Genomic DNA, 43,420 nt, shown 5'->3' with positions numbered 1-43,420 from the left:
TAATTAAGCAAATTGGTATTATCTAGGGACAAACATGAAGCTTGGTCGTACTATTGCAGCTATAACAGCGTTTAATCTCGTTTCTGTCAGCCTGGCAATGACACTGCTCACCTCTACAATCATGCAAATTATGGTGATATTTTCTGCGCTGCTGTGCAGTGCTTTTGTCCAGCTTCAGTTACTCAAAAACATTGCCTCGGCTGAGCAGCATATGGATCACCTTGTCAGCAATTTCATGCATGACAACTGCGTTGACTTAACTTATCGATTTGATGAAAAAAGCCAAAAAACGCCCAAGTCCTGCTTGTTAATGAATGACTGCTTTGCTGTAATTGAGCACATTATCAGTGAGGTTTACGCATCTTCAGCTCGACTGCACCCGATGGCAGATAGTTTACGAGACACGTATGCGTCGATGACACAAAAAGCCACCTTACAGCATACTCACGGTGAATATTTAGCCACTTCGATTCAGTCCATGCTGGAGATATCGGCACGTTTAGATACCAGTTTAGAGCAAATTTATACGTCTGTTGAAAATGCCACTATAGCGGTGAAGAAAACCCGAGTAGATACAGACAAAAGCCAAGATAGCTTGCTTATCCTCGCTGAAAATATAAAAAAAACCAGTGAACAAATTGAGATCCTCAAAACTGATAGTAATGAAATAAGCTCTGTTCTTGAAGTCATAAATGGTATTGCTGAGCAGACAAACCTGCTAGCCCTAAACGCTGCAATAGAGGCTGCTCGGGCAGGCGAGCTTGGCCGAGGCTTTGCCGTAGTAGCTGATGAAGTTAGAAATCTTGCAGCAAGAACCAGCCACTCTACAAGGGAAGTTAGCCAAGTTATTAGTAAAATCCAATCCGGGACAGATTCTGTCTATGCTTTAATGCAGGCCGCACTCAAAGAGACAGACAACACCGTCAAGCTCAGCGAAGCTTCGACAAAAGAGGTGGATGAAATCGAAAATGCGATGTTGTTTATCAATGAGATGTCTCACGATATTCATCAGCAAGTAGGTGAACAAAAACAAGCATCAGATGCCGCACAAGAAAGTATAGAGTCCGTTGTGTTACTCAACTCAGATGCACTATCCAGCACAAAGATACAAGCAGTTTCTAATCAAGATCTTATTGCTCTGTCACAAAGCATCCATGAAAAGTTGTCAATTTTTAAAATCTCTGACTTTACCCCCGAGCTTGACCTAAGAAAAGATACCTCTCGACTCACCACAGTTGGCGACAAGCATAACAAGGATACACCAGAAGATGACTCTGGCGACATTGAGTTATTTTAAGACGCTAACGATTCTTGAGACTTGAGCTGATCACACAGCGCCAAGAATAGGGATTGATACTGTGATTCACTTTGGTGCTTAAGTGCCTTTTCAAACTCAATTGCAATGCTTGCCAATTCTGGGAATTCGAACATAGAAGCGGCTCCCGCTAACTTATGGCAACTCGCTTGCAGCGCAACAAAGTCTTTATTTTGCCAAGCATCAATCAATAAATACCGCTCTTGTTCAAAAGTACTGGCAAAGCTATCGCGCAGATCGGTGAGATCAATATTAATCGATTGCTGTGTACTGCTCGCATATTCGCTACTTAGATGAATATTAAGTATGCTTAATAGCTCGTTTTTATTAATTGGTTTGCCAATATGGCCGTTAAAGCCCGAATCAATATATGACTTTACTTCCTCTGTGAGCACATTTGCCGTTAGCGCATAAATGGGCCCTGAGTATCCCGCTGAACGAATAATATTTAACGCTTCCACCCCATCCATCCTCGGCATCTGAATATCCATTAGCACAAGATCTGGAAAGTCGCTTAAGCACTGCTCAACCGCCCTCGCGCCATTTTCTGCTACCGTCACCGTAGCACCTGTACGCTCAATCATACGTGAAAATAACTGTCGATTTTCTGCATGATCTTCAACTACCAACACGTTCCCTGACAGTAGAGGTTGTGCCTGTTGTGGCTTCTGAATATCAGTGACTGTCGAGTTAAGATAAACAGTACAGGGGACAAAGAATGAGAAGGTACTACCAAGCTCTAGTGCACTTTGCACTGTGATTTCACCATTCATCATGTTGGCCAGCTGGCTAGATAAACTCAATCCGAGGCCAGAACCACCAAAACGTCTAGTTATACTATTGTCTGCTTGCTGAAAGCTCTCAAAAATTCGCGCTATTTGCTGCTCATTCATGCCTATCCCAGTATCTACAACCTTAAACTGCAATCCATGCGGCACTTCCGAAACGCTAAACTCTATGCGACCTTGCTCTGTAAATTTCAGTGCATTGCTCAACAGATTTATTAATATCTGTTTTACTCGAATATAATCCAGCCTGACATAAGCCTTACTTCTCACTTGATCGCAGACAATAAACTCCAGTTGCTTACTGTGGATGTTCTGTTGAAACATATCACATAAATCAGCCACTAAGCTTGAGACTGAAAATTCAGTCGCCTCAAGCGCCAACCGTTCAGCTTCGATACGGCTTAGATCTAAAATATCATTGACTAAATCTCTTAAGTGGAGGCCTTGATTGTAGATAGTTTGCACGGATGCTTGCACCTGAGTACCGAGATCCTGCTCTGCAAGTAAGTCTTCAGCGTGACCCAGCACTGTAGTCAGTGGCGTTCTAATCTCATGACTCATATTAGCTAAAAACTGGCTTTTAACTTGGTTCGCAGCTCTAAGCTCATCTGCCTTTTGTTGCAGCTCTGACGTCCTAAGCGCCACTTTTTGACTGAGTTCCAACTTTGCTTTTTGTTCTACTTTACGACGATATAGTGCAAAAGCAGTGAGCAGAGTAAGTACAGCAATAATACCACCGAGTAATAGCAACTGGCTGCGCTGCTCTTCTTTAAGTCGTTGTAGCCTTTGCTCTTGTTTTAGCACTTCGACTTCACGACTCAGTTCACTGGCTTCATATTTAGCTCGATAGTCATTTAAGCGTTTGAGCACATCTTCATTCATCAAACGCTTTTGTGCTTCTATATTTTGCGAGTCATAGTTTCTTGCCTTATCGATATTACCTCTAGCAGCTTCAATTAACGCGAGTAGTCGCAATGCTGTGCGTTCTTTTTCTTGTTCATGCATGGTTCGACTTGCTATCAAACTCTGCTCGGCATTCGTGAAAGCATCTTCCAACTTACCTTGAGCAAACAATATCTTCGCCAATACAAACTGTGCTTCCATTAGGTTTGCTGGATTTTTTGCTTTTTCCGCATAATAAAGCGCAAAATTGGCGTTCTTTTCACCCTCTTCCAGCTGCCCTAGTGAATAACTTAGCAATGCAAGATTGACATACTCATAGGATAAATGTCTGACATCATTCTTGGCCTCATAGTAATCAATCGCTGCTAGATAGGAGGCTTGAGCCATTTCAGGCCGCTTAGTTTCGGTATACAACACGCCCAAATCAGCATGAGCCAATGCTGCACCATATTCATCGTTTAATTGGTTAAAGGCTTGAAGTGCTGTAAGTAGCATGCTTTCAGCTTTTTCATAAGCAGCTTGGCGAATATAGACACCTGATATATTTAGCAAAATATCAGCATGATCTTGTGCACTTCCAAACTCTTGATACAGCTCATCCGCTTTCAAATAGTGCTGCAATGCCAAGTCTAGTGAAAAGTTTTTGAAATAAGCTAAGCCAAGATTACTGTGTAAGTTAGCAGTTTCTATTGGCATATCTCTTTGCTCTGCTAATGCCAAAGCACGAGTATAAAAATCAATAGCTTGTTGGTAATGGCCGAGGTAAAAATTACTGATACCTTGTAGCTTAACCGCTTTGAAGTGATTGTCACTCAGTACTTTTGTTCTAGTAGCAAGTTCCAATTGAGATAAGTAATTTAGAGCGTCTTTAAATTGATTGCTATCATAAGCAGCTTTACTTAAGCTTAAAAGTACGTCTATTTTGGCCGCACCATTTAAAGTCGGCTCACGAAGCAACTCCATACCTAATATTTGCATGTGTTGCCAATCTGCACTGCGCTTCATTTCAATAATTCGCTCAGATAGGCTGGCATTATTTAAAGTTGCTTGTGCATTGAATGTAGCGGAGAAACAAACGAAATAGGCGATCGCAGACCAAGACGTAATCTGCCCCAATAAATTCATTGCTGCTCTCCATTGCTTATCATTTACTCTGCGTGGTAGTGTGAAGATACACCAAGACTCATGAGGCGACAATGTTCAATCCGCTTACAGATGTTATTTTTAGACTAATTTGTCAAAAGAGGTCTTGGAAAGCCCATACCATTGCAGCAGAACTGTTATCACAACAGATACTTCCTCGCTTGGATAAAGATGATAGTAAAGACTTGTTTAAACGAAACTTCCTAATTATGAATGCACTGTATCAATTGCAGCAAGAGCTTATTAAGGACGGCCAGTACTTGCATATTGAAGCGCTGAATATTCACCTCTCACCACTTTGCGATAGCCATCAACTCGCACAACATGACCCTCTCAGGAGCTACTATTTAGATTGGCAGCACTATGAAACAAGTAGTGAAGAGGTGAGTCAACTCCTAGATAGCTTCTGGCGCAAATTTGCATCTACAAATGCTGGGCAGCCATACGCAGTCTCTAGTCATGAACTGGCAGGCATCATCATCAAGTGGCAATTACCAAAAGATTATGACCGTAAACAACTAAGTAGAACATGGAGAAAGTTAGCATTTGCTCACCACCCAGATAAGTCAGGTGATGAGGAAACGTTTAAATGCTTAATGAATGAATACGAAATACTTAAGCACGCCCTAAGCACGTAGTGCCTTATAACGCTTATTCTTGATCTTACTGTTATTAAGCTTGCGCAGTGCAGGCTTTGCAGCTTCACGTTTTACCGCGACAAATGCCTGAACGTCATATATATTAATTTTACCTATTTGCTTAAAGCTTATGCCGTCTTCACCAGTTAAACAACCAACAATATCTGCTTTTCTCAGTTTCTGCTGCTTGCCCCCCTCAATCATTAAGGTAACCATATTAGATTTATAAGCTGATTTTTCTAACAGTGAATGACTCGGTAAAGTGCCATGCTTTAGTGCCTGACCATAGAGCTCAATAAGCTGATCCACTTTAAACGTCTCTTTTTCACCATACAGTGACAGTGCGACGCCTTTATGCTCTCCTCGACCTGTGCGCCCCACTCGGTGCACATGTGTTTGAGGTTCTAGTGCCAAATGATAATTAATGACCAGTTCAACTTCATCTACATCTAGCCCTCTGGCTGCTACATCCGTTGCCACCAGTATATTGGCACTTTTATTTGCAAAGGTAAGCAAAGACCACTCTCGTTCTCCTTGGTCTAAGTCTCCATGTAATTCAACACATGCGAGCCCGGTCTGACGCAGTTCTTCAAATAATCGCTTAGTCTCAGCTTTAGTATTACAAAACACAATACAGCTCTGAGGTTGGTGCTGCATCAATAAAACTCTCAGGGCGTTAAAGCGCATTTTATTATTATCTAATCGATAGAAGGTTTGCTTAATACTGTGATGCACCTGTTCTTCTTGTGCTTCAACCAGCTCCGGCGAGCGCATATATTGCGTCGCCAACTTCATGATTTTATCTGGATAAGTTGCACTAAACATCAGAGTTTGTCGCATTTGCGGCAGGTACATTGCTATGCTTTCTAACGTTTCAGTAAAGCCCATATCCAGCATTTGGTCAGCTTCATCAAACACTAGGGTCTGCACTTCTGTCAGTATGAGTGAGCCGTTCAGTACATGCTCTTCCACTCGACCAGGCGTACCAACGATAATATGAGCACCATGCTGCAGTGACCTCATTTGTGGTTCAATAGACACCCCACCACATAGTGTTTGTACTTTCACGTTACCGATCATTGCTGCCACACTTTTAATCTCTTGTGCTACCTGATCGGCCAGCTCTCTGGTTGGGCACAGTACGAGTGCTTGCGCATCATTGGTCTGTAGCTGTAGCTTATTTAATATAGCTAATGCAAAAACCAACGTTTTACCTGAACCTGTCTTCCCTTTAACAACCAAGTCTTGCCCTTCAAGCACTGGCTGTAAGCTAGCAGATTGCACGGCCGTTGGTATGACATAGTTAAGATCGATAAGGCGTTTTGCTAAGGCTGGGTTTAAAGGAAGTTGAGAAAAAGAGGTTATCGACACTGTGCTTTCCTATTCGCTATCTTAATCTAGCATTTTATACCAATTACATAGATTCTCTAATCGCTTATTGCCATTGCTGTCAATTTCATCACCGTAATAATCGGATTTATACGCCAATATATGCTTTAATTCTTGCGCACATTTCATTTTATCAAGGATCATCATGAAGTTTAGATCACTACTGGTAGCTGTCTTGACGATGAGCTTAAGCTCGGCGCTTCAAGCCCAAGAGTTCAGCGAACAGCAACTGGCGCAGGTTAAGCAAGTTAGAGAAGCGGCAAGTCAAAGCAATCTGAGCTGGCAACTGTTAACGTCGCTGACTACGGAAGTTGGACCAAGATTACCAGGTACTGAAAACGATAAAAAAGCAGTTGCCTGGGCAAAGAAACATTTGGAGCAACTAGGCTTTGACAAGGTTTGGGTCGAAGAAGCGACTTTCCCAGAGTGGCGTCGCTACCATGAGTCAGCAAAAATTCTTCTACCAAGTGAGCAACCACTACACCTTACAGCACTGGGAAATAGCATCAGCACGCCAACTGAGGGGTTAAGCGCTGAGGTGGTACTGTTTGAAACATTAGATGAACTCATTGCAGCACCCGCTGGCAGCCTAAATGGGAAAATAGCCTTCATTAACTACCGTATGAACCGCGATATAGATGGCAACGGTTACGGCCCTGCTGTCAGAGCCCGTAATAGTGGTGCTGTTGAAGCTGCAAAAAAAGGTGCCATTGCGTATATGATGCGTTCCGTAAGTACTAGCCATCATCGCTTTGCTCACACTGGTGGTAGCCACTATAAGACTGGGGTAACCAAGATCCCTGCAACGGCTGTTGCCAATCCAGATGCAGATCAATTAGCACGACTTATTAATGCCGGTCACGACGTGAAGGTATCACTGAATATTCAAACTGAAAATCTGGGACAAGGTACTAGTTACAACGTCATTGGTGAGTTTACCGGGACTGAATTTCCTGCACAATATGTGCTGATCGGTGGTCACTTGGATTCTTGGGATTTGGGCACTGGCGCTTTGGATGATGGTGCAGGTGTTGCGCTTACCATGGCTGCTGCCAAGCATATTGCCGATGTTAAGCGTCCAAAACGTAGTATTCGTGTCGTGTTATTTGCCGCTGAAGAGCTAGGCCTTTGGGGTGCAAAAGCATACTTTAAAAAACATAAAGCAGACCTAGATAACATTGTTGCAGCAGCTGAGTCCGACTTTGGGGCGGATGTGGTGTATGCGTTTGAGTCCAATGTGAATGCAGCGTCATTACCAGTGGTACGAGAAATCGCAGCGCAGCTAGCACCTTTAGGTGTGAAATACATAGGTAAAAATAGCGCACATGGTGGGCCTGATCTTATCCCGCTAAAAAATAGCACCTCGGCGCCTATTTTTGCACTGCATCAAGATGGCACAGATTATTTTGATTACCATCATACCGCAGACGACACACTTGATAAGGTCGATCCAGCCAAGTTGAAACAGAATACTGCGGCTTACGCCGTTTTTGCTTTGATGGCGGCAGATGCCAAAACCAAGATGGCGGGGAAATAAATTTTTACACTTATAAGGGACAAGTAGGCTTGTTCCTTTCTCATCTATTGTCTATTTTAACAACACCTTTTGATGCAATTATAATTAGTATATGGAAATCAAAAACTTATTATTTTCGGTTTATGACACACTCTTCGACTTTATCAGTCGCAATAAGCTGGTTGTCACCGTGTTTATCGCTTTAACTGTTTGCCTTTACTTTTACCACCGACAGCAACAGGAAATCTCTAGTTATCGTTCTTTATTAAACGCACCTGAGGTGGATGATATTATTATCTTTGATACTGCAAAACGGTCTCAGCACCTTTATGAACCAGCTTTCCAAGTGCTGCAAGTTACCGCATTATCCGATGACTATATAGAAGTAAAAGCAGGTGCATTTACCTACCGTACCATGCGCAATATTACCCGTGATATTCGTGTCAGTATGCTAATGACAGACCGCTACTTTAAACCACAAAAGCAGACTCTAGAAAAAAGTAAATTACTGGATTTACTAGATAATGAAACGATAATGTCAGTCTATCGCCCTGTTGGTATTCATGTTTTAGGCGGCGTAGTCAGGCCAAGATTTAAAAAGCCTAAACCGCTTTACCATGGGCCAAACATTTCGGCACAAAACCAAGATGCGATTCGAGCTTATCATCGAGAAGAATTTGAAGCCGCAAGACAGGGGTTTGCCGATACAGCTAAATCTGGCAATCCATGGGGACAATATAACTACGCAACTATGCTACGTGATGGTGAAGGAGGTGTTAAAGACATTCCAGCGGCAATCCATTGGTTACAGCTTTCCGCAAAGCAAGGAAATCACAAGGCCAAAGCTGCGTTAGATACGCTGTGTAAAACCCATCACTGCCAGACTACGAATAACTAGTTGTGGTTTTGCTTATGATAGGCAGTTGTCAGTATATTTTCTTCAAAGTCCGACTGGTTTAACGGCTTAGAGTGAAAATATCCTTGTGTCATATCACATAGCAACCCTTTTAAGAACATGCACTGAGCTGGAGTTTCGACCCCTTCAGCGATGACTTTCAGATTGAGTTTATGTGCCATCAAAATAATAGCACTAACTAACGCTTTGTCCTCTTCGTCTTCAGGCAGATCGCGGATAAAAGTTCTATCTATCTTCAACTTAGATAAGGGGAATCGCTTTAAATAGCTCAAAGAGGAGTACCCGGTTCCAAAGTCGTCAATGGCCAGCTCAACTCCCAACGCTCGCAGCGCCTTTAACTGTGCCAATATTTTATCTGAATTATCAACTAACACCGATTCGGTAATTTCTAATGTCAGATACTTTGCTTCCAGTTTTGTGTCTCTCAATACTTTTTTGACAAGCTCAACCATATCTTGACGTTTAAATTGAATGCTGGACACATTAACCGCAATAAAAAGAGGATTGCCATAATTGTCTTGCCATGCTTTAGCCTGTGAACAAGCATGATAAAGCACCCATTCACCGATGGGTAAAATAAGGCCTAATTCCTCGCATACCGGAATAAACTGCTCAGGAGAAACATGTCCTAATAATTCACTTTTCCACCTCAGTAATACCTCGCAGCCCACTACTTCTGCGCTGCCTAGTTGGGCGAAAATCGGTTGGTATACTAATGATAACTCTCTGTTTGACAGCGCTTTGTGTAAGGCGCTTTCCAGCACACTTCTTGCCTTTGCATGTTGGTGCATAGCCGAGGTATAAAATTGGAAGCAGTCACGACCATGATCTTTTGCTTTATACATCGCACTGTCGGCATTGCGCAATAGCACTTTACGATCCCCCCCATCATCAGGGTACAAAGTGATCCCCATACTGCCGGACACATAGGCCTCATGCCCCTCCAAATGGAATGGGTTTGCCAATGCCCGCAATATTTTTGTCGCAATATGCTCCAAGTCACTAATTGAACTAACATCTTGCAGTAGCAATGCAAACTCATCGCCACCAAGACGCGCTACCGTGTCAGAACTGCGAACGCACTCATGGATACGACTTGCTGCTTCTTTTAGCAATAAATCACCGATATGATGACCAAGGGTATCATTAACTGCTTTGAATCGATCGAGATCGATAAAGCAAATCGCAATCCGTTCGTCTAATTGCGCAGCGCGCTTTAGCGCTAGGTCAAACTTCACATGAAAATGATGACGATTGGCTAGCCCCGTCAAACTATCAAAGTTAGCCTGCTGCCACATTAACTGCTCATTGCGCTTTCTAGACGTAATATCACTGAAAAGCGCAACATACATATCAATTTCTCGCGCTTCGTTAAATACAGAAGACACTTGTAGCCAACTTGGATAAATTTCGCCGTTTTTACGCTTGTTCCAAATTTCCCCTTCCCAATGACCTTTATGAATTAAGTCTTCATACAATCCATTGAAAAATCTATCATCATGCCTGCCTGAATTTAATAATGCCGGTGTCTGGCCGATAACTTCGTCTACGCTGTAGCCGGTGATCTCAGTAAAGGCACGATTTACCATCTGAATATGATTGTGTTTGTCGGATACCAGCACACCTTCTGATGTTGTGGCAAATACTGTGCTGGCTAAGCGTTGCTCACGTTCATTCTCAAGCTCTAGGGTAATATCTTGTATAACGTAGATAAACCCGAGCCTAGCCTGATTTTCACTCACAACAGGTGCACACAATACCCTTACGTTTAAATAGTCAAAGCGCTCATCTAACTTACACTCTATCGTGCCTTCTTCTAATAGGCGCTCTGAATCCAGCACGTCAAATAAGGTATAGATAGATTGGGATTTTAAACTATCAAACTCTCCCAACTCTTTTAGTACCGCGCCATTCACGGCCTCTATGTGATGGGTTTCATCAGTAAAAACCAAGTAGGCGTTAATGCTATCGAAGATAGCACTAAGCTTTGCCCCTTGCGCTTGTGAGCGCTGATTAGAACGCTTAAGCCTCACCAATACTGCCATCAACACCGCCATAGAGAGGATCAAAACCGCAATTACGGCTGTTAGCAGCACCACTTGTACCATATTGGCTTGCTTGATCTTCTCCGTCTGCAACAGGACTTGTTGCTCAAGGTTAGCTTGATAGTGCCATAGGTCTTGTTGTAATTTGCGCTGCTCGCTCATGTCTTGAATGATTGACAGTAACTTGGGGTTGCCATTTAAGTCTTCAAAAGGTGTGGAATGCACGCTCACCGTTTTTATGCTGCCATCGGCGATTTGATGCTGAAAGATAAAGTAATTGCGCCCCTCATTTAATGCGGCTTGACGCTCATTAGCAACTTGTTCGGCAGTAAATAAGTTGATGTCTTGAATAGCTTTACGCTCTAACGTTGCCTCACTATAACCATAAAACGCTGCTGCTGATTTATTGGCATCTACAATTTTACCTGTGGCAGGGTCAATGATTAGCATCACAGCACTATGGTTGGAAAAAGTATAATATGGCAGCTCAGTTGCACCTGCGCCCAAGCAAACAAGCGACAGCAGACATCCAAGCATTTTCGACAACAACTTCAAACTCTGACCCCTTAGGATATCGATTTATCTAACTGCAGCAGCTATAGAGCAAAGGGCATGTGAGCGACATCTTACACCAACTGCGCTTAAAATTCGCTCCATGTAAGGGAGTAAACCCAACGCAGACTGCGTTAACTTTGGCATTAAGTATCCTATACTTTGGATAAATGATGCTTTTTTAGCAGCCAGTTTTAGCGTATTCCTTATCCAAACCTCAGGCCATGAAGACTTTTGTTTTTTTTCATGAAAAAAAACTCAACACACTCGTCTTTAGATAACAATTTATACACCTGACCAAACCAACTGACAAGACGGTGCATTCTGAAAATATGGTCTAATTCGCAATAATGTCAATTTGCTTGCTAAACCATTTACGCTTCCAACTCGTACAGCTAGGAAAAATATACTTAGTTGATATACTAAACCAAACTTAACTCATAGTGCGCCAATGAAATACCAAGACTTACGTGATTTTATAAAACAGCTTGAAAAGCAAGGGGAACTTGTTCGCGTCACCCAGCCTATTTCTACTAAACTAGAAATGACTGAGATTGCCGACCGAACGCTTCGTGCCGGCGGCCCCGCCATTTTATTTGAAAACCCTATCGGCTTCGATATTCCCGTTTTAGCCAATCTTTTTGGTACCCCGAAACGTGTTGCTATGGGTATGGGGCAAAATGATGTCAACGAGCTAAGAGAGGTTGGCAAACTGCTCGCGTTTTTAAAAGAGCCTGAGCCACCCAAAGGGATTAAAGAAGCTCTGGGTCAAATACCGGTATTTAAACAAGTGTTAAATATGCCCGCCAAAGAGGTAAAAAAAGCCCCATGTCAGGAGGTTGTACTTAGTGGTGATGAAGTTGATTTAACCAAGCTACCTATCCAGCACTGTTGGCCCGGTGATGCTGCACCTTTGATTACTTGGGGCTTAACGGTTACCAGAGGCCCTTATAAAAAGCGCCAAAACTTAGGAATTTACCGTCAGCAACTACTCGGTAAAAATAAAATAATCATGCGCTGGCTCTCACATCGAGGTGGCGCACTAGACTTTCAAGAGTGGTGTAAAGAGCACCCGGGCGAACCATACCCTGTCTCAGTTGCACTGGGCGCCGATCCAGCAACTATTTTAGGCGCCGTTACGCCGGTGCCGGATACTCTGAGTGAATACGCATTCGCAGGGTTGCTGCGTGGTAGCAAAACTCAGGTCGTCAAATCTATCTCGAACGAACTTCAAGTTCCAGCAAGTGCCGAAATCGTCTTAGAAGGATATATTCAACCGGGCGAGCTCGCGCCAGAAGGTCCGTATGGCGACCACACCGGTTACTATAATGAAGTAGATGACTTCCCTGTGATGACGGTCACTCATATTACCCATCGTAAAGATCCAATTTATCACAGTACGTATACTGGCCGTCCACCTGATGAACCAGCGATTCTTGGTGTTGCCCTTAATGAGGTATTTGTTCCCATCCTACAAAAGCAGTTTCCAGAAATCGTCGATTTTTATCTTCCACCAGAAGGCTGCTCGTACCGTATGGCGGTCGTCACCATGAAAAAGCAGTATCCGGGGCATGCTAAACGCGTCATGATGGGAGTATGGTCTTTCCTACGTCAGTTTATGTACACCAAGTTTGTGATTGTTTGTGATGATGACGTCAATGCAAGAGATTGGAATGATGTGATCTGGGCTATTACCACCCGCATGGATCCTGCAAGAGACACCACCCTAGTTGAAAGCACACCTATTGACTACCTAGATTTTGCTTCGCCTGTGTCAGGACTTGGTTCCAAAATGGGCATGGATGCCACAAACAAGTGGCCAGGAGAAACTGACCGCGAGTGGGGGGAGCCTATTGTGATGGATCCTACGATAAAACAACGTGTTGATGAAATCTGGGACAGTCTCGGGATAGACATCAAATGACATATATCATCTAACATTGTTCACTTAGCTATGCTAGAGTGCACAGACTTTAGCCACGTGCTTAATAAAGGTAAGGTATGCAAGTATTAGCAGCAGAGGTTGTTTCTATTACACCTCTTACAGAATTTGTTCACAAAGTTATTTTAAAACCTGAAGAGACAGTCAAGTTTGAAGCCGGTCATTATCTGCAAGTCGTACTTGGAGAAAAAGACAAGCGCGCTTTTTCTATCGCCAGTAGTCCATCGACTCAAGATCAACTGGAATTACATATCGGTGCCTCTGGTGCAGACTCTTATGCCATGCAATCTTTAGAGCACCTACGTCAGGCATTTGATACCAAGCAAACCGTACAGTTAGAGGTGGGTCTTGGCATCTCGCAGTTACGCACAGATCAAAACCGCCCATTAGTATTACTGGCGGGCGGTACAGGGTTTTCTTACGTAAAATCAATGGCTGACTATCTGGCTGAAACGGGATACGACCAACCCGTACTGTTTTACTGGGGCGTAAAAGAAGAGTCAGCACTTTATGCAAAAGCAGAAATGGAAGCTTGGGCGTCATCCAACAAACACTTTCAATTTATTCCTGTAGTAGAAAATGCCAGCGATGCTTGGCAAGGCCATCGCGGCTATGTACATCAAGCTGTGATGAAAGATATTGTTTCGTTAGAGCCATACAGCATCTATATGGCTGGGCGCTTTGACATGATTGGCATCGTGCGTGATGATTTTATCAACCATGGCGCAGAGCGTGAGTTTATGTACGCAGATGCCTTCGCGTTTATTAAGTAACCAGAACTAAGTTATTTAATAGCAATTTATTCAATGTGTGACTGGTCGTCAGTCACACATTGAAAAAATAGAACAAATCAATCAAAACAATCCATTTTACCAAAGTTCACTCGCCCGCTATTCTCTTCGTACACACAAATACCGCGAGAAGTATGATGAGTAAACTCTATGTTCGTGACATTATGTCACCCGATTTTCCAACACTAACCGCTGACACTGAACTTACTGATGCCATTTCTTTGCTGCAAAAGCATCATTTAATTGGTGCTCCTGTGGTAGATACACAGCGTCATCTGGTTGGATTTGTATCAGAACAGCAAATGCTCAAGCCTTTGCTTAATTCCAGCTACTTTTGCGATGGTAAAGTGCAGGTAGGAGATTTACTGGCAACGCCGGCCCTGAGTGTTGAAGCTGCAACAACCGTTGTCGACCTAGCACAGCGAATGCAGCAAAATAGCCCTAAGGTTTATCCTGTCATAAACGAAGGTAAAGTCATAGGAATTGTGACGCGTAGCCAAGTGGTTGCGGCACTCAAAGAAAGTTATCTTAGCTGTGCGGGATAATCCCACACAGCTAGTTCAATTTAGGCTTTCTTTGCAAGTAAGGCTTTTTTATCGGCCTCACTTAAAAAAGCAATCTCAACTGCATTGCGCTGCGCTTTATGGATATCACTCAAGTCTAGACCTGCCGCCGCAGCTGCATGGCTATACTCGTTATCTAGCTCAATACCTTGAACCGCAGGATCGTCAGTATTGATGGTTGCCAACACGCCATGATCTAAAAATGCTTTTAACGGATGCGTGGTTAAGCTTTCGACAGTGCTTGTTTGGATGTTACTGGTTAGGCAAGACTCGATCCCGATACGATTATCACGTAAATAGTCCATCAGAGCAGGGTCATGGATTGCTTTAACTCCGTGACCGATACGTGTTGCACCAAGCTCCTTAATAGCTTGCCAGATACTTACCGCGCCCTCAGCTTCGCCAGCATGCACGGTCACACCAAGATAAGCATCACGAACCTGTTTGTAATGTTCAATAAACAGCTCGCCAGGGAAGCCCAGCTCGTCACCCGCGAGGTCAATCGCAACTAACTGCTCCTTAAAAGCAAGTAGCGCGTCTAGCTCATATTGGCATTTCTCAACACCAAATGTGCGTGACATAATGCCAATCAGGTTAACCTGAATGTCTTGACCCTTGACTGCACTTTGCACTCCGTCGACTACGGCTTCAACCACGCCCTGCGGGTGTAGATTATGGGTTTTTGCCATGTAGTAAGGGCTAAACCTTAACTCAGTGTAATCAATACATTGTGCAACTGCGTCGGCAACATTTTCCACCGCAATACGGCGACAAGCATCGTAGTCACCTAGTACCTTTACACCCCAATCTAGTTTTTCAAGAAACGCCATGAGGTTGGGGGCATTGTCTAACACTTGCACATGGGGGCGCAGGCTTTCAATATCTGTAGCAGGGAGTTCCATATTAAACTGCTGGCCAAGTTCTAAAATCGTTGTCGCACGAACGTTACCATCTAAGTGGCGATGTAAATCTAATAGCGGAAGTGTGTTATTGATCATAAGAGGCTCGATTTGCAGTTAAAATTTTTGGGATCATACGCACCTAACCTAAGATAGCAAGGACAAATGTCAGTCTTGAGTATAGCTAACTTTAATACAAAAAAGCCTGCACATCGCTGGGCAGGCTGTTTGTTACGATTTTGCGATTAAATACGCTTTTTCGTAGGTATGTATTTTTTCGTAGGCGAGCTGAGCTTGTTTACTCCAGCGCGCTTCCCATGGGTGGGCACTTAATGAGTCAAAAATCTTAGCGGCGAGTTCATAATCCGCTTCTGCGTTACAAAGGCACGCAAGTGCAAACAATAGCTCTTTATCATCAGGGTGCTTTTTCAACTGTTGTTGTAAGGCTAATTTAAGCTCTGCGTTAGCCTGTGTATTGTATTGCAGATATTCAGCCAATTGATGATATTGACCCTGCTTCAATAACTTCTTCAAGTCTCCAGTGACTTCTGCAATACGCCCCTGTTGTAACTTAACTTTGGTTAGCGCAGGTACTGCATGTGCCTTTACAGCTTTAGGTAGCATATTAAACAAAGCGTCAGCTTGTTCTGGTGTGGCTGTAAACATGCGCTCAAACAGAGTTTGCCACTGTGCATCACTCCAATTTAGCTTTTTATGCCACTTTGCAATTTGTGTCGTGGCTTGTTCAGACTGCTGCGCCTCAACACATGCTGCAATATACCCACTTAGCACCGCAGCGGTTGGCTTCGCCGCTGACATTTTGTCATCTAATAAAGCCAACGCTTGCTCACTATTATTGGCTTCAAGCCACAGCGTCGCAAGCTGTCCTTGGTTATCATCGGATATCGCTTCTAACTCAGTATTGGCTTTAACAATATCCCCTTGCTTCAAAGCTGCTTTTGCAGCGATGGCGCGAACATAGTCTTGACGCTCATCTGGCTGCGGCGTTTTTGCTAACAACGTTGCGGCTTGCTCTACTTCACCATTAATTAATAGCCACAAGCTTTCATCCCAAGCTTGCTGCGCTTTTAATTTACGCTTTCTTGAAAAGTGACCTTTAGTATTTATTAGGTGACGCCACGACCAACGCACTATCTTACCCAGCAACACTAAAGCTGTGATAGCGAGTAATAACAAGATAGTGAAAGACACTATGCTGCCTTCAATCGTAGTTTGATTGAAGGAGATAAGCACATAGCCTTTTTCATCAATCAGTAGATGGCTCGCAGCTAAGGCAATGAAAATGAGTACGAAAGTAATGATTTTTGCCATCATTTGAGCCACCCCTTCACAGCCACAGGCGTTGCTAGTTCAACAGAATCTTGGCGTTGCACTTCGCTGCGGCTTAGTTTGTGCAGCGCCTGTTGCATCGCATTCACCGAGGGGTGCTGGGTGTCAAAATAACGCGCCAGTGTTTCGGCTGCACCATCAAGGGCACTAAAATAAATGCCTGCTTGTTGATCCATTAGTGCCGTTTGCGCCTGAGTCAAATAAGCACGTAGCTGAGCGCGAATAAGTAGCTGTTCATTCTTATCAAGGAGCGGGTCGATGATCACTTCGTCATGATGGCGTATGGTAATAAAGTCATCAACTAATCTCTGCCAAGAGCGCTGTAAGTTTGCTTTCCAATCATCAACCTGTTGCGATAACACAGCGTCTTCACTCACACTCGTTTGGGGGATCTGTTTGGTTTTAATCGTTAGCACGTCAACCTGAGACAGCAAGCCATGAAGCTCGAAATAGAGCGACTCTGTTTGTGGTTTGGGCAAAGCTTTCAAGGTAGCAATGTCGGTGGCAATCGCCTGTTTCACCACTGCGGTGTTGGACTCAGACGCTAAGCTCTCTAACAACCGCTCAAGGATAGCAACAGCACCAAGGTAATCTTGTTCTGCTGCAACCTTAAACGTAGCTAAGCGCTGTAAATATAAAGCTTCTGAGGCAACTGCACCACTTACTTGCTGCTGCGCCTTAGCAAGCGTCTGCATAAGCTGTGTATCCACATTTTGCTGTTGCTCAGCCAATCGCTTTGTGACATCACCTTGCAGTGAGTCGAGCACTTTTTCTACCCGCTGAAGTTGTGATTTAGCGCCATTCAATTGTGTACTTAGGAGCTGATTTTCCGCGCTAATTGCTTGATTAGCCAATAACGTTTGTTGCAACTGTTGTTGTTGCTGTAGATAAACATAGCCAGCACCAGTACCACTACCAAGCGCGACGAGTAACGCCAAGAGCGCAACCTTACTCACTCCTGTTTTTGCTTGATGTGATGCGACCGTTTGCTCAACTGCTCTTTGTGTTTGCTGAGTATTTGTATGCTTTGTTTGCGATTCAGACTGAGTCATTTTGCGCCCTTGCTGCATGGTATAGTCGATGATACTCCCTGCGATGGCACGATTATCAGGGCCATGACATACCACAATTTGAGACTGTTCAATGTTATAGGATTGCTGTACATGCTCAGCAATACGTTGGCTCACAACAAAGAAAGTACGCTGAGCCAACCAATCTTTACTTGCTGACGACTGCGTATTAAAAATCGCATCCGCTGCACTGTTACTGGTAATGACTATACCTTCAATCTGCTGGCTTCGCCAGTGGTCTAACCAGCTATCCGAGGTATCCTTTACCGCAGTGCGCTCATACACCGCCAAGCTATCAACGATGGCACCTCTTGCTTTGAGGGTTTGGGCAATAACGGGACGCCCACTTTTGCCTTTAACCAACAATACACGTTTACCCTCAACCGACGACAGCTGCCGAAGTGCAAGCAACCCTTCAGAGTCTGGTTGCTTAGGATATTTAGCCTTGATATTAAGAGTTTGCTGTATAGCATCGGCCGTGCCTTCACCAACAGCAAAGGCTGCGCAATGCCCCGCTAATGGTAATGCTAATTGGCTAAAATAGCGCACTGCATCTGGTGATACGAAAATGGCTAACTCGGCTTCATGTATCATCGCCTGAGCCGCGTCACTAACCGCGACTTCATTTAACCTTAGTACAGGGCAAATCACAGAGCTTATCTGCTGCTGTGACAATAACTCAGATAACGGCTCAGATTTTCCAACAGGTCGAGTCAGCGCAACTTTCATTTAAGCGTCCTTATAAACCTCAGCTAAAATCTTGTCTGCTCCTTGTGCAAGTAACGATTCGGCGAGTTGAATGCCAAGTTGCTCAGCCTCTGCGACAGTACCACGGCACTCACCACGCAAGATTTCACTACCATCAATTGCACCGACTAGACCTCGTAAGTGTACTTGATCACCCGAAACTTCAGCGTACGCACCGATTGGAACCTGACAGCCCCCCTCTAAACGACGGTTCATTGCTCGCTCAGCAAGTACACGAATGCGCGTGTCAGTATGTTCAAGTGGTGCTAAAAAGGCTTTGGTCTGTGCATCATTGCTACGACACTCAATGCCCACCGCGCCTTGACCATTTGCCGGTAACGAAGCTTCAGGCTCAATATAGCTTGCGATTCTATCAATCATTTCTAAACGGATAAGTCCCGCTGCGGCCAAAATAATGGCATCAAACTCACCGGCGTCCAACTTGGCTAGGCGGGTGTTCACATTCCCCCTCAAGTCCTTAATTACCAGATCAGGACGTGCCGCTCGAATTTGACACTGGCGTCGTAAACTAGAAGTGCCCACTATTGCACCTTTTGGTAGCTCTGCCAGTGACGCATAAGTATTAGATACAAACGCATCCCTTGGGTCTTCACGCTCACAAATAGTGTGCAGTTCTAGCCCTTCAGGAAAATCAACAGGCACGTCCTTCATTGAGTGCACAGCAATGTCAGCTCTGCCCTCTAACATTGCCTGCTCCAGCTCTTTTACAAAAAGCCCTTTACCGCCGATCTTGGCCAAAGGTGTATCTAAGATTTTGTCGCCTTTCGTCGACATTGGCACAAGCTCTACTTTTAAGTTTGCATGGTGTTTTTCAAGTTCAGCTTTTACAAACTCAGCTTGCCAAAGCGCTAACGCGCTTTTACGAGTCGCAATACGTAATACGGAAACTTGTTCTGTCATGATTTGCCTTTTGCGTTAGTACAGCAACTCAAAGCGTCGCTGTATATTCTTATATTTGGTAACTTGGCCGCACGAATGAACGGCCTCAGCATGAGTGGGTCAGATCATTGCTGTGTATTATCAACGATGCGAAATGACTTCTGTGCTAATAACTGTCCAGCATTCGTTACTACTTCAACTCGCCAGTCGCCAGTTTGACTCGGCATAATATTTTTACTCGAGTAGGTTCGATAACGCATCGCTTCAATAGGTAGTTCAACCTCAGCCATTAATTCATCTTGATGAAACCACAAGTGCGATACAAGCTCCCCCTTGAGAGCATGTACTTCAGTGAAAAAGTAAAGTTTCTCTTTGATTTGCGCTGCGGAGATAATGTCTTTGAGTACATTAGTCGGCTCGCGATTATCAACCATCGTGGTTAACACCGCTCGACTAATAAATTGTGTATCAATCTTTGCTCCCAGCGCTACGCTTGCTACCTGCGCATCTGGGTTAAATCGCTTTATCTGCCCTGTTTCTGTTTCTGTTTCTGTTTCTGTTTCTGTTTCTGTTTCTGTTTCTGTTTCTGTTTCTGTTTCTGTTTCTGTTTCTGTTTCTCCAACAGGTTGCTGCACCACTTCATTCAATGCAAGATCTGAAGCGGTATTCGTGGTAAGCACAGCTGTAACAGGCGATTCATTGTCAGCTGTTCCTTGCGCTACACTAGGTAGAGCCTCACTCGTGTCTAACGCTACAGCCATATCATCAGCGCTGTCGATATCAATCGTGGCGGCGACAACTTGGCCATCATCTTCGTCAGCATTCACACTGTTGACGACACCGTAGACACCCGCAGTTGCAATACCAGCAAATGCCACCGTTGCCATAAAAATGCGCTTCCAGTGCCATTGATAGGTCACCGCTGAGGGCTTTGAAGGCTGCTTACTCACCGACGTTTTTATGACAATTTTTTGTGACATTGCTTTGCTCCTGTATCTGTCACCTGCATATGATACTGAGTTATATTAATCACTCAGTCTTTCGATAAGCCAAGCACGAATGGCTTTTAATTCTTCAAGACAAACCTGATGCTCCATGGGATAGTCTTGCCAGCTTACCTCATAACCTTGCTGCTTTAATGTATTAAAGGCTTGTTCACCAGCAAACATTGGAACCACTGGATCTGCACTACCGTGTGCCATAAAAATCGCAAGTTCAGTTTGCTTCGCTTCTGCACTCAGTTTTTCAGGCACACACATATAAGTGGATAGTGCCATGACACCAGCTAGTTTTACAGCCAAACGCGGTGCAAGATGAAGCGCAATCACGCCACCTTGAGAAAACCCAGCAAGAATAATACGGTTAGCTGGAATACCTTTATCTAACTGTGCCTGAATTAACGCTTCAACCTGAGCTGAAGAGTCTCGCACACCTTGCTCATCCGCTCTTTTATCCAGATCAAATGATTTAATATCATACCAAGCACGCATGACCATACCACCATTTATGGTGACCGGCTGCTCTGGTGCATGTGGAAAAATAAATTGTACGCCTAATTCACCTGGTAAGTTTAGCTCAGGTGCAATCGGTAAGAAGCCATTACCTGAGTCGCCCAAGCCATGTAACCAAATGATGCTCGCTTTATGCTCCCCCACGGCGGGGTGTTCTACAAACTCCAACATCAATCGTGCTGCCACTCTATAGGGGTATTTGCTTGCTTCGTGGCTGCGTCGCTCATAAATTGCCAAAACTCAGCACCGGAGCGATTATCAATCCACTGATCACCACGCAATTCAAAGTGATGACCATTAAACTTAGTCGCCACCCATACTTGGTGCAATGGTGCTTGTTTGTTGATAATAATTTTGCTCTTGTCAGGGAAAATAATCTCTAGAATTCCCGCTGCTGATTCGTAATCTAAATCAGCGTCACAATCATCGATCTGCTCTTCAATAGTCAACATTAGCGCATCGGCTAACTCATGATATTCACTTTCTGTCATCGTGATTTCCTCTTACTGACGCACTGCGGCATGGTGCCTAAGCTTAACTCGCTATTTGAGCAATTTGATGAAGACGAAATTTCAATAGCGAAAAGCTGCTTTTTTTATCAATTCTGTTACTCTGCGATTATAAAGGCACTGACACGAATTATCTAATGAAAGCGACACCTTATAAATTTAGCGTAACGGCACTTGTTTTTACTACTTTAATCGGATTATCGGGTTGCGGTCAAAGCGGTCCGCTTTATTTGCCTGAGCAACAGGCTAAAAAATCAAACCAATCGAAAGTAGAACAAGCAAACCAGCCTGCAGCAGAACAACAGGAGCGTTAAAATGGATTATTTCAATTACCGAGATGGTAAGTTATTTGCAGAGGATGTCTCGATTAGCGATATAGCCAAGCAATATGGTACTCCCTGTTATGTCTATTCGAAAAAAACCCTCGTTAGGCATTATCACGCTTTTACGGATGCCGCAGCCGGTCATCCCCACTTAGTGTGCTATGCAGTAAAAGCAAACTCCAATATTGCCGTCTTGAATGTCTTAGCTCAGCTTGGTTCTGGTTTTGATATTGTGTCAAAGGGTGAACTTGCTCGTGTACTTAAAGCCGGTGGAGATCCACAAAAAGTCGTCTTTTCTGGTGTCGCAAAAACAGAAGATGAAATCGCGTTTGCGCTTGATACTGGTATAAAGTGTTTTAATGTTGAATCGATTGCAGAGCTTCACCGGATCAGTGAAGTAGCGACTAGGCTAGATAAAATCGCGCCTATTTCATTGCGCGTAAACCCGGATATTGACGCGAAGACTCACCCTTACATTTCGACGGGCTTGAAAGAAAATAAGTTTGGTATTGATATCAAGGCTGCATTTGATGTGTACCAGCTCGCCTATGCCCTACCTGGCTTAAAAGTAGTTGGGATCGACTTCCACATCGGGTCTCAGTTAGTTGAGGTTAATCCATTTTTAGCCGCTTTAGATAAAGTGCTTGCGCTAATCACACAGCTGGAAAAAGCGGGGATTTACTTACATCACTTGGATATTGGTGGCGGCCTTGGCGTACCATATGATGGTGAAAAACCACCGCACCCGAGTGCATACGCTGCAGAAATTAAAGCCAGACTGGAACAATTTACTGATCTAGAACTTATTTTTGAACCCGGTCGTGCCATCGCGGCAAATGCGGGTATCCTAATCACTAAAGTCGAATTTATTAAGCCAACTGCACACAAGCACTTTGCAATTGTTGATGCCGGCATGAACGATATGCTGCGCCCGTCGCTATATCAAGCTTGGCAAAATATTGTGCCAGTCACGCCGCGAGACGATGTAGAGTCGATAAATTATGACGTGGTTGGCCCTGTATGCGAAACAGGTGACTTTTTAGGTAAAGACCGAGTACTAAAACTAAAAGCAGGTGATCTATTAGCACAACGCAGTGCTGGTGCCTATGGCTTTACCATGAGCTCAAATTATAACTCTCGCCCTCGTTGTGCAGAAGTTATGGTGGATAACGACCAGCATCACTTAATTCGCCAAAGAGAACCACTAGAGTCTCTGTGGCAATATGAACAACTACTGCCACAATAACCCAACTTAGTACATAACCTAGGGGGCAGCATAAAGCTTTACATTAAGCCGCTTCCCTAGTCGATGTATCCATGGCAAAGTATTAGCAAAGTGAGGACATGGTTTTATACCAAAAGATAACCACTCTATGTTTATAAACTTTTCAAAAATGCACGGTTTAGGCAATGACTTTGTGGTGATAGATAATGTCACTCAAAATGTATTCTTGTCTCGAGACCAAATAAAAAAGCTTGCAGATCGCCATTTTGGCATTGGCTTTGACCAGTTATTAATGGTCGAGGCGCCTTACTCTCCCGACTTGGACTTTCATTATCGTATTTTTAATGCTGACGGTAATGAAGTTGAACAATGCGGTAATGGTGCCCGTTGCTTTGCCCGTTTCGTACGGATGAAGGGACTCACCAATAAGCACAAGGTGAATGTGTCCACCAAAGGGGGCAATATTACTCTGTATATCGAGAAAGACGGTCAAGTGACAGTCAATATGGGCAAGCCAAATTCGAATCCACAAGCCATTCCGTTTCGTGCAAATAAGCAAGAAAACACCTATATTTTAAGAGCTGATGAACATACCGTGTTCTGTAGTGCCGTATCGATGGGCAACCCACATGGTGTAATCATTGTGGACAGTATTGACACCGCAGATGTTCACACGCTTGGTCCTTTACTAGAACACCATGAACGATTTCCACAAAAAGCCAACATCGGCTTTATGGAAGTCGTATCTAGAGAGTATATAAAGTTACGGGTGTGGGAACGCGGTGCGGGTGAAACCTTGGCATGTGGCACTGGCGCTTGCGCTGCTGTAGTTACCGGTATTATGCAAGGAAAGCTGGATGAAACGGTTAGGGTTGACCTACCTGGCGGCAGCTTGCAGGTGCGCTGGGCAGGTCAAGGCCAAGTGGTGAAAATGACCGGGCCGGCGGAACACGTTTTTGATGGACAAATAGCGATATGACCCAAAAAGAAAGCGAGGTGACAGAGCAACACGTTGTAGAATACCTACGCGCACACCCTGACTTTTTATTGCGCCACCCCTATCTTATGTTGGAGTTGAAATTACACCACCGACAGCAAGGATTACCTGACCTTTCCTTGCATCAACAGCGCCTGTTGCGACAGGAAGTCGACACGCTAAAACAGCAGATCCGAGACATGATTGAACATGCAACGGCCAATGAGCTGATCTTCAAGCAGCTTACGCAATGCCAGCTGGCCATCATGCGCTGTACGGAGCTAAACGCGATTAATGACACATTGGCACAACGCTTTGATGCCTACAGCGACATTCAATGTAAGCTTATCAGTATTGACGACTCAGTATCTGAATTGGTTACAGCGAAGCTAACCAGCAGTAACTGCTATCTCGGTCGTATCAGCCAGCAATTTGCAGCACAACTATTTAGCGACTTTGAGGTTGGCTCCGTTGCACTATATCGCATTTCGGCATCGGAACAAGGGAACTACATTCTCGCGTTTGCTAGCCGCTCAGCTGAACACTTCTCACCACAGCATGATAATATGTTGATCGCAGCATTTATCCAAACGTTAACGCTAAAACTCGAAGCGCTGGCATGACCCAAACGCCGCTAACCGATGAATGGGCAGAGCCAATCACCGCCTTTATGGCACACCTTCGCCATGAAAAGCACTACTCTGAGCACACCTTGAACCAGTATCGGACGCAACTCACTCAAGCAGCCTTATATTTTTGCCAGTACGCCAGTGCTTGGCAACAAGTTAGTGGCGAACAGATCCGTCGCTACAGCATGAAACTGCGAAGCCAAAATTACAACCCCAGAACCATCAACCTTAAACTCAGTTGTATCCGCAGTTTATACAAGTTTCTAAAACTAAAATCGCAATCAAAGCAAGCTGTCGTAAACCCGGCACAAGGGATCCGAGGCCCTAAATTTCAAAAGCCATTACCAAAAAATCTTGATGTCGACCAAATGGGACAATTATTAGAAATTCCATCCGATGATGCTTTAGCTGTTCGTGATAAAGCCATGATGGAATTAATGTACTCCAGTGGGTTACGGCTGAGCGAGTTAGTTGGTGCAAACCTATTGGATGTGAAAGATGGCGAGATCCGAGTGTTAGGTAAAGGTGGTAAAACCCGTATTGTTCCCGTTGGGGGCAAAGCGCTCAACGCATTAGACGACTGGCTGAATATCCGTTCACAGTATGCTCTGCCAGAAGAGCCCGCGCTTTTTGTCAGCAAATTAAAGCGCCGGATAAGTCCACGGCATGTGCGCGCAAGGATGAAAGAATGGGGGCTGAAGCAAGGGGTAAGTACACCTATTCATCCACATAAACTGCGACACTCTTTTGCCACCCATTTACTTGAGTCTAGTGGCGACTTGCGAGCAGTCCAAGAAATGCTTGGTCACGCTAGTTTGTCAGCCACGCAGGTCTATACCCATTTAGATTTTCAACATCTAGCAAAAGTGTATGATAGTGCTCACCCTAGAGCGAAAAAACAAAAAGACGAGTAATCATGCGATTTAATAAGCCTATTTCAACTATCCGTGCGATTAGTTTTGATTTAGACGACACGCTATACGATAACCGCCCAATTATTATTGCTGCGGTTCAAGCAATGACCGATCACCTCAACGCTATCCCAAAATGGCGTGCCAAAGGGGAAACATTTTGGTTACAGTGTCGTGATCAAGCGCTCAAACAAGACCGGACGCTGGCGGAAAACGCCACTAGATGGCGTCAAGCTGCTCTCCATCTCGGTTTCACCATACTGGGATATGAACATGATGCAGCAACAGATGCTACTCAACGTGCTTACCAAGCGTTTGCAGATGCCCGTAGCAATATCGTCGTCAGCGACTCCGTTATCGACTTACTCACACAATTACGTCGTAAGTTTCATATTATCGCCATCACAAACGGTAATGTAGAGGTAGAGAAATTTAACCTAAGGAATAGCTTTGACTTAGTGCTTCGCGCTGGCATTGATGGTCGTGCTAAACCTCACCCTGAACTTTATCACCTTGCTTGTCAGCATTTTAATATTACACCAGAACAGTTACTTCATGTAGGTGATAGCCTAGATACGGACGTCCAAGGTGCACATCGCGCAGGTGCATCAAGCGTCTGGCTGCGCAATAACTTTACTCAATACCGCTATCAAGGATTAGCAAATATAGAAATAGATAACATACAGATGTTAAAAAACATGATGTAATGTTTCTCTACTGTGGTTGCATTCAGTGCTCGAATAACGTACTAATATTGACTTCCAAAAAACGATAATAATGGAAGTAAATTATGTCATCACAGGACACCACAAGTGATGTGGGCTTTTTTGGCCATCCCAAAGGCCTACTCACTCTTTTTCTCACTGAGATGTGGGAGCGCATGAGTTACTATGGCATGCGCGCCATGCTCGTTCTTTTTATGACCGCCACCTTACAACAAGAAGGACTTGGTTTTACAGTTGCATCAGCTGCTGCAATTTATGGTCTCTATACCGGCTCAGTCTATTTTTTAGGGTTGCCTGGAGGCTGGATAGCTGACCGCTTGCTCGGTGGCCAACGTGCCGTTTGGTATGGCGGTATTATCATTATGATCGGCCATATTATTCTTGCCATACCCAGCCAATTTTCTTTTTTTTGTCGGGCTCATCTTCGTTGCCTGTGGGACTGGATTATTAAAGCCAAACATCAGCGCAATGGTTGGCCAACTTTATAGTGATGAAGACAACCGTCGAGATAGTGGCTATGCCATTTACTATATGGGTATCAACTTAGGCTCTGTGATTGGCTATATGGTCTGTGGCTATTTTATGGAAAATATCGGATGGCATTGGGCGTTTGGCGCTGCGGCTGTTGGTATGGCTATTGGCCTTATCACTTACCGCTTAACAGGTCGTCACATTGCAACTGTTGGCCATGTTCCAACCAACCCTATGTCAGCCAGCCAAAGTACTAAAGCATGGAGTGCAATCGCCCTTGCCGTTGCGACTGTTGCTGCTGTGACAATTGCCACCTTTACCGGTGTACTGATCATCGACCCCGTTATACTGGCAAAATATGTCGCTATCGCCTTTACGATCACCTTTTTCTTGTACTATGGCTACATTTACTTTGCTGGTAACTTAGATGAAAATGAAAAGCGCCGTATGTGGGCATTATTTTTGGTTTGCGTAGCCTCAACGTGCTTTTGGTCTGGCTTTGAACAAGCAGGTTCATCGCTGAACTTATTCGCCCGAGATTATACAGACCGCCTGATCGGCAGCTTCAGTATTCCTACAGCTTGGTTTCAGTCAACTAACGCTTTTTTCATCATTATCTTATCACCGTTTTTTGCCGCCCTTTGGATTAACTTAGCTAAGCGCATGATAACGCCGACCTACAGTATTAAATGTGCAATCGGATTACTTATTATGGCAAGTGGCTTTATTGTCATGTTTTTCGCTTCTCAATATGCTGCACAGGGCTTGAAAGTAGCACCTATGTGGCTGATCACCACTTATTTTCTTCATACGGTTGGCGAGCTATGTCTAAGCCCGGTTGCACTTAGTGCAGTCAGTAAGTTATCTCCAAAGCGCTTTGCTGGACAGATGATGGGGGTATTCGTACTAACTTACTCTATTGGCAATATTTTCTCAGGTCTACTAGCAGGCAGCTTCGACCCTAATAATATCGCTGATCTTCCAAACCTCTATCTGCAAATTGCACTATTCACAATCGGTATTGGTGTTTTTGTAGGTGTGCTTGGATTAAAAACCAAGCATTGGGAGAAGCAACCTGAAAAGCCGCTCACTGAGCAAACGGCTTAACCGCCATGATGTAAGTGTAGGGGCGTCATGCTCCTACATCTTCTCAAATTCAGCTGAAACCAACTGCCCTTCGTATGCCTTAAAGTGACCCACCCACTTGGGTGCAGCCACCTCTATGGTGTCATAAAAACGTTCAACTTTACCTAGTTTTGACGCCGCACTTTGTGGATCAAGATAACTAATACCATAAAACTGCCATGGTAATAGCACCTGAGATATTGATGCCAAACCAATCAAGTTGGCATTACGCAAAGACCATGCTTCTTGTAGTTTTACTGAGGTTACTTTACCTAACTTGTTCAACTCCATAAGCTGATGGCACCCCGTATACAATATTGTTTTGCGTTCAACATCTTGCCATTGAATAAGATGAGATTGCTGTTGCTCGATAAACAAGTCTATATCTGTTTTACCTTGATAACAGGGTGGCGTAGTTGGCTCATCAATGTGAAAGCGGCCTATCGTTAACTCAGACAACTTAGTGTTTGGAGTTTTGGTATATCTCCCCTCTTGAAAGAAAGCGACATTAGCATAGCGTGCAGTTAGCACAGAGACATGATGTTGGCTCAAAGGTCGATTGATAATAGCAAGAGACTCATCTTCGACTTGCACCTTGGCATCAATATCGTGGATATTAATTAAGTTTGCCAATGCTACGGGCAATAAGGTAAACGCATATTGATAACCTACCAGCTTGTCGTGTTCAAACAAGAATGCGTGGTTACGGCCAATCGTGGCTAGTTTTTGGTGACTGTTAACCGGCCATACGAGTGTAAAACGCCCTATTTGCTGCTCTGCGGCAGCAAAGGTATCACCCAAGGCTACCCCAAATACCTCTGTGGGTGTAATTGCGGTATCTTTAACTTGGGTCACCTTTTGCTCAGCACGCTTGGCGTTAAGATCAATTGTAATTTGAGATGAAACTGTGTGTGTCTTTTTGGAAAAAGCAGTCGCGGTAATCATTTCATAATTATCAGCCGTGATGGCTGTTTTTGTGCGGCATGCTGTCACAGGATAAGCAAATATGCGCCCTGATACAGCGACAAGTTTTCCATTATCTTTTAACCTCTCTTTTAGTACCACTTTGTCTATGATTAGGTCGCGACCTTGCTCTTCAGATTTCTCGATCAGCGCCTCAAATAGTGACCGTTTTACTCCATCTAGCAAGTCAGTGGCGACTGTTTCTATTTGCTCTCTACGGGGTTCTTTTCCCATTAACGTTGTGATTGAATCAAAGTGCTGCCGAAAAATATTGATAACCGTTGCACTCTCGTTAATGTCACAGTCACTGCCTTTCATCCATATTTGTGCAGCAGGTACGTGCGAAGAGAATATGACTAGGCTTGCCAACAAAACTTTTTTATTCATTTTTTTTCCTTGTTCTTTGTCCTGACATTAACTTAACGCAAACCAATATGAACCTGTAGTTTTTCTTGCGATTTTGCTACTGTACAAACTCTTTTTTCATGAAGGATAGCATCATCATGTCGACTGTTATGATCACAGGTGCAACAGGTTTACTTGGTCGCGCACTGTGCCAAAAAATAAGCCACCACCACACAGTTATTGGGTGTGGTTTTAGCCGTGCAGTGGCCCCGTTACACCAATTAGACTTAGGAGATCAAACAGCGGTGCTAAGCTTTTTAGACACACACCAGCCTGACTACTTGATCCACGCCGCTGCCGAAAGAAGACCCGAGTACTGTGAGCGTGACCACCAAGGGACGTTGGCACTCAATGTGGCTGCAACAGAGTTTCTAGCTAAAACATGCCGCCAACGGGGGATCCGCTTTTTCTTTATCAGTACCGATTATGTTTTTGACGGTACATCCCCCCCATACCTTGAGTCAGACCCAACGCACCCGATTAATTTTTATGGTGAAACAAAGCAGGCTGCAGAACGAGCAATTATAGCGGACAGTGAGTTACATACCATTGTTAGGGTGCCGGTGTTATATGGAGAAGTGACGACATTGAAAGAGTCTGCGGTCACTATTATTGCCCAGCAGCTACTTGATTCCCCAAGTGCTAGCCATGACCACTGGGCTATCCGTTATCCAACACATGTCGATGATATTGCATTAACGCTCAATGATGTTATCGCCAACCCAGACGTGACAGGAATCATCCATATTAGTGGCAATCAAGCATTCACTAAATACGAGATGGCGACGATCATGGCGCAAATACTAGATGTGCCAAGCCATCTTGTGACTTCACGAGCGACACCGAGTGGTGACGCCAAGCGGCCAAAAAACTGTGCGCTCAAAGACACTAGGTTGTTACAGTATGGGATCAATCACCAGCGTGACTTTGCAACGGCTGTTGCAGACGTACTGTCTACTCATATGCCTCGTTGTCAATGAGGCATAACCTGACGGTGGGCTAAAACAGCCCATTTCGACCGAAGGGAACTTCCAAGGTGTTATCGCTAGCCGAGACGGGATGCCCTATCATTTCATCGTAGGCACTTTGATGCCTTATCACCATTTCCACGTAGCTAATATCAGACAGACGTTTTTGAATTTGCAGTGGGTTATGTGCTTTTAAAAACTCACCATTTTCCTCTTTGACATAATACTCTACGTTGTTTACAACTACACTCACCTGATAAAGCGCCAAATCTATCGAATGAACAATGACTTTTTGTAGTGGTTGATGGTGTTTTAGTTTTGAAAATAATATCGCCATGCTCAGCAAAGAGATCCAAATTTATAGGTAGATACTCTACAATACGCATGGTGCTCAATAACAGTTCAATTCAGTTTATGTCCTACCCAATGCGTTTAGCAAAATATCTCGGCCATTGTGGTGTCTGCTCACGGCGACAGGCTTCGCGTCTAATTGATAGTCAACGCGTGATGGTCAATGGTCGGCTAGCCAATCATATCGACCACATCACACCTGAAGACCATATTACTGTCGATAATATTGCTGTTGCTAAGCCCGAACCTAGACGACTATTTGCGTATTACAAACCGATCGGTATTGACTGTAAAGTAAAGCCACACGACCCGCACAGTATTTATCATGTTTTACCTCAGTCCTGTCGTGTTTACCCAATTGGCCGACTAGATAAAGATAGCCGAGGGCTATTACTACTTACCAATGATGGTGAGCTATGCCAACGCCTGATCCATCCGGATCAGCATCAGGAAAAGGAATATGAAGTACAAGTCGACAAGCCTATTGATGCTGCATTTTGCGCCAAAATGGCAGCAGGCATACCAATCAAAGGGCAAGTCACCTTACCGTGTGTGGTAGAGCAAATTGCCCCCGATCGATTTAAGATTATTTTGCGCCAAGGCCTCAATCGGCAAATAAGAAAAATGGCACATTATTGTGGCTACCACGTTATTGATTTGCATCGCGTCCGGATTGCAGCACTACAATTGACACAATTACAGATTGATAGTGGTGAAATAAAAGAAATTGCAGCTGACTTCTTTGCCCAAACTACAACCCACACACAACAATGATTGCAACAGCACATCCCATACCAAGTGCCCATACAATAGAGCGAAGTACATCGATATTCAGCCAGTAAAGCACACAATACAGCGCCCGAGCCGTAACATGCCCAATGGCTAACCACTCAATCAAAGGAGTATAAGTTTGGGTGCCAAATGCAACCGCCATGGCCACTGCAAAAACGGCTAATGACTCAAAACAATTTTGATGTGCCGCAAGCGCTCTGGCACCAAGCCCAGTTAATCTTTTTTGTTGCTCTCGAGGGTGTTTATTGTCGTAACCACCTTCTTTATTCATTGCCACTGCGACTGGAATTTTGGCAAAGTAAGGTAATAAGATGGCAAGAATTGCACAGATAATTAAGATGTTCAAAAGATACTCCTTCAACTATTAATATCGCGACTCTCAGTAGAGCAGAATAGTTAAAAAAAGAAAAGCCATAAGCTAGAACAACGGTTCTTACCTATGGCCAAATCTCGTAGCATCGATATTAATCTTAGCTCGATTTTTCAGATTTAAAATGTGGCAAATTGTCGCAGCGCTATTTTGTCGTCAGACTGCACAGTAAAATTGGGCTAGCCCATTGATAGTAAAATAAATTATTTTCACTATTATTATAATTCATTTATGCTTAATTGAGTCTTTATTGTATGCTGAGCTGCATCATCGACTGTTAGAGCTCAAGTATAATGTGGATCGTATTCACGCTGTTAGCCGCTTTCTCGCAAGCTTGGCGAAATGCTTTTCAAAGCCAGTTGAGCGCCAGTGCCTCAACGGCCAGTGTTACCCTCGCGCGATTTATTCTTGCAAGTCCCCTAGCCCTGTTATATTTGTGGCTACTCTACCAATTCAACCCAGTAGCACCGCTTGCCATTTCCACACATTTTCTCTTTTATGTCTTTGGTGCCAGCGTCATGCAAATTTTAGCAACGGGATTGATGGTCGTGCTTTTCAAGCAAAATAACTATGCCATCGGTGCTGGACTGGCAAAAAGCGAAGCGTTGGTTGCAGCTATGTTAGGTGTGCTGTTTTTTGGTTCTAGCTTAACTTTACTCGGGTGGTTTGGCGTTTTTATTGGCGCGATTGCTGTGATGCTACTCAGTGGCTTTAGTTTACGCACTGTAGAATGTAAAACCGCACTTATCGGGCTTGCTTGCGGTACTTGCTTTGCGCTTACTTCATTGTGGGTACGTGAGGCTAGTATAGCCACCGGTTTACCTTTTCCTCATAGTGCAGCTTGGGTGTTACTGCTGGTGTTATTATGCCAAACACTGATGTTGAGTATTTATATGACACTGCGAGAGCCTCAGTCATGGTTGATACTTTGGCGGCACCGAAAGCTGACCACTGCAATTAGCGTCAGTAGCTGTATTGGTTCTATTGGTTGGTTTAGCGCCATGAGCCTTGAGCATGTTGCTTATGTAAAAACACTCGGCCAAGTAGAGGTCTTTTTTACATTACTTATCTCTGTTTTGTGGCTCAAGGCACCGATAAAAAAGCGTGATTCAGCGGGACTGGTGCTGATCGCCATCGCCGCTGTTTTGGTTATGCTAACTTAAGTACCACGACGCCACTGATAATCAGCAACACACCCAAATAACGCATAAAGGTACTGGGATCTCCGTAAAAGGCGATCCCGACCAAAAATGTCCCCGCAGCACCAATACCTGTCCAAACAGCATAAGACGTTCCAAGCGGGATCTGTTTTTGTGCCATCCATAACATCCATCCACTGAGCGCCATAAAACCGACAGCGATACAAATTCCTAGCCATCTCGTCTCTGCTTGCTGCGCCATTTTCAAACCAACCGGCCAGCCTATCTCAAATAAGCCAGCCATAATTAAGTAAATCCATGCCATCGCTACTGCGCTTTCAACTCCACCGAATATAGATCTTTTCTGCGATCTCGTAAGTTACGCACAGTTCCTTCACTATGCAATATTTTGAGCTTATCTAAATCCAAATCACTGAATAGCAGCATCTCGGTATTGGGAGTGGCTTCGTTAAGCGCAGCATCGTGTGGAAAAGCAAAATCTGATGGTGTGAGTACTGCCGATTGCGCATACTGTACATCTAAACTCTCCACTTGTGGTAAGTTACCAACACTCCCCGCGATTACCACATAACATTCATTTTCTATTGCTCGAGCTTGCGCACAATGCCTAACGCGCAGGTAACTATTTTTGGTATCTGTCCAAAATGGCACAAACAAGATGTCTAAACCCTTCTCAGCCATAATGCGAGAAAGCTCGGGAAACTCGACGTCATAACAAACCTGGATCCCGATACGACCGGCATCGGTATCAAACACCTCTATTTTATCACCACCCTTTATCACCCAATCATAGTCTTCATGTGGGGTGATATGAATTTTACGTTGCTCATCGACCTTACCCGAGCGGTGGCAAAGATAACTGACGTTGTAAAGCTTATCGCCTTCGAGCAATGGCATTGAGCCGGTGATAATATTGGCATTATATTCGATTGCCATTTGCGACATTGCTTCACGAAAACGCTCGGTATAAGTGGCTAAAGCACGAATAGCTTCAGTTTGATTTTTGTATTGGCCAAGTCCCATCAGGGGGGCATTAAAAAACTCTGGGAAAAGGATAAAGTCACTTTGGTAATCTGACACCGTATCAACAAAGTACTCCACTTGCTGCATCAACTCCTCTACCGACTCCACACGACGCATTTGCCACTGTACAGCACCAACTCTCACAATGGTTTTTTTGCTCTCAATAACTGTATCTGTCGGCTCAAACAATATGTTGTTCCACTCTAATAACGTCGCGTAACCTTCTGAATCTTGATCTTCCGGCAAATATTGCTTGAGTAGACGTTTGACTTGAAAGTCGTTAGCCAGCTGAAAGCTCAAAATAGGATCATGAAGTTCTTTGTGATCTACTTTATTGATATATTCCATCGGCGACATGCTGCGGCGATATTGCTTGTATAATGGGATTCGACCACCAGCGAGGATCGCCCGCAAGTTATACTGACGACACAGCTCTTTTCGGGCATCGTACAACCGGCGTCCTAACCGCAGCCCGCGATGACTTTTGGCGATAACGACATCTAGACCGTACAACGCATCTGCATTACTATCACTAAAAATTCGACTATGTGCATCCACAATATCCTCGTAAGTATGTGGATTCGAGAATGTTTGATAATCGACTTGCACACTCAGCGCGATACCAACAATTCGCTCACCATCCTTCACGCCAATTTGACCTTCAGGGAATTGGTCAATTAACCTAAAGATTGTGTGGCTTGGCCACGCGCCTCCAAGATCAGGATAGGCTTCATCCATTAACTGCTTCACCTGGTCATAATCGGACTTTTCTAGGTTACATAGCGTGATCCGCGCTTTTTCTATAGACATGTCAACTCCAAAGCTTAGGTTACCTTCCTATCTCTACTCTATCACAGTTAACCTTACTCGATACTGAGTAGATTAACCTGAGCTTAGGATAAATAAGCAGCAAATCAAAACTAACCTTCTATACTTGTTTTATTGTGTATAACTCAAGAGCTTAGGTTTGACTAAACACCACCCTTACAGCAGGCCAGATCAAGTCGAGGCACTGAAATTTGCCTTATTGCGTCGTGTCGCGCTGTACTGTATGTGGCTGCATGTCGTGCTGATCGGGGCATTTTGGCATCTTCAAGTGGAGACGCTTGCTATTGTCAATATTGGTAGCGTCACTATGTGGTATATCGGTATTAAACTCATCGATAACAACAAACCTTCTCTCGCACTACGTGTATTCTGCTTAGAGGTCGCATTGCACGCCACCTTAGTATGTGCCTACTTAGGAATGTCTCTTGGGTTTCAATATTACTTGTGGACTGTTTCTTGTTTGATGCTGCTGGACTATCAGCTCAAGCTCAGGCACGCGGTTATTTACTCTGTCGTGCTTATCATGCTTTTTGCCACGCTAAAATTGTTATTTGACGATGTCATCTACCATTACCGATACCAAGAGTTGGTGCCGTATGTGCACTTTGCTAATGTACTGATATGTGGTATTCCAATGATTTATACCATTAGTCATATTCGTAAAATGACCGTACAGCAACGCGATGAGCTAGCAGAGCTGGCTGCGCATGACCCGCTTACCAAAATGTTTAACCGCCGCTATGCCAAAGAGCTTATCACCCATGCGAAAGAAAACTGCATATCCACACACTCACCATTATGTTTAGTGATGGCTGACATTGACCACTTCAAAAAAATTAACGATACCTTTGGTCATGGTAAGGGGGATAAGATTTTAAAGACTGTCGCAAAGACAATACAATCACATATGCTGCCAGCAGATATCGCTGTGAGGTGGGGCGGTGAGGAATTTTTGATTGTATTGGCGCCTTGCTCTGGTGATGAAGCAATGCGACGCATCGAGCAATTACGCCAAGCCATTGAAAGTATCAAGTTTGAGAATAACATAATCAAAATCACCATGAGTTTCGGTATCACCAACTGGGATCACAGCGAGTCTTTTGAGCAGGCTATTCATCATGCAGATGCTGCGCTTTATCGCAGCAAAGAATTAGGGCGCAACTGCATTACAACTGCGCCCTCGATATCTACCACCCAAACGAGTTAACTGCACCCCACCCTTGCTGAACATGACTAAAATAAGGTTATTGCGGTGAAATACGTATTTCGTGAGTCAAAGGCTGCGGTAACAAAGGCGTATTACTTCCAGCGCTGTATTCAGCAAAGCCTGAGCGATAAAAAGGCGAGAGTGGGTGCCCACTTTGCCCACCAGCGACTGTTAAAATCGCGTTTTTAAGATGTCCTGGCTGTGCGATAAAGCGCTGTGAGGCACCAAAGGCTGAACCTTGTACAGCTGGCATAAACGTATCACCAAATGCTGGTACGGTCGGCATATCCAATAGTCCACTGAGCATGGGGATCTGCTGCGAAAATGGATGTTGCACCCGCAGTGCATTCACCTCTCCCCAGCGCCATGCAGCCATATTACTGCCATAAGCATCTCGCAGTCTTTGCTTCGCCAACTCATAGGCCGCAAGCTGTAAATCTTGCCAAGAGTCATATTGACCAAGCCAATCATCAGGCTGATGCGTTAACAACTGCCACAGCCCAGGCTCTAGGTAACGCTTCACCGGCTTTAATGACAGTTGCTCTTGTTGCAGCCCAGCTTCTATCGGTGCGAACAAGGTGTCAATTAGTGCACTACGGTAATATTTAACTAGTGTATACCCGACAGAGTCAGCACAAGCACAAGCTTGCCATGCGTCGAGCTTTGCCAAGTCTTGTTGGTATTGTGATGGCTCATGGTGACGTAACAAGTCAACAAGTGACTCATGCCATGGTGCTAAAAATAAAGCTTGGTTATCTAATTGTAATTGATAAAAGTCGTTTTCAGTGAAGGCTTGTTTTGCCATAAGGCCATCACGGATCTGTACCGCTCGTGCACCTAGAGCATAGCCACCGTCACCAAAGCGCTGATCGTCCTCTACAGAGACAACTCGAGAGTTAGCAGTCCATAATTTACCGTTAGATGGATTTTGCACGACAGGACGACTCACTTCGTTCTCTTGCCATGTTTGCTCATATGAACGCATTGCAGCAGTGTCGTGGGTTACTTTTCTAGCTGGTACCGCCCCCATTAATGTCCATGCGGCAGCGCCTTGATTATCCACAACCATCAAGTTTTGCACTGGAATACCAACCTTTACTGCATGAGTCGCCGCCGCCGCTGCATCCGCCAATAGCTCCATTCCCACTAATTCCAAGTTAACGGCATAAGGCTGATGTGCAACCCAGCTAAGTGCATACTTATCATCACCGATTTGCTTCACAGGGCCAAAGGCACTCATTTCTAATTGATAAATATGCTCACTACCATCAGGCAGTTTAATTACTTCAGAAATAAGCTGGGTTTTAGTATCAGCAGCTAACGCTACCCAATCAGCCGTATCGACATAACTATTGGTAAACCCCCAAGCAATACTATTATTACTACCAACGACAATGGCAGGTGCACCAGGTAAAGAAACTCCGGTTACCTGCACAGCCTGCCCTTGATGTTGATAGTTTAATTGTGCACGATACCAGATTGAAGGTACATTCAAGCCCAAGTGCATATCATCAGAGAGCATAGCAGCGCCAGTTTTTGTTAACGCGCCCGTCACTGCCCAATTGTTACTGCCATACAACGGCTGATCTGCGATTGCGCTGGGAAGGTAAGTGCTCAGCGGCTGCGGTAACGTTGGAATAGTCGCAACTGCTGAGTCTATTACACTGTTATCTAATGCTGCTTGATACCGACTTGGCTGTAGAATAAAGCCAAGCATCTCATGGCCAAATTTTTGCTCTAATACGATAAGCGCTTCGTCACGTTCATAGGTGCCAGCCTGTAAATCTAAGTACATACCAAAGATAGTCAACAGGCTATCTTCAGGCCGCCAAGCTTGTGGCTCGGTGCCTAGTAACAGGTATTCAAAGCTGGTAAAACCCGACTGTATACGACCATCATTCACACCTTGAGTATACCGAGTTAGGATTTGCTTATGTGACTGTGGTAAAGACATCACAATTTGTCTTGCCCGTTTTCTAAACTGATGAAAGCGCATCTTTTCATCGCGCTTGATTGCCGCAGCACCAAATAACTCACTAAGCTCACCTGCAGCATTACGCCTTAATAAATCCATCTGAAAATAACGATCCTGTCCATGCGCAAAGCCAAGTCCATAAGCCGCATCAGCTCGGGAGCTTGCAGACACGACAGCCTGGCCTAGCGCATCTCTAGCTAACACCACAGGCGCATCAATCCCCACAGCACTTCCCTTTCCATCTAGCGCAGGAAGGCTTAGCGCCAAAGCACCATAAATGCCTGCCGTTCCAATTAGCAATAACAAGAGTACAACAACAGTAAATCGTTTAATCCAAGTAAACATGAATATCCTTAACTTTTTCAGCTACGCAATTTAGGCTTAGAAGATATAGCACGTCATCAACTGATAGACCAACTCTGCCATAACCATAAGACAATCAAGTTAAAGCATTTTATTTTTCAATTAGATTTCGCTTTGCGTGTACTGAACTATAGTTAAAGCATCGTCTTAAACACAATAGCCCCATGACTTCAGAACTATCAACTTCACCGCTTAAGTTTCGCTTTATCAAGTCTAGCTTCTGGCTATTGCTCGTCTTGATCATAGCCGTAGCATGGTATGTTGATCAGGTTAATTATCGCCGTCTTGTTGCTATGGAAAAGAGCCGAGCTACCGAAGAAGTGAATGTATATCGTACCAAGATAGAAGGTGTGCTCACCAAAAATGTGCAACTGGTTAGAGGGCTTGGAATTGCACTTGCCGACCAAACCACGCTTTCACAACTTCGCTTTGAGCAACTGGCAAGACCCCTATTCGAGACCAGTCAAGTACTCAGAAATATTGGTGCAGCCCCAGATATGCGGCTTGATTATGTCTATCCACTACAGGGTAATGAAAAAGCCATAGGCCTGGACTACCGCACTCATCCAACACAAAAATATGGCGCTTTACTCGCAAAAGAAAGTCGCGAAATAGTAATGGCTGGACCTTTAGAGCTATTACAAGGTGGGACTGGGCTCATTGCTAGAATCCCTGTGTTCAAGGATAAAACACAGTTTTGGGGATTGTTATCCGTCGTGCTGGATATGGAGAGTTTATATCAACAAACCAACTTAATGGCACTGGAAAGCCGATACCTTGTTGCGATTCAAGGCGTTGATGGTAAAGGCCAAGAAGGCGAGTATTTTTACGGCAACAGCAATATTCATTCTTTGTCGCCTATCGCTTTTAGCGTCAATGTGCCATCAGGGCAGTGGGAATTATATGCAGCCCCAAGGATAGGCTGGCAGCCAGAAGCCGCTTCAATATGGCCTTTTCGGCTCGCCATCATCGCACTTATTATCATTTTTATCGCTGCGTTTGTCTTTATCACCCGATTACTAACCCAGTTGCAACGAAACAGCGCAGCACTCACTAACATGGGCATATTAGCTGAAGTAGGCGCATGGGAAATCAATGTGAGTACGCGTGATATTATTTGGTCAGATGTAACGCGAAGCATTTTCTGTGTGCCTAGGCACTTTCAACCAACATGGATGAATACCACAGAGTTTTTTAAAGCTGGATTGCATCGAAGACGTCTGCAAGAGTGTATTGATAGCATCATCAAAACCGGTACCGAATTTGAAGGAGAGTTCATCATTCACACCCTGAATGCGGACGAATTATGGGTCTTAGTAAAAGCGCGCTCAGTACGAAAAGGCAAACGCACGACCCATATTTTTGGTTCAATCCAAAATATCAACAAGCGCAAGTTAATGGAAATGGAGCATGACAAATTTGCTAAAAATAATGAACTACTGGCTTATTTAAGTTCTCACGAGGCACTACTGAATAACCAGCTAAATAAGGCCTTTTCGCTATGCGCTGAAACATGTAAAAAAGGGGTAGAGGCAAATAAAGTCAGTATCTGGCAGTTTAATGATGATAAAACGCTTCTTATTCCCGTGTGCTTCTCTAATGCTACGGTAGATAATCTAGTGCACTTCCCACCATGGCGAAAAGCCATTGCACCTGCTTTTTTTAATGAAATAGAAACTGGACAGCTGATCGTCGCGCAACAAGCTGAAAATCATCCAGCGACACTAGCATTATCTGCAACTTACCTTGAGCCATTTGAGATTAAAGCCATGCTTTGCTGTCCCATAAGCCATAAAAATAATACCTTAGGTGTGCTGTGCTCAGAGTATGAAATTGACAATCCAGCATGGGGGCAAAGTGATATTCGGCTCACCAAATCTATTGCCGCGATGCTCGGTAGCTTATTTATCAACAAGGCGCATCAACGAGCAAGAAACCAAGCCATTATAGATAAAGATCTTGCTGAACAATCAGCAAAGATGAAAGCAGAGTTTTTAGCTAGTATGAGCCACGAAATCCGCACCCCACTGAATGGGGTAATGGGCATGATAGAACTTGCTATGCATTCAGAGCTAACAGCAACTCAGCACCACCAGCTTACTCTGGCGCATAGCTCTGCAAAATCACTCCTCACAATCATTAATGATATTCTCGACTTTTCCAAAATCGAAGCGGGAAAACTCACAATTGAGCTGGTTGAGTTTGATTTAATAGAAATGCTAAGCAATATGCTGTGCAGCTTTGTGCGCACGGCGGATGCCAATAACAACAAATTACATATCGACTTGTCGGGAATGAAGGTAGGAAAGGCGCAAACTGATCCAAACCGGCTTAAACAGATACTCAATAACTTACTCAGTAACGCCATCAAATTCACTCATAATGGGTTGGTTACGCTCAGCTGCCACACTGAACAAATTGGTGAACAAACACACTTGTGGTGTAGTGTTGAAGACACTGGGATAGGCATCTCTAAAGAAAAGCTTAATAAGGTGTTTGACTCATTTACACAAGCGGACCTTTCAACAACGCGCCAATATGGTGGTACCGGACTTGGACTGACCATCGCAAAGCAACTTAGTCAATTACTCGGTGGCGACTTGCAAGCATTCAGTAAAGAAGGTATTGGCAGTACCTTTTCTTGTCATGTACTGTTGAATCAAGCGCAACCTATCCCTGTACAGACACATGCTGACGACGCGACCTTGTATGTATTAACTCAAGCAGCTGAAGACTATAATAAACTACTTAAACCATGGAACATTACTTGTCTTCGCGTTGATCAAATAGAGACCCTGCTCACTCAGCTTCAAAGCCCTCCATCACATCTAGCCGTCATTTTAGATGCCGAACAGCTATGTGCAGCACCACTCACACAACAACAAACACTAAAAACAGCATTGCTCGAACTCAAGGTGGTGCATGCGGTTGCAGTTGAGGAGCAACATAATCTTGCCATCGATCTTTTTAATTACTGTGAGCGCGTTTACTATCCAATAACTCCCCATGCCGCACTCAGTGTATTCAATGCAACATTTACCGATCCGACGCAGTCCAGTAGTAACCATACCTCCAATGATGAAGAACCGCTGCTCGGTCGCACCGTATTACTGGTTGAAGACAATAAAATCAATCAAACTGTTGCTACCACTATGTTAGAACGCCTAGGTATCACTGTGGTATGCGCAGAAAATGGCGAGTTGGCACTTACCCACCTACAGTCAATAAAAGTACCTTATGATCTGATATTTATGGACTGCCAAATGCCTATTATGGATGGTTACCAAGCTGCCCAACAAATACGCCAAGGCGTTGCTGGAAAAGTACATCAAGGTTGTGTGATTGTTGCACTCACCGCCAATGCGATGCAAGGTGATAGAGAAAAGTGCCTAAATGCCGGCATGGATGACTATCTCAGTAAGCCAATTAATTTTGATGACCTGAAAGCGAAAATATGGCAGATGCTGCCACCAGAAGACAGCCGATTTGACTCTTCTATTACACAACAAAATTAGCTCACCTACTTTGCTACCTGATTGATTAGCGTTATATTAATCCTTACCAAGGCGATGCTAGCAACCACAATGATAATAAGGAAAGCGATGCAACTCGATGCTCATGAACAACGTGTACTAGGTAGTTTGATTGAAAAGCAAGTCACAACTCCTGAACAATATCCCATGTCTCTTAACGGCCTTACCAACGCATGTAACCAAAAGTCCAACCGTGATCCGGTGATGGAACTTTCTCAACATCAAGTTTTAGACACCCTTAAGCGCTTGCAAGAGAAACGCCTGATCACCTGTGACGAGGCATTATCTGGTCGCGTAGATAAGTATAGCCAACGCTTTTGTAACAGTGACTTTGGCCACTTGAAGGTAGACGCTAAGCAAAAGGCCATTGTTTGCTTGTTACTGTTGCGAGGCGCGCAAACACCTGGCGAATTGAGAACTCGTAGTAATCGCTTAGCCGAATTTTCATCGGTCCAAGAGGTTGAGTCCACACTTGCCACTATGCAGCAAAACGAACACGTTATGAAACTTGCTAGAGAACCCGGTAAGCGAGAGAGTAGGTACCAACATTTATTCGGCGATCAAGCAGAACAAACCAGCGCCATCGCCAGCGATTCAGAGCCAGCAGTACAAAGCCAGACAGAGCTTGAGAGCTTAATGGCTGAGATAGAGCAGCTAAAACAAGAGCTGGCTACAATCAAACAGCATTTAGGACTTTAAAAAACACGCTCATCACAACATAATATAAGCTTATAGCCCCTGAAAGTATTGAGGAACCAGTATGCGTGAAGCAATCATGGCTGAAATGAAAGTTCAGCCTGTTATTGACCCAGAATTTGAAGTTAAACGACGGATCGCTTTTTTGAAAGCGCGGTTACAAGCCTCTGGCTGCTTCACTCTTGTACTTGGGATCAGTGGCGGTGTCGACTCTTCAACCTGCGGACGCTTATGCCAGTTAGCCATTAATGAACTTAACGCAGAGTATGAAACGGGTGCTTATCAATTTATCGCTATGCGTCTACCTTATGGTATCCAAGCAGATGAAGATGAAGCTCAACTTGCACTTGATTTTATTCAGCCAAGCCAGCGCTTAACCGTGAATATTAAACCTGGTGCCGACGCTATGCACGAGCAAGCGTTGGGCGCAATGGCAGGAAGTGCGCTCACTCTACCATCTCAAACCAGCGTCGATTTTATCAAAGGCAATGTCAAAGCACGCCAGCGCATGGTTGCGCAATATGAAATTGCCGGCCTTACTCGTGGCCTAGTTGTTGGTACTGACCATAGCGCAGAGAATATCACCGGCTTTTACACTAAATTTGGTGACGGAGCATGTGATCTCGCCCCGCTGTTTGGTCTATCGAAACGTCAAGTTCGCTCGTTAGCCGCATACCTAAGCGCTCCAACTGGCCTAGTACACAAAACGCCAACGGCTGATCTTGAGTGTGACCGCCCAGGTCTTGCTGATGAAGAGGCGTTGGGCTTGAGTTATGACGATATAGATGACTTCCTTGAGGGCAAACCTATCAGTGATGAAGTGAGTGAAAAGCTCATTACCATTTATCAGCGAACACAGCACAAACGCCAACCTATCCCAACGGTTTACGACGAGTTATACCAATTTGCTTAAT

At 44.3% G+C, this 43,420-nt stretch carries 36 protein-coding genes and 1 pseudogene; 21 read left to right on the top strand and 16 right to left on the bottom strand.

What is annotated here, in order from left to right:
• The first annotated feature begins 34 nt into the window (after positions 1-34).
• On the top strand, positions 35-1,297 hold the full coding sequence (locus D9603_RS10120) for a methyl-accepting chemotaxis protein (RefSeq protein WP_128731211.1): 1,263 nt from the start codon (positions 35-37) through the stop codon (positions 1,295-1,297).
• Here the strand turns inward: D9603_RS10120 and D9603_RS10115 are convergent.
• Positions 1,294-4,131, bottom strand: a complete 2,838-nt coding sequence (locus tag D9603_RS10115) for a response regulator (protein ID WP_128731210.1) — start codon at positions 4,129-4,131, stop codon at positions 1,294-1,296. The two genes, D9603_RS10120 and D9603_RS10115, sit on opposite strands and share 4 nt — an antisense overlap.
• A gap of 71 nt (positions 4,132-4,202) precedes the next feature.
• Here D9603_RS10115 and D9603_RS10110 point away from each other — a divergent pair, with 71 nt between their 5' ends.
• Positions 4,203-4,787 (top strand): DNA-J related domain-containing protein, encoded by a 585-nt coding sequence (locus D9603_RS10110; RefSeq protein ID WP_128731209.1) that lies wholly within the window; start codon positions 4,203-4,205, stop codon positions 4,785-4,787.
• Here the strand turns inward: D9603_RS10110 and dbpA are convergent.
• A complete protein-coding gene (gene dbpA / locus D9603_RS10105; protein ID WP_128731208.1) occupies positions 4,776-6,158 on the bottom strand; it encodes an ATP-dependent RNA helicase DbpA in 1,383 nt (460 codons plus the stop codon). The genes D9603_RS10110 and dbpA overlap by 12 nt on opposite strands.
• Positions 6,159-6,321: 163 nt before the next feature.
• Here dbpA and D9603_RS10100 point away from each other — a divergent pair, with 163 nt between their 5' ends.
• Positions 6,322-7,713 carry a M20/M25/M40 family metallo-hydrolase gene (locus D9603_RS10100; RefSeq protein ID WP_128731207.1) on the top strand — a complete coding sequence of 464 codons (1,392 nt, stop codon included), beginning with the start codon at positions 6,322-6,324 and terminating at the stop codon, positions 7,711-7,713.
• 91 nt (positions 7,714-7,804) lie between these two features.
• Positions 7,805-8,590, top strand: a complete 786-nt coding sequence (locus D9603_RS10095; RefSeq protein WP_128731206.1) for a sel1 repeat family protein — start codon at positions 7,805-7,807, stop codon at positions 8,588-8,590.
• Here D9603_RS10095 and D9603_RS10090 read toward each other — a convergent pair.
• Positions 8,587-11,208, bottom strand: coding sequence for an EAL domain-containing protein (locus tag D9603_RS10090; protein WP_241651634.1), 2,622 nt, complete (start codon positions 11,206-11,208; stop codon positions 8,587-8,589). The genes D9603_RS10095 and D9603_RS10090 overlap by 4 nt on opposite strands.
• A 448-nt stretch (positions 11,209-11,656) precedes the next feature.
• Here D9603_RS10090 and ubiD point away from each other — a divergent pair, with 448 nt between their 5' ends.
• The 3 genes from ubiD (at position 11,657) to D9603_RS10075 (ending at position 14,483) form a co-directional block, all read left to right on the top strand.
• On the top strand, positions 11,657-13,129 hold the full coding sequence (gene ubiD, locus D9603_RS10085) for a 4-hydroxy-3-polyprenylbenzoate decarboxylase (protein ID WP_125253627.1): 1,473 nt from the start codon (positions 11,657-11,659) through the stop codon (positions 13,127-13,129).
• A gap of 77 nt (positions 13,130-13,206) precedes the next feature.
• Complete coding sequence (fre, locus tag D9603_RS10080) at positions 13,207-13,920, top strand: NAD(P)H-flavin reductase (protein WP_125253626.1); 714 nt, start codon at positions 13,207-13,209, stop codon at positions 13,918-13,920.
• A gap of 155 nt (positions 13,921-14,075) precedes the next feature.
• Positions 14,076-14,483, top strand: coding sequence for a CBS domain-containing protein (locus D9603_RS10075; RefSeq protein WP_128731213.1), 408 nt, complete (start codon positions 14,076-14,078; stop codon positions 14,481-14,483).
• A 20-nt stretch (positions 14,484-14,503) separates the two neighbouring features.
• Here the strand turns inward: D9603_RS10075 and add are convergent, their stop codons facing one another.
• The 7 genes from add to cyaY all read right to left on the bottom strand — a co-directional run bounded on the left by add (position 14,504) and on the right by cyaY (position 21,469).
• Positions 14,504-15,499: an adenosine deaminase gene (add, locus tag D9603_RS10070; RefSeq protein WP_128731205.1), complete on the bottom strand. Its 996-nt coding sequence runs from the start codon at positions 15,497-15,499 to the stop codon at positions 14,504-14,506.
• 132 nt (positions 15,500-15,631) lie between these two features.
• The gene (locus D9603_RS10065; protein ID WP_128731204.1) at positions 15,632-16,735 is read right to left on the bottom strand and encodes a heme biosynthesis HemY N-terminal domain-containing protein; all 1,104 of its coding nucleotides are present in this window, start codon (positions 16,733-16,735) and stop codon (positions 15,632-15,634) included.
• A complete protein-coding gene (locus D9603_RS10060) occupies positions 16,732-18,549 on the bottom strand; it encodes a uroporphyrinogen-III C-methyltransferase (protein ID WP_128731203.1) in 1,818 nt (605 codons plus the stop codon). Before D9603_RS10060 ends, D9603_RS10065 begins: the two co-directional genes overlap by 4 nt.
• Positions 18,550-19,488: a hydroxymethylbilane synthase gene (gene hemC / locus D9603_RS10055; RefSeq protein WP_128731202.1), complete on the bottom strand. Its 939-nt coding sequence runs from the start codon at positions 19,486-19,488 to the stop codon at positions 18,550-18,552.
• Between the two features lie 104 nt (positions 19,489-19,592).
• On the bottom strand, positions 19,593-20,447 hold the full coding sequence (locus tag D9603_RS21925; RefSeq protein WP_161972734.1) for a DUF2914 domain-containing protein: 855 nt from the start codon (positions 20,445-20,447) through the stop codon (positions 19,593-19,595).
• A 45-nt stretch (positions 20,448-20,492) separates the two neighbouring features.
• A complete protein-coding gene (locus D9603_RS10045) occupies positions 20,493-21,149 on the bottom strand; it encodes a dienelactone hydrolase family protein (RefSeq protein ID WP_128731201.1) in 657 nt (218 codons plus the stop codon).
• Positions 21,149-21,469 (bottom strand): iron donor protein CyaY, encoded by a 321-nt coding sequence (gene cyaY / locus D9603_RS10040; RefSeq protein WP_128731200.1) that lies wholly within the window; start codon positions 21,467-21,469, stop codon positions 21,149-21,151. The genes D9603_RS10045 and cyaY overlap by 1 nt, the downstream gene beginning before the upstream one ends.
• Positions 21,470-21,624: 155 nt before the next feature.
• On the opposite strand from cyaY, the gene D9603_RS10035 reads away from it, so the two are divergent.
• The 7 genes and pseudogenes from D9603_RS10035 (at position 21,625) to D9603_RS10005 (ending at position 27,854) form a co-directional block, all read left to right on the top strand.
• The gene (locus tag D9603_RS10035; RefSeq protein ID WP_128731199.1) at positions 21,625-21,801 is read left to right on the top strand and encodes a lipoprotein; all 177 of its coding nucleotides are present in this window, start codon (positions 21,625-21,627) and stop codon (positions 21,799-21,801) included.
• 1 nt (position 21,802) lies between these two features.
• Positions 21,803-23,056 carry a diaminopimelate decarboxylase gene (gene lysA, locus D9603_RS10030; RefSeq protein ID WP_128731198.1) on the top strand — a complete coding sequence of 418 codons (1,254 nt, stop codon included), beginning with the start codon at positions 21,803-21,805 and terminating at the stop codon, positions 23,054-23,056.
• Between the two features lie 127 nt (positions 23,057-23,183).
• A complete protein-coding gene (gene dapF, locus D9603_RS10025; RefSeq protein ID WP_125253616.1) occupies positions 23,184-24,014 on the top strand; it encodes a diaminopimelate epimerase in 831 nt (276 codons plus the stop codon).
• Positions 24,011-24,634 carry a DUF484 family protein gene (locus D9603_RS10020; protein ID WP_128731197.1) on the top strand — a complete coding sequence of 208 codons (624 nt, stop codon included), beginning with the start codon at positions 24,011-24,013 and terminating at the stop codon, positions 24,632-24,634. Before dapF ends, D9603_RS10020 begins: the two co-directional genes overlap by 4 nt.
• Positions 24,631-25,554 carry a tyrosine recombinase XerC gene (locus tag D9603_RS10015; RefSeq protein ID WP_128731196.1) on the top strand — a complete coding sequence of 308 codons (924 nt, stop codon included), beginning with the start codon at positions 24,631-24,633 and terminating at the stop codon, positions 25,552-25,554. Before D9603_RS10020 ends, D9603_RS10015 begins: the two co-directional genes overlap by 4 nt.
• 2 nt (positions 25,555-25,556) lie before the next feature.
• On the top strand, positions 25,557-26,258 hold the full coding sequence (locus tag D9603_RS10010) for an HAD-IA family hydrolase (RefSeq protein WP_128731195.1): 702 nt from the start codon (positions 25,557-25,559) through the stop codon (positions 26,256-26,258).
• 83 nt (positions 26,259-26,341) lie between these two features.
• Positions 26,342-27,854: pseudogene (locus D9603_RS10005) on the top strand (peptide MFS transporter).
• 33 nt (positions 27,855-27,887) lie between these two features.
• Here the strand turns inward: D9603_RS10005 and D9603_RS10000 are convergent.
• Positions 27,888-29,222, bottom strand: coding sequence for a hypothetical protein (locus D9603_RS10000; protein WP_128731194.1), 1,335 nt, complete (start codon positions 29,220-29,222; stop codon positions 27,888-27,890).
• Between the two features lie 116 nt (positions 29,223-29,338).
• Here D9603_RS10000 and D9603_RS09995 point away from each other — a divergent pair, with 116 nt between their 5' ends.
• Positions 29,339-30,220 (top strand): SDR family oxidoreductase, encoded by an 882-nt coding sequence (locus D9603_RS09995; RefSeq protein ID WP_128731193.1) that lies wholly within the window; start codon positions 29,339-29,341, stop codon positions 30,218-30,220.
• Positions 30,221-30,239: 19 nt separating this feature from the next.
• Here the strand turns inward: D9603_RS09995 and D9603_RS09990 are convergent, their stop codons facing one another.
• Positions 30,240-30,545: a DUF6482 family protein gene (locus tag D9603_RS09990; protein WP_128731192.1), complete on the bottom strand. Its 306-nt coding sequence runs from the start codon at positions 30,543-30,545 to the stop codon at positions 30,240-30,242.
• Positions 30,546-30,622: 77 nt separating this feature from the next.
• On the opposite strand from D9603_RS09990, the gene D9603_RS09985 reads away from it, so the two are divergent.
• A complete protein-coding gene (locus tag D9603_RS09985; protein ID WP_128731212.1) occupies positions 30,623-31,333 on the top strand; it encodes a pseudouridine synthase in 711 nt (236 codons plus the stop codon).
• On the opposite strand, the gene D9603_RS09980 is transcribed toward D9603_RS09985, so the two are convergent.
• Complete coding sequence (locus tag D9603_RS09980) at positions 31,311-31,697, bottom strand: MAPEG family protein (protein ID WP_125253608.1); 387 nt, start codon at positions 31,695-31,697, stop codon at positions 31,311-31,313. The two genes, D9603_RS09985 and D9603_RS09980, sit on opposite strands and share 23 nt — an antisense overlap.
• Before the next feature lie 317 nt (positions 31,698-32,014).
• Between D9603_RS09980 and D9603_RS09975 the strand changes: the two genes are divergently transcribed.
• Entirely contained in the window at positions 32,015-32,884 is an 870-nt protein-coding gene (locus D9603_RS09975) for an EamA family transporter (protein ID WP_128731191.1), read from the top strand.
• On the opposite strand, the gene D9603_RS09970 is transcribed toward D9603_RS09975, so the two are convergent.
• Entirely contained in the window at positions 32,871-33,185 is a 315-nt protein-coding gene (locus D9603_RS09970) for a multidrug efflux SMR transporter (RefSeq protein ID WP_128731190.1), read from the bottom strand. The two genes, D9603_RS09975 and D9603_RS09970, sit on opposite strands and share 14 nt — an antisense overlap.
• Before the next feature lie 2 nt (positions 33,186-33,187).
• Positions 33,188-34,714: a bifunctional GNAT family N-acetyltransferase/carbon-nitrogen hydrolase family protein gene (locus D9603_RS09965; RefSeq protein ID WP_128731189.1), complete on the bottom strand. Its 1,527-nt coding sequence runs from the start codon at positions 34,712-34,714 to the stop codon at positions 33,188-33,190.
• Positions 34,715-34,871: 157 nt separating this feature from the next.
• On the opposite strand from D9603_RS09965, the gene D9603_RS09960 reads away from it, so the two are divergent.
• Positions 34,872-35,939 (top strand): diguanylate cyclase, encoded by a 1,068-nt coding sequence (locus D9603_RS09960; RefSeq protein ID WP_128731188.1) that lies wholly within the window; start codon positions 34,872-34,874, stop codon positions 35,937-35,939.
• A 37-nt stretch (positions 35,940-35,976) separates the two neighbouring features.
• Here the strand turns inward: D9603_RS09960 and D9603_RS09955 are convergent, their stop codons facing one another.
• Positions 35,977-38,259, bottom strand: coding sequence for a penicillin acylase family protein (locus tag D9603_RS09955; protein WP_128731187.1), 2,283 nt, complete (start codon positions 38,257-38,259; stop codon positions 35,977-35,979).
• A 182-nt stretch (positions 38,260-38,441) separates the two neighbouring features.
• Between D9603_RS09955 and D9603_RS09950 the strand changes: the two genes are divergently transcribed.
• The 3 genes from D9603_RS09950 (at position 38,442) to nadE (ending at position 43,419) form a co-directional block, all read left to right on the top strand.
• On the top strand, positions 38,442-41,792 hold the full coding sequence (locus tag D9603_RS09950) for an ATP-binding protein (protein WP_128731186.1): 3,351 nt from the start codon (positions 38,442-38,444) through the stop codon (positions 41,790-41,792).
• 87 nt (positions 41,793-41,879) lie between these two features.
• Positions 41,880-42,509 carry a DUF480 domain-containing protein gene (locus D9603_RS09945; protein ID WP_125253601.1) on the top strand — a complete coding sequence of 210 codons (630 nt, stop codon included), beginning with the start codon at positions 41,880-41,882 and terminating at the stop codon, positions 42,507-42,509.
• A gap of 61 nt (positions 42,510-42,570) precedes the next feature.
• Complete coding sequence (gene nadE, locus D9603_RS09940; protein WP_128731185.1) at positions 42,571-43,419, top strand: ammonia-dependent NAD(+) synthetase; 849 nt, start codon at positions 42,571-42,573, stop codon at positions 43,417-43,419.
• The last annotated feature ends 1 nt before the right edge of the window (position 43,420 follow it).

Source organism: Pseudoalteromonas sp. PS5 (assembly GCF_004103255.1).
GTDB lineage: Bacteria > Pseudomonadota > Gammaproteobacteria > Enterobacterales > Alteromonadaceae > Pseudoalteromonas > Pseudoalteromonas peptidolytica.
This window is presented reverse-complemented; position numbering and strand designations above follow the sequence as displayed.

What these genes read in the sequence shown, in the direction of transcription:
- add (WP_128731205.1), bottom strand. Translation starts at nt 15,499, where the DNA reads ATGATCAATAACACACTTCCGCTATTAGATTTACATCGCCACTTAGAT.
- hemC (WP_128731202.1), bottom strand. Translation starts at nt 19,488, where the DNA reads ATGACAGAACAAGTTTCCGTATTACGTATTGCGACTCGTAAAAGCGCG.
- D9603_RS10110 (WP_128731209.1), top strand. Translation starts at nt 4,203, where the DNA reads ATGTTCAATCCGCTTACAGATGTTATTTTTAGACTAATTTGTCAAAAG.
- D9603_RS09995 (WP_128731193.1), top strand. Translation starts at nt 29,339, where the DNA reads ATGTCGACTGTTATGATCACAGGTGCAACAGGTTTACTTGGTCGCGCA.
- D9603_RS10035 (WP_128731199.1), top strand. Translation starts at nt 21,625, where the DNA reads ATGAAAGCGACACCTTATAAATTTAGCGTAACGGCACTTGTTTTTACT.
- lysA (WP_128731198.1), top strand. Translation starts at nt 21,803, where the DNA reads ATGGATTATTTCAATTACCGAGATGGTAAGTTATTTGCAGAGGATGTC.
- D9603_RS21925 (WP_161972734.1), bottom strand. Translation starts at nt 20,447, where the DNA reads ATGTCACAAAAAATTGTCATAAAAACGTCGGTGAGTAAGCAGCCTTCA.
- nadE (WP_128731185.1), top strand. Translation starts at nt 42,571, where the DNA reads ATGCGTGAAGCAATCATGGCTGAAATGAAAGTTCAGCCTGTTATTGAC.
- D9603_RS09985 (WP_128731212.1), top strand. Translation starts at nt 30,623, where the DNA reads ATGTCCTACCCAATGCGTTTAGCAAAATATCTCGGCCATTGTGGTGTC.
- D9603_RS10015 (WP_128731196.1), top strand. Translation starts at nt 24,631, where the DNA reads ATGACCCAAACGCCGCTAACCGATGAATGGGCAGAGCCAATCACCGCC.
- D9603_RS09965 (WP_128731189.1), bottom strand. Translation starts at nt 34,714, where the DNA reads ATGTCTATAGAAAAAGCGCGGATCACGCTATGTAACCTAGAAAAGTCC.
- D9603_RS09945 (WP_125253601.1), top strand. Translation starts at nt 41,880, where the DNA reads ATGCAACTCGATGCTCATGAACAACGTGTACTAGGTAGTTTGATTGAA.
- D9603_RS10075 (WP_128731213.1), top strand. Translation starts at nt 14,076, where the DNA reads ATGAGTAAACTCTATGTTCGTGACATTATGTCACCCGATTTTCCAACA.
- D9603_RS10060 (WP_128731203.1), bottom strand. Translation starts at nt 18,549, where the DNA reads ATGAAAGTTGCGCTGACTCGACCTGTTGGAAAATCTGAGCCGTTATCT.
- D9603_RS10065 (WP_128731204.1), bottom strand. Translation starts at nt 16,735, where the DNA reads ATGATGGCAAAAATCATTACTTTCGTACTCATTTTCATTGCCTTAGCT.
- D9603_RS10020 (WP_128731197.1), top strand. Translation starts at nt 24,011, where the DNA reads ATGACCCAAAAAGAAAGCGAGGTGACAGAGCAACACGTTGTAGAATAC.
- ubiD (WP_125253627.1), top strand. Translation starts at nt 11,657, where the DNA reads ATGAAATACCAAGACTTACGTGATTTTATAAAACAGCTTGAAAAGCAA.
- D9603_RS10045 (WP_128731201.1), bottom strand. Translation starts at nt 21,149, where the DNA reads ATGTTGGAGTTTGTAGAACACCCCGCCGTGGGGGAGCATAAAGCGAGC.
- D9603_RS09975 (WP_128731191.1), top strand. Translation starts at nt 32,015, where the DNA reads ATGTGGATCGTATTCACGCTGTTAGCCGCTTTCTCGCAAGCTTGGCGA.
- cyaY (WP_128731200.1), bottom strand. Translation starts at nt 21,469, where the DNA reads ATGACAGAAAGTGAATATCATGAGTTAGCCGATGCGCTAATGTTGACT.
- D9603_RS09955 (WP_128731187.1), bottom strand. Translation starts at nt 38,259, where the DNA reads ATGTTTACTTGGATTAAACGATTTACTGTTGTTGTACTCTTGTTATTG.
- D9603_RS10095 (WP_128731206.1), top strand. Translation starts at nt 7,805, where the DNA reads ATGGAAATCAAAAACTTATTATTTTCGGTTTATGACACACTCTTCGAC.
- D9603_RS10000 (WP_128731194.1), bottom strand. Translation starts at nt 29,222, where the DNA reads ATGAATAAAAAAGTTTTGTTGGCAAGCCTAGTCATATTCTCTTCGCAC.
- D9603_RS09950 (WP_128731186.1), top strand. Translation starts at nt 38,442, where the DNA reads ATGACTTCAGAACTATCAACTTCACCGCTTAAGTTTCGCTTTATCAAG.
- D9603_RS10100 (WP_128731207.1), top strand. Translation starts at nt 6,322, where the DNA reads ATGAAGTTTAGATCACTACTGGTAGCTGTCTTGACGATGAGCTTAAGC.
- fre (WP_125253626.1), top strand. Translation starts at nt 13,207, where the DNA reads ATGCAAGTATTAGCAGCAGAGGTTGTTTCTATTACACCTCTTACAGAA.
- D9603_RS10010 (WP_128731195.1), top strand. Translation starts at nt 25,557, where the DNA reads ATGCGATTTAATAAGCCTATTTCAACTATCCGTGCGATTAGTTTTGAT.
- D9603_RS10120 (WP_128731211.1), top strand. Translation starts at nt 35, where the DNA reads ATGAAGCTTGGTCGTACTATTGCAGCTATAACAGCGTTTAATCTCGTT.
- D9603_RS09990 (WP_128731192.1), bottom strand. Translation starts at nt 30,545, where the DNA reads ATGGCGATATTATTTTCAAAACTAAAACACCATCAACCACTACAAAAA.
- D9603_RS09970 (WP_128731190.1), bottom strand. Translation starts at nt 33,185, where the DNA reads ATGGCATGGATTTACTTAATTATGGCTGGCTTATTTGAGATAGGCTGG.
- D9603_RS10115 (WP_128731210.1), bottom strand. Translation starts at nt 4,131, where the DNA reads ATGAATTTATTGGGGCAGATTACGTCTTGGTCTGCGATCGCCTATTTC.
- dapF (WP_125253616.1), top strand. Translation starts at nt 23,184, where the DNA reads ATGTTTATAAACTTTTCAAAAATGCACGGTTTAGGCAATGACTTTGTG.